This window comes from Cypionkella sp., assembly GCF_028290025.1.
GTDB lineage: Bacteria > Pseudomonadota > Alphaproteobacteria > Rhodobacterales > Rhodobacteraceae > Cypionkella.
Window position 1 is genome coordinate 1 of record NZ_JAQGKQ010000113.1, and the last position, 55859, is coordinate 55859.

The 55859-nt window shown below is 60.7% G+C and carries 55 protein-coding genes and 1 tRNA gene (1 of these 56 running past the window's edge); 24 read left to right on the forward strand and 32 right to left on the reverse strand.

Annotation, left to right across the window (positions count from 1 at the left end):
* Window positions 1-142: 142 nt before the first annotated feature.
* From JWS10_RS20335 to rbsK, 3 genes are read left to right on the forward strand one after another with little or no spacing between them, the layout of a single operon-like run.
* Window positions 143-598: a TOBE domain-containing protein gene (locus JWS10_RS20335; protein WP_299509614.1), complete on the forward strand. Its 456-nt coding sequence runs from the start codon at window positions 143-145 to the stop codon at window positions 596-598.
* A 60-nt stretch (window positions 599-658) separates the two neighbouring features.
* Complete coding sequence (locus JWS10_RS20340; protein ID WP_299483167.1) at window positions 659-1114, forward strand: RbsD/FucU family protein; 456 nt, start codon at window positions 659-661, stop codon at window positions 1112-1114.
* 1 nt (window position 1115) lies between these two features.
* Window positions 1116-2048, forward strand: coding sequence for a ribokinase (gene rbsK, locus JWS10_RS20345; protein ID WP_299509617.1), 933 nt, complete (start codon window positions 1116-1118; stop codon window positions 2046-2048).
* Window positions 2049-2257: 209 nt separating this feature from the next.
* Here rbsK and JWS10_RS20350 read toward each other — a convergent pair whose 3' ends face one another.
* The 5 genes from JWS10_RS20350 to JWS10_RS20370 are packed head-to-tail and all read right to left on the reverse strand — an operon-like array spanning window position 2258 to window position 6186.
* On the reverse strand, window positions 2258-2533 hold the full coding sequence (locus JWS10_RS20350; RefSeq protein WP_299509620.1) for a hypothetical protein: 276 nt from the start codon (window positions 2531-2533) through the stop codon (window positions 2258-2260).
* Window positions 2530-2793, reverse strand: a complete 264-nt coding sequence (locus JWS10_RS20355; protein ID WP_299509621.1) for a hypothetical protein — start codon at window positions 2791-2793, stop codon at window positions 2530-2532. The genes JWS10_RS20350 and JWS10_RS20355 overlap by 4 nt, the downstream gene beginning before the upstream one ends.
* A gap of 8 nt (window positions 2794-2801) precedes the next feature.
* Complete coding sequence (locus JWS10_RS20360) at window positions 2802-4295, reverse strand: FGGY-family carbohydrate kinase (protein WP_299509623.1); 1494 nt, start codon at window positions 4293-4295, stop codon at window positions 2802-2804.
* Window positions 4292-5377, reverse strand: coding sequence for a M42 family peptidase (locus JWS10_RS20365; protein ID WP_299509626.1), 1086 nt, complete (start codon window positions 5375-5377; stop codon window positions 4292-4294). The genes JWS10_RS20360 and JWS10_RS20365 overlap by 4 nt, the downstream gene beginning before the upstream one ends.
* On the reverse strand, window positions 5377-6186 hold the full coding sequence (locus JWS10_RS20370; protein ID WP_299509629.1) for a BtpA/SgcQ family protein: 810 nt from the start codon (window positions 6184-6186) through the stop codon (window positions 5377-5379). The genes JWS10_RS20365 and JWS10_RS20370 overlap by 1 nt, the downstream gene beginning before the upstream one ends.
* Before the next feature lie 91 nt (window positions 6187-6277).
* Between JWS10_RS20370 and JWS10_RS20375 the strand changes: the two genes are divergently transcribed.
* Window positions 6278-7297, forward strand: a complete 1020-nt coding sequence (locus tag JWS10_RS20375; RefSeq protein ID WP_299509631.1) for an aldo/keto reductase — start codon at window positions 6278-6280, stop codon at window positions 7295-7297.
* Between the two features lie 113 nt (window positions 7298-7410).
* Here JWS10_RS20375 and JWS10_RS20380 read toward each other — a convergent pair whose 3' ends face one another.
* Complete coding sequence (locus tag JWS10_RS20380; RefSeq protein ID WP_299509633.1) at window positions 7411-8142, reverse strand: GntR family transcriptional regulator; 732 nt, start codon at window positions 8140-8142, stop codon at window positions 7411-7413.
* A gap of 51 nt (window positions 8143-8193) precedes the next feature.
* Between JWS10_RS20380 and JWS10_RS20385 the strand changes: the two genes are divergently transcribed.
* Window positions 8194-9717, forward strand: coding sequence for a UxaA family hydrolase (locus JWS10_RS20385; RefSeq protein ID WP_299509635.1), 1524 nt, complete (start codon window positions 8194-8196; stop codon window positions 9715-9717).
* 109 nt (window positions 9718-9826) lie between these two features.
* On the opposite strand, the gene JWS10_RS20390 is transcribed toward JWS10_RS20385, so the two are convergent.
* Entirely contained in the window at window positions 9827-11200 is a 1374-nt protein-coding gene (locus tag JWS10_RS20390) for a phosphomannomutase (protein WP_299509637.1), read from the reverse strand.
* Window positions 11201-11327: 127 nt separating this feature from the next.
* Here JWS10_RS20390 and hisB point away from each other — a divergent pair, with 127 nt between their 5' ends.
* The 3 genes from hisB to JWS10_RS20405 all read left to right on the forward strand — a co-directional run bounded on the left by hisB (window position 11328) and on the right by JWS10_RS20405 (window position 13547).
* Complete coding sequence (gene hisB / locus JWS10_RS20395) at window positions 11328-11915, forward strand: imidazoleglycerol-phosphate dehydratase HisB (RefSeq protein WP_299509639.1); 588 nt, start codon at window positions 11328-11330, stop codon at window positions 11913-11915.
* Between the two features lie 87 nt (window positions 11916-12002).
* The gene (hisH, locus tag JWS10_RS20400) at window positions 12003-12641 is read left to right on the forward strand and encodes an imidazole glycerol phosphate synthase subunit HisH (protein ID WP_299509641.1); all 639 of its coding nucleotides are present in this window, start codon (window positions 12003-12005) and stop codon (window positions 12639-12641) included.
* On the forward strand, window positions 12642-13547 hold the full coding sequence (locus JWS10_RS20405) for a glutaminase (RefSeq protein ID WP_299509643.1): 906 nt from the start codon (window positions 12642-12644) through the stop codon (window positions 13545-13547).
* Between the two features lie 151 nt (window positions 13548-13698).
* Here JWS10_RS20405 and JWS10_RS20410 read toward each other — a convergent pair whose 3' ends face one another.
* From JWS10_RS20410 to hisA, 3 genes are all read right to left on the reverse strand, one after another.
* On the reverse strand, window positions 13699-14007 hold the full coding sequence (locus tag JWS10_RS20410) for a phosphoribosyl-ATP diphosphatase (RefSeq protein ID WP_299509645.1): 309 nt from the start codon (window positions 14005-14007) through the stop codon (window positions 13699-13701).
* Entirely contained in the window at window positions 14004-14765 is a 762-nt protein-coding gene (gene hisF / locus JWS10_RS20415) for an imidazole glycerol phosphate synthase subunit HisF (RefSeq protein WP_299509648.1), read from the reverse strand. The genes JWS10_RS20410 and hisF overlap by 4 nt, the downstream gene beginning before the upstream one ends.
* Window positions 14766-14864: 99 nt before the next feature.
* On the reverse strand, window positions 14865-15584 hold the full coding sequence (gene hisA, locus JWS10_RS20420) for a 1-(5-phosphoribosyl)-5-[(5-phosphoribosylamino)methylideneamino]imidazole-4-carboxamide isomerase (protein ID WP_299509651.1): 720 nt from the start codon (window positions 15582-15584) through the stop codon (window positions 14865-14867).
* A gap of 172 nt (window positions 15585-15756) precedes the next feature.
* Here hisA and JWS10_RS20425 point away from each other — a divergent pair, with 172 nt between their 5' ends.
* Together JWS10_RS20425 and JWS10_RS21305 are read left to right on the forward strand one after the other, a co-directional pair.
* Window positions 15757-16629 (forward strand): DMT family transporter, encoded by an 873-nt coding sequence (locus JWS10_RS20425; protein ID WP_299509655.1) that lies wholly within the window; start codon window positions 15757-15759, stop codon window positions 16627-16629.
* Window positions 16620-16874: an Ada metal-binding domain-containing protein gene (locus JWS10_RS21305; protein ID WP_366943565.1), complete on the forward strand. Its 255-nt coding sequence runs from the start codon at window positions 16620-16622 to the stop codon at window positions 16872-16874. The genes JWS10_RS20425 and JWS10_RS21305 overlap by 10 nt, the downstream gene beginning before the upstream one ends.
* Window positions 16875-16906: 32 nt before the next feature.
* Here JWS10_RS21305 and JWS10_RS20430 read toward each other — a convergent pair whose 3' ends face one another.
* Both JWS10_RS20430 and rlmB read right to left on the reverse strand, forming a co-directional pair.
* Window positions 16907-17341, reverse strand: a complete 435-nt coding sequence (locus tag JWS10_RS20430; RefSeq protein ID WP_299509658.1) for a CoA-binding protein — start codon at window positions 17339-17341, stop codon at window positions 16907-16909.
* Window positions 17342-17655: 314 nt separating this feature from the next.
* Complete coding sequence (gene rlmB / locus JWS10_RS20435; RefSeq protein WP_299509663.1) at window positions 17656-18441, reverse strand: 23S rRNA (guanosine(2251)-2'-O)-methyltransferase RlmB; 786 nt, start codon at window positions 18439-18441, stop codon at window positions 17656-17658.
* A 141-nt stretch (window positions 18442-18582) separates the two neighbouring features.
* Between rlmB and JWS10_RS20440 the strand changes: the two genes are divergently transcribed.
* The 3 genes from JWS10_RS20440 (at window position 18583) to JWS10_RS20450 (ending at window position 20765) form a co-directional block, all read left to right on the forward strand.
* A tRNA-Tyr gene (locus JWS10_RS20440) sits at window positions 18583-18666 on the forward strand.
* A gap of 133 nt (window positions 18667-18799) precedes the next feature.
* Window positions 18800-19591, forward strand: coding sequence for a dimethylarginine dimethylaminohydrolase family protein (locus JWS10_RS20445; protein WP_299509666.1), 792 nt, complete (start codon window positions 18800-18802; stop codon window positions 19589-19591).
* A 169-nt stretch (window positions 19592-19760) separates the two neighbouring features.
* Complete coding sequence (locus tag JWS10_RS20450; RefSeq protein WP_299509668.1) at window positions 19761-20765, forward strand: hypothetical protein; 1005 nt, start codon at window positions 19761-19763, stop codon at window positions 20763-20765.
* A gap of 6 nt (window positions 20766-20771) precedes the next feature.
* Here the strand turns inward: JWS10_RS20450 and cydX are convergent, their stop codons facing one another.
* The 5 genes from cydX to cydD all read right to left on the reverse strand — a co-directional run bounded on the left by cydX (window position 20772) and on the right by cydD (window position 27092).
* Window positions 20772-20897, reverse strand: coding sequence for a cytochrome bd-I oxidase subunit CydX (cydX, locus tag JWS10_RS20455; protein WP_299509671.1), 126 nt, complete (start codon window positions 20895-20897; stop codon window positions 20772-20774).
* Window positions 20898-20911: 14 nt separating this feature from the next.
* Complete coding sequence (gene cydB / locus JWS10_RS20460) at window positions 20912-22075, reverse strand: cytochrome d ubiquinol oxidase subunit II (protein ID WP_299509674.1); 1164 nt, start codon at window positions 22073-22075, stop codon at window positions 20912-20914.
* Between the two features lie 4 nt (window positions 22076-22079).
* Window positions 22080-23690: a cytochrome ubiquinol oxidase subunit I gene (locus JWS10_RS20465; protein ID WP_299475448.1), complete on the reverse strand. Its 1611-nt coding sequence runs from the start codon at window positions 23688-23690 to the stop codon at window positions 22080-22082.
* Window positions 23691-23817: 127 nt separating this feature from the next.
* On the reverse strand, window positions 23818-25455 hold the full coding sequence (locus tag JWS10_RS20470; RefSeq protein ID WP_299509676.1) for an ATP-binding cassette domain-containing protein: 1638 nt from the start codon (window positions 25453-25455) through the stop codon (window positions 23818-23820).
* On the reverse strand, window positions 25452-27092 hold the full coding sequence (gene cydD, locus JWS10_RS20475) for a thiol reductant ABC exporter subunit CydD (protein WP_299509683.1): 1641 nt from the start codon (window positions 27090-27092) through the stop codon (window positions 25452-25454). Before cydD ends, JWS10_RS20470 begins: the two co-directional genes overlap by 4 nt.
* A gap of 270 nt (window positions 27093-27362) precedes the next feature.
* Between cydD and JWS10_RS20480 the strand changes: the two genes are divergently transcribed.
* Together JWS10_RS20480 and JWS10_RS20485 are read left to right on the forward strand one after the other, a co-directional pair.
* The gene (locus JWS10_RS20480) at window positions 27363-27683 is read left to right on the forward strand and encodes a DinB family protein (RefSeq protein WP_299509685.1); all 321 of its coding nucleotides are present in this window, start codon (window positions 27363-27365) and stop codon (window positions 27681-27683) included.
* A gap of 16 nt (window positions 27684-27699) precedes the next feature.
* Window positions 27700-27936 carry a DinB family protein gene (locus tag JWS10_RS20485; protein WP_299509688.1) on the forward strand — a complete coding sequence of 79 codons (237 nt, stop codon included), beginning with the start codon at window positions 27700-27702 and terminating at the stop codon, window positions 27934-27936.
* 39 nt (window positions 27937-27975) lie between these two features.
* Here JWS10_RS20485 and JWS10_RS20490 read toward each other — a convergent pair whose 3' ends face one another.
* Genes JWS10_RS20490 through JWS10_RS20505 form a run of 4 tightly spaced genes read right to left on the reverse strand, consistent with a single transcriptional unit; the run spans window position 27976 to window position 31897 of the window.
* The gene (locus tag JWS10_RS20490) at window positions 27976-28824 is read right to left on the reverse strand and encodes a sugar phosphate isomerase/epimerase (protein WP_299509690.1); all 849 of its coding nucleotides are present in this window, start codon (window positions 28822-28824) and stop codon (window positions 27976-27978) included.
* Complete coding sequence (locus JWS10_RS20495; protein WP_299509692.1) at window positions 28824-29969, reverse strand: dihydrodipicolinate synthase family protein; 1146 nt, start codon at window positions 29967-29969, stop codon at window positions 28824-28826. Before JWS10_RS20495 ends, JWS10_RS20490 begins: the two co-directional genes overlap by 1 nt.
* Window positions 29970-29978: 9 nt before the next feature.
* Window positions 29979-30758 (reverse strand): 3-ketoacyl-ACP reductase, encoded by a 780-nt coding sequence (locus JWS10_RS20500; protein WP_299509694.1) that lies wholly within the window; start codon window positions 30756-30758, stop codon window positions 29979-29981.
* On the reverse strand, window positions 30755-31897 hold the full coding sequence (locus JWS10_RS20505; RefSeq protein ID WP_299509695.1) for an acyl-CoA dehydrogenase family protein: 1143 nt from the start codon (window positions 31895-31897) through the stop codon (window positions 30755-30757). The genes JWS10_RS20500 and JWS10_RS20505 overlap by 4 nt, the downstream gene beginning before the upstream one ends.
* A gap of 153 nt (window positions 31898-32050) precedes the next feature.
* Here JWS10_RS20505 and JWS10_RS20510 point away from each other — a divergent pair, with 153 nt between their 5' ends.
* Entirely contained in the window at window positions 32051-33067 is a 1017-nt protein-coding gene (locus tag JWS10_RS20510; RefSeq protein WP_299509697.1) for an aldo/keto reductase, read from the forward strand.
* A 345-nt stretch (window positions 33068-33412) separates the two neighbouring features.
* Here the strand turns inward: JWS10_RS20510 and JWS10_RS20515 are convergent, their stop codons facing one another.
* Genes JWS10_RS20515 through JWS10_RS20530 form a run of 4 tightly spaced genes read right to left on the reverse strand, consistent with a single transcriptional unit; the run spans window position 33413 to window position 37317 of the window.
* Window positions 33413-34663, reverse strand: coding sequence for a glycerate kinase (locus JWS10_RS20515; protein ID WP_299509699.1), 1251 nt, complete (start codon window positions 34661-34663; stop codon window positions 33413-33415).
* Window positions 34660-34971: a Dabb family protein gene (locus JWS10_RS20520; protein ID WP_299509701.1), complete on the reverse strand. Its 312-nt coding sequence runs from the start codon at window positions 34969-34971 to the stop codon at window positions 34660-34662. Before JWS10_RS20520 ends, JWS10_RS20515 begins: the two co-directional genes overlap by 4 nt.
* A gap of 1 nt (window position 34972) precedes the next feature.
* The gene (locus tag JWS10_RS20525; protein WP_299509703.1) at window positions 34973-35749 is read right to left on the reverse strand and encodes an enoyl-CoA hydratase/isomerase family protein; all 777 of its coding nucleotides are present in this window, start codon (window positions 35747-35749) and stop codon (window positions 34973-34975) included.
* On the reverse strand, window positions 35746-37317 hold the full coding sequence (locus JWS10_RS20530) for an acyl CoA:acetate/3-ketoacid CoA transferase (RefSeq protein WP_299509705.1): 1572 nt from the start codon (window positions 37315-37317) through the stop codon (window positions 35746-35748). The genes JWS10_RS20525 and JWS10_RS20530 overlap by 4 nt, the downstream gene beginning before the upstream one ends.
* Before the next feature lie 118 nt (window positions 37318-37435).
* Here JWS10_RS20530 and JWS10_RS20535 point away from each other — a divergent pair, with 118 nt between their 5' ends.
* Window positions 37436-38254 carry an aldo/keto reductase gene (locus JWS10_RS20535; RefSeq protein WP_299509706.1) on the forward strand — a complete coding sequence of 273 codons (819 nt, stop codon included), beginning with the start codon at window positions 37436-37438 and terminating at the stop codon, window positions 38252-38254.
* Between the two features lie 39 nt (window positions 38255-38293).
* On the opposite strand, the gene JWS10_RS20540 is transcribed toward JWS10_RS20535, so the two are convergent.
* The 7 genes from JWS10_RS20540 to JWS10_RS20570 all read right to left on the reverse strand — a co-directional run bounded on the left by JWS10_RS20540 (window position 38294) and on the right by JWS10_RS20570 (window position 47049).
* Window positions 38294-39901, reverse strand: a complete 1608-nt coding sequence (locus tag JWS10_RS20540) for a GMC family oxidoreductase N-terminal domain-containing protein (protein ID WP_299509713.1) — start codon at window positions 39899-39901, stop codon at window positions 38294-38296.
* On the reverse strand, window positions 39901-41397 hold the full coding sequence (locus JWS10_RS20545) for an aldehyde dehydrogenase family protein (RefSeq protein ID WP_299509715.1): 1497 nt from the start codon (window positions 41395-41397) through the stop codon (window positions 39901-39903). Before JWS10_RS20545 ends, JWS10_RS20540 begins: the two co-directional genes overlap by 1 nt.
* 13 nt (window positions 41398-41410) lie before the next feature.
* The gene (locus JWS10_RS20550; protein ID WP_299509718.1) at window positions 41411-42430 is read right to left on the reverse strand and encodes an alcohol dehydrogenase catalytic domain-containing protein; all 1020 of its coding nucleotides are present in this window, start codon (window positions 42428-42430) and stop codon (window positions 41411-41413) included.
* Between the two features lie 9 nt (window positions 42431-42439).
* Window positions 42440-43381, reverse strand: a complete 942-nt coding sequence (locus JWS10_RS20555) for an ABC transporter permease (protein ID WP_299479811.1) — start codon at window positions 43379-43381, stop codon at window positions 42440-42442.
* A gap of 7 nt (window positions 43382-43388) precedes the next feature.
* Window positions 43389-44894 carry a sugar ABC transporter ATP-binding protein gene (locus JWS10_RS20560; RefSeq protein ID WP_299509722.1) on the reverse strand — a complete coding sequence of 502 codons (1506 nt, stop codon included), beginning with the start codon at window positions 44892-44894 and terminating at the stop codon, window positions 43389-43391.
* A gap of 9 nt (window positions 44895-44903) precedes the next feature.
* Entirely contained in the window at window positions 44904-45875 is a 972-nt protein-coding gene (locus tag JWS10_RS20565; protein WP_299509725.1) for an ABC transporter permease, read from the reverse strand.
* 64 nt (window positions 45876-45939) lie between these two features.
* Complete coding sequence (locus tag JWS10_RS20570) at window positions 45940-47049, reverse strand: sugar ABC transporter substrate-binding protein (protein ID WP_299509727.1); 1110 nt, start codon at window positions 47047-47049, stop codon at window positions 45940-45942.
* A gap of 264 nt (window positions 47050-47313) precedes the next feature.
* Between JWS10_RS20570 and JWS10_RS20575 the strand changes: the two genes are divergently transcribed.
* From JWS10_RS20575 to JWS10_RS20605, 7 genes are all read left to right on the forward strand, one after another.
* Window positions 47314-47970 carry a TetR/AcrR family transcriptional regulator gene (locus JWS10_RS20575; RefSeq protein ID WP_299509729.1) on the forward strand — a complete coding sequence of 219 codons (657 nt, stop codon included), beginning with the start codon at window positions 47314-47316 and terminating at the stop codon, window positions 47968-47970.
* 310 nt (window positions 47971-48280) lie between these two features.
* Window positions 48281-49489, forward strand: coding sequence for a hydroxymethylglutaryl-CoA reductase (locus JWS10_RS20580; RefSeq protein WP_299509731.1), 1209 nt, complete (start codon window positions 48281-48283; stop codon window positions 49487-49489).
* A gap of 2 nt (window positions 49490-49491) precedes the next feature.
* A complete protein-coding gene (locus JWS10_RS20585; protein WP_299509733.1) occupies window positions 49492-50391 on the forward strand; it encodes a UbiA family prenyltransferase in 900 nt (299 codons plus the stop codon).
* Complete coding sequence (locus JWS10_RS20590; protein ID WP_299509735.1) at window positions 50391-52826, forward strand: PEP/pyruvate-binding domain-containing protein; 2436 nt, start codon at window positions 50391-50393, stop codon at window positions 52824-52826. Before JWS10_RS20585 ends, JWS10_RS20590 begins: the two co-directional genes overlap by 1 nt.
* Window positions 52813-53910, forward strand: a complete 1098-nt coding sequence (locus JWS10_RS20595; RefSeq protein WP_299509744.1) for a DUF3419 family protein — start codon at window positions 52813-52815, stop codon at window positions 53908-53910. The genes JWS10_RS20590 and JWS10_RS20595 overlap by 14 nt, the downstream gene beginning before the upstream one ends.
* Window positions 53910-55220 (forward strand): hypothetical protein, encoded by a 1311-nt coding sequence (locus tag JWS10_RS20600; RefSeq protein WP_299509746.1) that lies wholly within the window; start codon window positions 53910-53912, stop codon window positions 55218-55220. The genes JWS10_RS20595 and JWS10_RS20600 overlap by 1 nt, the downstream gene beginning before the upstream one ends.
* A protein-coding gene (locus JWS10_RS20605) for a hypothetical protein (protein ID WP_299509749.1) crosses the window boundary here: on the forward strand, window positions 55220-55859 show its 5' portion. 200 nt of this gene lie beyond the right edge of the window; 640 of the gene's 840 nt are visible here — the first part of the coding sequence; the start codon lies at window positions 55220-55222; its stop codon lies beyond the right edge, outside the window. The genes JWS10_RS20600 and JWS10_RS20605 overlap by 1 nt, the downstream gene beginning before the upstream one ends.

The window sequence follows — 55859 nt, forward strand, 5'->3', positions numbered from 1 at the left end:
GTAGGTATTACTGTTTGATGAACCCCTCTCTAACCTTGACGCGAAACTCCGCGTGCTGATGCTGACTGAGATTATAGAGCTGCACCAACGCCTGAAAACCACCTCCGTGTAGGTCACCCACGTCCAGTTCGATGAGATGACCATGGCCGACAAAATCGTGGTGATGCAGGGTGGCCGCATCGAGCAAGTCGGCGCACCGCTAGAGCTTTACGATCGCCCTGCCAACATCTTCGTCGCCTCCTTCATCGGCTCGCCCTCGATGAACCTGATCGACGGCGTCGTGAAGGGCGGCATGGTTGACGTTGACGGCGCGCGCCTCGCTCTGCCGCCCGGATCAAACGCCACCGAAGGCCAGCAAGTCGTCTACGGGGTGCGCCCAGAAACCTTCGCCCTCAGCCCGCAGGGCCTTGCTGGCACCATCGCGGTGGTCGAGCCGACAGGCTCCGAAACCCATGTCGTGGTGCGCATCTCAGGCCGCGAAGTCACCGCCGTGTTCCGCGACCGCGTCAGCTTCCGCCCCGGCGACGCCATCACCCTCGCCCCCGACGCCACCCAATCACACATTTTCGACAAAGCCACCGGGCAGCGGCTAGTGTAACACCGCGGCCTTGACCGCAGGATCAAATCCAGCACAACTAGCCGCAAAAGGGAGGGCACCATGCTCAAAGGAATTGACCCGCGCTTGAACGCGGAAGTGCTGCATTGCCTGCGCGCGATGGGCCACGGCGATGTGCTGATCTTGGCTGACACTAACTTTCCAGCGGATTCCATCGCCCGCGCCACAGTCACCGGCAAACTGCTGCGGATGGAAAACCTCACCTGCGCCGAAGCCGCGGCAGCCATCCTGTCGGTTTATCCGCTGGATACTTTCGTGCCCGACTTTGCCGGCCGCATGGAAGTCGTAGGCTTCCCCGATGAAATCCCACCCGTGCAAGCCGAGGTGCAAGCCGAAATCAACGCCGCCGAAGGCTCCACCCGCCCGATGATCTCGATTGAGCGTTTCGCCTTCTACGACATGGCGCGCGAAGCTTATGCCGTGATCCAAACCGGAGAGCGCCGTTTCTACGGCTGCTTCATGCTGCGCAAAGGCGTGATCCCGCCAGAGGCGCAGTAACATGAGCAACGCTGCAAAACCCATTGTAATCCTTGGTATCTTCGTCGCAGACACCGCCTACCGCGCAGAACGTCAGCCCAAAATGGGTGAGACGATCTTGGGCAATTCCTTCGTACTCGGCCCGGGCGGCAAAGGCTCCAACCAAGCCGTCGCTGCCGCTATGGCAGGCGGCAAAACCCGTTTCATCACGCGGTTAGGCGATGACGCCTTTGCCGAAATCGCGCGGTCCACTTGGGCGAAAGCGGGGGTGATCCCCGAAGTCAAAATCGACGCCGAAAGCTACACCGGGGCGGCCTATATCTTCATCGAAGAAGCCACCGGCAACAACGCCATCATCGTCTCACCGGGAGCCGCTGGCCGCGTATCCATCGAAGATGTCGAGGAAAAAGCCGAGCTCATCGCCTCCGCCGCAATCTTCGTAACGCAACTCGAACAACCAATCCCCGCCGCCAAACGCGCCCTGGAAATCGCCCGCGCCGCAGGTGTCACCACCATCCTGAACCCCGCCCCAGCCGCGACGCTTGGCGACGATATCCTAGCCCTCTGCGATTACGTCACCCCAAATGAGACCGAAACCGAAGCCCTAACCGGCCTCCCCGTCACCACCGTCGCCGAAGCCGAAATCGCCGCCGACGCTCTCCTCGCCCGCGGCGTCGGTGCCGTGGTAATGACCCTCGGCGACAAAGGCGCTCTCTACCGCGACCGCACCCGCTCGGTCCACGTCCCCGTAATCTCCGCAGGTAAAGTCGTAGAAACCACCGGCGCGGGCGACGCCTTCAACGGCGGTTTTGCAGTCGCGCTCTGCGAAGGCCGCGACGTCGTAGAAGCCGTCCGCTTCGGCTGCGCCACAGCAGGCATCTCCGTCACCCGAGCAGGCACCGCCCCCTCAATGCCGTCCCGAGCCGAAATCGATGCCCTGCTCGCCAAGTCCTGAACGCTTAGCGCCTCACCAAAGCGCGATGCTCCGCAGGGGATATTTAGACCAATGCGAAAGCCGAAACCTACAATTTCGCACTGGCCAAAATATCCCCGCCGGAGGCTCTTGATATCAATCATCACACTGGAAATCGTTAATAAACCCTTAACTACCCCCCGCTAACCCGTTGATTCATATAAGCCACCCTCCCGCGCCACGTGTGGACATCACTCCATATTGGTATGCCGCGCCCGCATAGCCTCAGCCGCCTCACCCTTCATTTCCCGCAACCTCAGCACCATAATTTCGAACACCAAAAACATCGCCCCCTCAAACAAAGACCCCATCGGCAGCACCGAATCTCCACCCAAATCCCGCGCCATAGTCTGCGCCGGAATAACCAAAACCTGATCCGCCAGCGCCAGCGACGGCCCCGAAACCTCTGCCGTCACCATCAAAACCCCGGCACCCGCAGCCCGAGCCACCCCCGCCAAAGCTGTCACCGTCGAAAGCTCCCCCGGCCCACAAGCCGCGAAGAACAGATCGCCAACCCCAACGGCGGCGCGGTCAGATCGCCCTGCATCGAGACCGCCAACCCCAAATGATAGAGCCGCATCGCGAAGGCCCGCATCATCAGCCCCTCACGCCCGCAGCCATACAGCATCACCCGCCGAGCCGACAAAATCCGCCCACAAGCGGCCTCCACCGCCGCCTCATCAACCCGCTCCGCCACAGCACCCAACTCCGCGAGCGCCCCAAGCATCAATTTCCTCAAACCACGCCCCCCAATTCATGCGCAATATCGCGGGTCTGCAAATACAGCCGCTTCCAGAGCGGATACTGCCGCGCATAAACCGCCTCAGACACCGGCTGCACCACCCGCGCAACCGGGTTCCATTCCGCGATCTCATCCGGCAACACCCGCCCCACCGCCACCGCCGCCAGAAACGCATCGCCATAACTCGCGCCGATCGTTTTCTCCGCCACGCTCTGCGGCACGCCGCCAATATCCGAGGTCGCCTGCATCCAAACCGCGTTCTTCGTGCCACCCCCGACCGCCAGCACCCGCACAGGCTCGGCCCCGAGTTCGCGGCAAACCTCCATCACATGCGCGGTTCCCGAAGCGATCCCCTCCAACACCGCACGAAACAGATCGCCGCGTTGATGCGTCAGGTTCAGCCCAAAGAACGCCCCAACCGCGCCCGCATCATGGATCGGCGTGCGCTCACCCGAGAAATACGGCAGGCACAGCAAACCCTTCGCTCCCTTCGGACTGGCCGCCGCCTCGCTTGCCAAAATCCCAAACGCACCGTCCCCCAACTCGCGCGCAAACTGGTCGCGAAACCAATGCGTCAGCGTGCCAGAAGTGGCCAACCCCGCCATTGAGGCGTGCTGTCCCGGATACAGCCACGGCGCATACCACATCCTAGGGTCGCGCACCGGAAGCGCCGTCAACTGAATGATGAAAATCGTCGAGCCATACATCATCATCATTTCGCCCGGATCGCGCACCCCCACCGAAACCGCCTCTGCCGCCGCATCAATCGTGCCCACAGTCACCGGAGTGCCCACCGCCAACCCAGTTTTCGCAGCCGCCTCAGCCGTCACATGACCAGCAATTTCCGTGCTCCACGCCAGCCTTGGCAGGCGATCCACAGCGATGATACCCGCTGCCAAATCCTCCGCCCAACTCAGCGTGTTCACATCATACAACGGCGAGAAATTCGCCGCCGTGTAGTGATCCATCACATAGTCGCCGGTCAGCTTCCACGTCAGATAAGGCGTTGCCGACAACACCATCGCGGTCTGCGCGTAAATCTCGGGCCGCTGTTGCTTCAGCCACAAAATCTTCGGCCCCACCGATTGCGAGGTCAGCGCATTGCCGCACCGCGCCATGATGACCTCCGCGCCAATCCGCTCGGTCAGCTCAGAAATCTGCGCCGAAGCCCGCGTATCGACACCATAAAGCACACCGTTCATCAGCGGTTTGCCAGCAGCGTCCACGGGCAGCATACAAGGGCCGATAGCCGAGCACGCCACCGCAACAATCTCCTCAGGTTCTACATGAGAGTCGCGAAGCAACGCCGTGGTAACAAATACAAAATCACCCCACCAGTCATCTTCCGCGCGGTGCTCCGCCCAGCCCGATTGCGGCACCAACATCTTATGCGCGCGCGACGCCTGAGCAATAATTGCCCCCGTAGCATCAACCAGCACGCCCTTTGTCTCAAAGGTGCCAATATCGACGCCGAGCGTGTAACTCATCGCGGCCGCCGCGACAGATCAAACCCCGGGCCAATCTGCGACAGCGCCTGCTCCAACAGATCTACCATGCCGGAAAGATCCCGCATATCAAGCACTTCCAACGCGGAGTGACTGTAACGCATCGGGAAACCTACATCCAAACAGGCAACGCCTTCGGTGCCCATGAACTGAATATAGGACAGATCGGTCAGCGCCCCGGTATGGGCGGAGCGTTGCAGCGGCAGACCGCGCGCGTCTGCCGCTGCCTCAAACAGCCGCACCAAAGCCGGATGCGGAATGACCCCGTTCAAGGTGCCGCGACCGTGGAAGGAATAGAGCGAAATCCCCGGCCCGCCGCCCAAAGTAACCTCACCGCGCCCGGTCATATCAGGCGTGTCGCAGGCCAGCAGCAGATCAATCTGCAAGGCAATATCCGGCGCGCAGGACGTCGCCGCAGGCAGCACGCCGCGCAGGTTGTATTCCTCTTGCACCGACCAAACCAGATGCACCGTCGGCCCGGATTGCCGCCCCACCAGCCGTCGCCCAAGATCAATCAGCGCCGCACAGCCCGCGCGATCATCCACCGAAGTCCCCGCCAACCGATCCCCGGCAAGGTCAATCACCCGCGGCATATACACCACCGGGCAGCCAATTTTCACGCCCGCGGCCTCCGCCTCGGCACGGTTCGAAAACCCCGCATCGACGTAGAGTTCCGCATAAGGCACCACCCGATATTTTTCATCCGGCGTGGTCGCATGGTGGCTTTTGTTGGCAATCAACCCCGGCAGATCGCCCTGATCGGTGCAAATCAGCACCGCTTGCGCAGCCAAAGCCCGCTCTGGCACGCCGCCCAGCCGCTCCAACCGGATCAGGCCAGAGTCCTCCACCTTGCGAATGATAAACCCCAGCTGATCCATATGGGTGAAGACCATCACCGAGGGTGCTTCAGGATCACCCGGCAAAGTAGCTACCAGATTGCCCAAACGATCCGAGCGATGCGAAATTCCCAAGCCATCGAGATGCCGCGCAATGCAGCCCGCCACCCGTTCCTCATAGCCCGAAAGCCCCGGTATCAGCATCAATTCCGTCAGTAATTGCCGCATCATGCCCCCCGCACCGCGCGCACACGGTCCATGAAATCACGCGCTCGCACAGGGTCCACCGCCGCCCAAGTATCGCCGCCATGCTTCAACGCGGACCCCACAATACAGCCATCCGCCACCCGCAAAACCTCCGCCACCGTGTCATGCTTCACCCCGGTATTCGCGAGCACAGGCGTATTCGGCAACACCCGCTTTACCGCCTCAAGATCGACCATCTTCGCGGCCTCGCCAGTGATCGCGCCGGACACCAACACCGCATCCGGGATCGACGAAAACACCGCCGAGCGTGCCCGATCCGGCAATGATCGAGGGTCCAATGACCCCGCGAACTCCGCCGAAACGTTATACAATTTCACCACACGGCTCGCGCCAATCCGCTGGCCATAGCGCAAAGCCGCCCCCGCATCAGGCGCCCAAACTCCCATATCGCTCGCATAAGTCCCGGTGAAAATCTCACGCACAAACGCAGCCCCGGTCGCCGCCGCCAAGGCCATGGTCGCCATCGGATCCCACAGCACATTCACCCCAAACGGCACGGCAATCTGCCCCCGCAACCGCCCGATCACATAGCCCATCGTCACCGTGCTCGCGGCATCGACGCGCAATTCATACGGCCGATCATTCTCGTTGCCAAACATCACCGCATCAAATCCCGCCGCCTGCAACGCCGTCAGATCAGCCAAAGCCCCGGCAATTATCCCCTCGACGCCCGCCTCTGGATCATGCAGCGGCGTCCCGGGCATCGCCCCCAGATGCACCATCGCAATCACCGGCTTTTTCGCACCGAATACCTCCGCAAATCTCGTCATAAAACCCTCCCGTTTTGCGAAGGCTAACGCGAAAGCCATTGGCCGGGAAGGCAGAACATACTAGCATGTCAGTTAAAATCAGGGGGCGAATATGCAGGTCAGACACTGGGATCGCTTGGGCAACGGCGGCCTAGGCTTCACCGAATTGGGCTTCGGCGCGGCCCCGCTTGGCAATCTTTACCGCGCGATTTCCGAAACCGACGCCCAAGCCATCCTGACTCGCGCTTGGGATGCAGGCGTGCGCTATTTTGACACCGCGCCGCTCTATGGCCTTGGCCTGTCCGAAACCCGGCTCAATCACTTTCTGCGCGACAAACCTCGCGACAGCTACATTCTGTCAACCAAAGTCGGCCGCCACCTGCGGGTTTGCCCGCCCGATCAGCGCGACGGCTTTGCCAAATGGTTTGAGGTGCCCGCCCGAAATGAGGTCTACGATTACAGCTATGACGGCGTGATGCGCTCGCTTGAGGCGTCGCTCGAACGCCTCGGGCTTGACCGCATCGACATCCTCTATGCGCATGATCTTGATGTCGGAAATCACGGCTCGCAGACCAACCTCGACGCCAAACTCAGCGAGTTCATGGCGGGCGGCTACCGCGCGCTACGGGAATTGCGCGATCAAGGCGTGATCAAAGCCTTCGGCGCGGGGGTGAACGAATGGCAGCCCTGCCAATGGCTGCTGGAGCGTGGCGATTTCGACCTGTTCCTGCTCGCGGGCCGCTACACTTTGCTCGAACAAGCGCCGCTCATCAGCTTCCTGCCCCTCGCCCAACAACGCGGCGTCGGCATCATCATCGGCGGCCCCTACAATTCCGGCATCCTCGCCAGCGGACCAAAACCCGGCGCGTTTTACAATTACGACCCGGCCCCCGAGCCTATTCTCGCCCGCGTAGCCGCCATCCAAGCCATATGCGAAGCCCACAATACCCGCCTCGTCGATGCCGCTTTCCAGTTCCCTCTGCGCCATCCAGCGGTGGTTTCCATCATCCCCGGCGGTCAAGGCGTCGCCGAAATGGACAGCAACGTGACAGCCGCAAACGCCCAAATCCCCGCCGAACTATGGGCCGATCTGAAAGCCCAAGGTCTGCTCCACCCCGACGCCCCAATCTAACTAAAACTTACCTAAAATTGTCATCCTCTCTGCTCAAATATCCCACGGGGGAAGCGGCCCTTCGCCGCGCGGGGGTGTGACCCCCCCCGTCCGACAGCTCATCAGACCGCACCTCAAGGATTAAACAACTCCGGGTGGCTGCGCTCCAAAGGCTCCAGATACGTCACCAATTTGCGCAAATGCAGCCGCATCGCCGCCCGCGCCGCCTGCGGATCGCGCGCTTCGAGTGCCGCCATAATCGCGCGATGCTCGGCCAAAGTCGCGCTAACTCTACCATCCACCGGAAGCACCAACCGCCGCGCTCGCTCGACATGCACCCAAGCACTTTCCGCCACCGCCGACAGCTTGCGATAGCCGGTAAAGCTGCGGATCATCTCATGCATCTCACCGTCAAGCTGGTAAAACCCCGGAATATCACAATCCCCGAGCAACGCCGCCTGCACCGTCAGATTGCGCCGCAACGCCACCAACTGTTCTTCGCTGATGCTTTCGGCAACCAGTTCAATGGCTTGCAATTCGATCGCTTCGCGCAGGAACGCCCCCTCCCTGATTTCCGCCATCGAAAACCGCGCCACATAGGTGCCCGCCTGTGGGATCACATCGACCAGCCCCTCATTGGCCAGCCGCGCCACCGCATCCGAAACCGGGCTGCGTGAGACGCCCAATTCAGCGCAAATCTCGGGCTTGCGCAAGATTTCACCGGGGCGATAGCTCAGCGATAAAATCGCCTGCCGCAAGGTTTGATAAACCTTATGGCCAAGCGAGCCAGAAAATTCCTCAAGCGGGCGCAGGCTGCGATCCGCCAAGATCGGCTCTTGTGAGAAACTGTCATCGGGCTGTAACATGCTAACATGTTAGCCGAGCCTATCCTCGGGATCAAGCAAAGGCACCGCGATATGTCCCACAGCAATGAAAGCGTGATCCGGTTGAATCCAGCCGATAATCTGGTGATCGCCCTCGTCGATTTGCCCGGCGGCGCACAACCGGGCGGCATGGATATCGCCACCACGCAAGCTATACCGCGCGGTCATAAAATCGCCACGAGGCGAATTGCTACGGGCGAGCAGGTGATCCGCTACGGTCAGATCATCGGTCAGGCTCTGGTCGATATTCCGGCTGGCGCGCATATTCACAGCCATAATCTTGGCATGGGGCCGCACACCGACGATTACGCGATTGGCAGCGAAAGCCACGCTTTGCCCAGCCTGCCTGCCCGCAATTTCATGGGCTACCACCGCAGCGATGGTCAGGTCGGCACCCGCAATTATATCGGTATCCTCACCTCGGTGAACTGCTCGGGCTCGGTCGCCCGCTTCATCGCCGAGGCCGCCGAGAAAGACCCGGTGCTGTCCGCGATGCCGAATATCGACGGCTTTGTGCCGATTGTCCACAACACTGGCTGCGGCATGTCGGGGGTAAACGAGGGCTACGACACCCTGATGCGCACGCTTAAAGGCTACGCCCGCAACGCCAATTTCGGCGGCATCCTTCTGGTGGGTCTGGGCTGCGAGGTCATGCAGGTGCCCGATCTGGTCGGCCAAGGCCGCCTGCGCCCCGACGGCAATTTCCGCTATATGACCATTCAGCAAACTGGCGGCACCCGCGCCACAATCGCGGCTGGCCTGAAGGTTTTGCATGAGATGGCCGAGGTCGCAAGCCACACCGCCCGCGCCCCCGCGCCGGTTTCCAAGCTGATGATCGGCCTGCAATGCGGCGGCTCTGACGGCTATTCCGGCATCACCGCCAACCCGGCTCTTGGACATATGTCCGACTTGCTGGTGCAGATGGGCGGCACCACAATTCTGTCCGAAACACCCGAAATCTACGGCGCAGAGCACCTGCTGACGCGCCGCGCCGTCTCAAAAGAGGTCGGTGACAAACTGCTGGAGCGCATCCGTTGGTGGGAGGATTACACCGCCCGCAACGGCGGCGAGATGGACAACAACCCATCCCCCGGCAATAAAAAAGGCGGCCTCACCACGATCCTCGAAAAGTCGCTCGGCGCCGTCGCCAAAGGTGGCACAGCCCCGCTTGTTGGCGTCTACAAATTCGCAGAGCCCATAACCACCCCCGGCTTCACCTACATGGACAGCCCCGGCTACGACCCTTGTTCCGTCACCGGCCAAATCGCCTCCGGTGCCACCATGATCATCTTCACCACCGGACGCGGCTCCGTCTCCGGCTACAAGCCAAGCCCCTGCATCAAGCTTGCCACCAACACCGAAATGTATACCCGCATGGCCGAAGACATGGACATAAACTGCGGCGACATCCTCACAAACGGTGTGAGCATCGCCGCGAAAGGCGCTGAAATCCTTGAGAAAGTCATCACAGTGGCTTCAGGCGAGCGCACCTTCTCCGAACAACTAGGCTTCGGCGGTTCCGAGTTCGTCCCATGGCAAATCGGCGCGGTGATGTAGCAAGATAGAGCCTCCGGCGGGGATATTTAAGCAGAGAGGATGACCTTAAGCCGCCGCTTTACCAATTTCACATTGGCTCAAATATCCCCGCCGGAGGCACGCCGCCCTCTCACCCCTCCATCTCAATCAGAGCCGAAATCTCCGCCACAGCCGCCTCAACCAGATCCACCCGTCCCCGCGCCTCGACATTCAGCCGCAACAACGGCTCGGTATTCGACGACCGTAAATTGAACCGCCAATCGCCGAACTCCAACGACAGCCCGTCCAAATCATCCCGCGCCACAGCCCTCGGCGCATAAGCAGCCTCAATCCGCGCCACCACCGCCCGCGCATCCGTAACCCTAAAGTTGATCTCTCCCGAAGACGGAAACGCCGCCCGCCGAGCCGCCAACAGATCCGCCAACGACAGCCCCGACCGCCCCATCAACTCCGCCACCAACAGCCAGGGAATCATCCCGGAATCGCACGCCATAAAGTCGCGGAAATAATGGTGCGCCGACATTTCGCCCCCATAAACCGCGCCAGTATCGCGCAACGCCTGCTTCAAAAACGCGTGCCCCGTCGGAGCAGCCACAGTCGTCCCCCCAGCCCGCGCCACCACATCCTGCGTGTTCCAGATCACCCGCGGATCATGCACAATCGTAGCCCCCGGCTCTTTCGCCAAGAACACCTCCGCCAGCAGCCCGACCAGATACTCCCCCGCCACAAACCTGCCCGTCGCATCGAACAGGAAGCATCGGTCGAAATCGCCATCCCAAGCCACGCCCATATCCGCACCGGCCGCCACAACAGCCGCCGCCGTCACAGGCTGGTTTTCCGGCAGCAACGGGTTCGGGATGCCATTGGGAAAACTGCCATCGGCCTGATGATGCATCCGCACGAACTCCAGCGGAGCGCCCGCCAAGGCCAACGCCTCAGCAATCGCATCAAACGTCGGCCCCGCAGCCCCATTCCCCGCATTCACCACGATTTTCAGCGGCCGCAGCGCGCCCAGATTTACAAACGACAGCACCCGTTCCACAAACCCAGCCCGCACCCCCGACGCATCCACCACACGCCCCCCCGGCAGTCCTTCCCCAAACGCCCCAGCCTCCGCCAACGCCCTGATCTGCGCCAGCCCGGTAGTGGCATCCAGCGGAGCGGACCCCCGCCGCACCATCTTCATGCCGTTGTAATCCATCGGATTATGCGAGGCCGTCACTTCAACGCCGCCATCCGCCTGCAGCGCCGTGGTGGCAAAATACATCTCCTCGGTTCCGCACAGCCCCAGATCCATCACCTCCACCCCCGCCGCCACCAGCCCCTCGGCCACCGCCGCCGCCAGTTCCGCCGAAGACGCCCGACAATCCTGCCCCAGCACCACCCGCTTCGCCCCAAGCCCTTCAGCAAACGCCCGCCCAATCCGCCGCGCAATATCGGCATTCAGCTCATCACCAAGTTTGCCGCGAATATCATAGGCTTTGAAGCAGGTATAATGCGGCATATCTCACCAAATTTCCGTCAAATTTCGCGGCACAATAGGCCCCGCACCCGCCAAAGGTCCAGCAGCCAAAGCCTTTCCAAACCGCCCCCCCCGCCCTATAAGGCCGCAACCGCAATAGGAGCCCGTGATGCGCACAGCCGAGATCACCCGCAACACCAATGAGACAAAGATCGCCGTTGCCATCAACCTCGACGGCACTGGCATCGCCAAAATCGCCACCGGCGTAGGCTTTTTCGACCATATGCTCGATCAACTCGCCCGCCATTCTCTGATCGACATTACCGTTCAGGCGGCGGGCGATCTTCACATCGACGATCACCACACCGTTGAAGACGTCGGTATCGCCCTCGGCCGAGCCCTCACCCGCGCCTTGGGCGATAAAAAAGGCATCCGCCGCTACGGCCATTTCCGCCTCGCAATGGACGACACCCAGGTCGCCTGCGCATTGGATCTCTCCGCGCGCCCATTCTTGGTCTGGAATGTCCCTTTCACCGCAGCTAAAATCGGCACGTTTGACACCGAACTGGTGCGCGAATTCTTCCAAGCCCTCGCCACCCACGGCGGCATAACCCTGCATGTTGACCTGATCCACGGCCTGAACAGCCACCACATCGCCGAAGCCGCCTTCAAAGCCGCAGCCCGCGCCTTGCGTGAAGCCGTCGAGCCCGACCCCCGCATGGCAGGCGTTCTGCCCTCTACCAAAGGCGCGCTTTAGTTAACCATAGCCACTTAAATCATCCTCTGCGCTCAGTATCCCCGCCGGAGGCATCCCAACGCCGCCAACAATCCCAAGGCCCGCCAAATGCTCACCGTCCTCGTAGACTACGATTCCGGCAACCTGCACTCGGCTGAAAAAGCCTTCCAGCGCATGGCCTTAGAGTCAAACGCCGGCACAGTCCTCGTCTCCTCTCGCCCCGAGGATGTCGCCCGCGCCGACCGCATCGTGTTGCCCGGAGACGGCGCTTTCCCGTCCTGCCGCCGCGCCTTGGGCAATTACGGCGAGTTGTTTGAGGCCATTGAAGAAGCCGTCACCAGCCGCGCCCGCCCGTTTCTTGGCATCTGCGTCGGCATGCAAATGATGGCGACTTGGGGCCGTGAATACGGGGATACCAAAGGTTTCGGCTGGATCCCCGGCGAAGTGGTAAAAATCACACCCGCCGATCAAAACCTGAAAGTCCCGCATATGGGCTGGAACGATCTCGTCATCGACCACCCGCACCCGGTACTCGAAGGCATCAAAACCGGCGACCACGCCTATTTTGTGCATTCCTATCATTTCCGCGTCGAAAACCCCGCCGAACGCCTTGCCCATGTCGATTACGCGGGCGATGTCACCGCGATCATCGGCCGCGCCACTATGCTGGGGATGCAGTTCCATCCCGAGAAATCCCAAGCCACCGGCCTGCGCCTGATCGCCAATTTCTTGGCATGGAAGCCCTGAATGCATGCGCTGCTCGACCAAATCGCGTCGGAGATGGCCGAAGCCACAGATCGCGGCAAAGTTGCCAACTACATCCCCGAACTGGCTAAAATCGATCCCAATCAATTCGGCATCGCCGTGGCATTACCCTCCGGCGAAACCCTCACCGCAGGCGACGCAGAGACCCCGTTCTCGATCCAATCAATCTCGAAAGTCTTCACCCTCGCCATCGCCTTGGGCCGCTTGGGCGATCAAATATGGGCCCGCGTTGGCCGCGAACCGTCGGGCCTCGCCTTCAACTCGATCCTGCAACTGGAACAAGAGAACGGCATCCCGCGCAATCCGTTCGTCAACTCTGGTGCCATAGCCGTCACCGACGCGATCCTGCAAGGCCGCCAGCCGCGCGACGTGTTGGCCGAACTGCTGCGTTTCATCCAAGCCGCCGCCGAAGATGACAGCATCACCATAAATCAAGCGGTGGCTAAATCCGAACAGGCCACCGCCCATCGCAACATCGCTTTAGCCGAATTTATGGCCGCGATGGGCAACCTGCGCAACCCGACAGCACTCGCTATCGGCACCTATGTCCACCAATGCGCTGTGGAAATGACCGCCGCCCAGCTCGCCCGCGCTGGCCGCTTCCTGCTCGGCGCACCCGGCTGCCCGCGCTTGGTTTCCATCGCCCGCATCCGCCGCATCAACGCGCTGATGATGACCTGCGGCCACTATGATGCCTCAGGTGAATTCGCCTACCGCGTAGGTCTTCCCGGCAAATCCGGCGTCGGCGGCGGCATCCTCGCCATCGCCCCCGGCAAAGCCTCCATCGCCGTCTGGTCGCCCGGTCTAAACGCCAATGGCAACTCCAAACTAGGCTCTCTCGCCATTGAGAAACTGGCACGCGGCATGGGTTGGTCCGTATTCGGTTAAAGCCGCGAACCGACCCTTAACATTTCACATTGGCCCAAATATCCCCGCCGGAGGCTCCCCATCTCCGCTGCGCAACCATTAACAATCCGTAAGCGATACTTATAGCCTATTGATATATAACAATAATAATTAGCGTCCACGCGTGAACAGCCTACCGCGCCGCCTTCTCAGCAATCCCCGACACCCCTTCGCGCCGCTCCAATTCCGCCAAAACATCCCCCAGCGAAACATCCCGCGACGCCAACATCACCAGCAAATGATAGATCACATCAGCCGCCTCCGAGGTGAGCCGCGCCCGATCCCCCTTCACCGCCTCAATGATCGCCTCAATCGCCTCTTCCCCGAACTTCTCAGCACATTTCTCCGGCCCCTTAGCCAGCAATTTCGCCGTCCAAGAACTCTCCGGGTCCGCCGTTTTGCGGGCAAAAATAGTCTCGCTCAACCGATCCAACGCGCTCATGTCAACCTCATCGCAATACCCGCCGCGGCCATATATTGCTTCGCCTCGCCAATGCTAAACTCACCAAAGTGAAAGATCGAAGCCGCCAAAACCGCCGAAGCGCCGCCCTGCGTCACACCCTCCACCAGATGCTCCAACGTCCCCACCCCACCGGACGCAATCACCGGAACCGCAACCGCATCCGACACCGTCCGCGTCAAGCCCAGATTGAACCCCGCCCGCGTGCCATCACGGTCCATCGAGGTCAGCAAAATCTCCCCCGCACCCTTTGCGACCATCAGCCGCGCGAATTCCACCGCATCAATCCCAGTCGCCTTCCGCCCGCCATGGGTAAAAATCTCCCACTTGCCCGGAGCGACAGTCTTCGCATCGATCGCCACCACAATACACTGCGACCCAAACCGGTCCGCCGCCTCAGCCACCACATCCGGGTCAGCCACAGCCGCCGAATTGAACGAAACCTTATCCGCCCCCGCCAACAACAAAGCCCGCACGTCTTCATGCGTGCGCACCCCACCGCCCACCGTCAGCGGCATGAAACAAGCCTCAGCAGTCCGCGTCACCAGATCAAACATCGTGCCGCGATTTTCGTGCGTCGCGTGAATATCAAGAAAGCACAACTCATCCGCCCCCGCCGCATCATAAGCCCGCGCAGCCTCAACCGGATCGCCCGCATCGCGCAGCGAGACAAAATTCACGCCCTTGACCACGCGGCCATCGGCAACATCAAGGCAGGGGATCAGGCGGGTTTTTAACATGGCATGACCTTATCGCGGGTATCAGTGCGGCGAAAGGGGGCGCTCACGCCCCCTCGGCTTCGCCTCACCCCCTGAGGATATTTGAGCAGAGAGGATGACCTAGAGGCTCAAAGCTTCTAAAGCCGCAGCCAGATCAATCGCCCCATCATAAAGCGCGCGACCCGAGATTGCCCCCGCGATCACGCCAGTATCCCTTAAAGCTATCAGGTCTTCCATCCTAGACACGCCGCCTGAAGCAATCACCGGTATCGAAACCGCCCGCGCCAAAGCCTCGGTCGCTTCAAGGTTTGGCCCCTGCATCGCACCGTCGCGGTCAATGTCGGTGTAGATGATGGCCGCCACCCCGGCATCTTCAAAGCTGCGGGCAAGGTCGGTGACTTTCACCGTGGTTTCCGTAGCCCAGCCTTTGGTCGCGACGAACCCCTTGCGGGCATCAATTCCCACGGCAACCTTGCCGGGGAAAGCCTTCGCGGCCTCTCGCACCAGCGCCGGATTCTCCACCGCCACCGTGCCCAAAATCACCCGCGCCAGACCCTTTTCCAGCCACATCGCAATCGTCGCCATGTCGCGAATCCCGCCACCCAACTGAGCCGGAACCTTCACCGCCGCCAAAATCGCCTCAACCGCGGCCGCATTGACCGGGGTGCCAGCAAACGCGCCATTCAGATCGACCAGATGCAGCCAAGCGCAGCCCGCATCCTCAAACTTTAGCGCCTGCGCTGCAGGATCATCGCCAAAAACCGTGGCCGCAGACATCTCACCGCGCAAGAGCCGCACGCATTGGCCGTCTTTCAGATCAATCGCCGGGTATAGGATCATCACCGCCTCCATCTTTAACGCAGGCTTTAGGGTGTGGGGGCGCGATTGCCAAGACCCGCGCGGGGTCGTGTTACCTATACATGTGCGAAAATTGCTACGTAGGAATTCGCAAAAACCGGGTCGCTATTATCGCGCGGGCTGGTTTATCTGGCGGCTTGAATGGGAGCCGTTGATGTCGCTGAAGGATTGGAACCGCTTGGTGATACTGTCCCTGCTTTGGGGCGGGTCGTTTTTCTTTGTAGCGATTGCGCTGCGAGGTTTGCCGACTTTGAGTGTGGTCTGGGGCCGGGTCGGGCTTGGCGCGGGGTTTCTCGCGCTGGCAATGTGGGCTTCTGGGACGGTATTTCCGCGTGGGCTGGTGGTTTGGCGGGCGCTGGCGGTGATGGGTCTCTTGAACAACGCGATCCCGTTCACTTTGTTTGTGCTGGCGCAGGGGCGTATTTCCGGCGGCATGGCCTCTATCTTGAACGCGACGACGCCGCTTTGGGGTGTGCTGCTGGCGCATTTGTTGACCGAGGAGAAGATCACCCTTCCCAAGGCTGCGGGCTTGGCCTGCGGATTCGCCGGTGTGGTGGTGATGATGGGTGGGGCGGCGTTGGGCGATTTTTGGGCGAGCCTTGCTTGTGTAGGGGCAGCGTTTTCCTATGGCTTGGCGGGGATTTGGGGCAGACGGTTTCGTGGGCTGGGGGTGTCTGCGCTGGCTACCGCTTTCGGGCAGGTGGCCTCTGCTGCGATGATCTTGCTGCCGATTTGGTTGATGGTGGATCGGCCTTGGAACTTGGCTGTGCCCGGGCCTGCAGTGATCGGGGCGGTGCTGGCGATTGCGGCGGCCTCAACAGCGCTGGCCTACTTGATTTATTTCCGGCTGCTCGCTTCAGCGGGGTCGAGTAATCTGTTATTGGTGACGTTTCTCGTGCCGGTTTCGGCGTGTTTGCTCGGGGCGATGTTTCTGGGGGATGCGATTTCGGGGCGACAGTTGGCGGGGTTTCTTTTGATCGCGGCGGGGCTCGCTGCTTTGGATGGGAGGGTTTTGAAATGGCGGTAAAGGGTGGGATCGAGGCGAGCGATCAGGACTGGGCGGATTTGCTGAGCAAGGTTACTCGGGACGGGTTTTATGGGGTTTCCAGCACGGCGATTTATTGTGATTTTGCCTGCCCCTCGCGCCCACCATTGCGGAAGAATTTGCGGATTTTTGAGGTCGCGGAGGAGGCGGAGGCGGGCGGGTATCGACGCTGCAAGCGCTGTGCGGCGCCAGGTGTCCACGCGCGGACCGGGTTTTATTCGCGTTAAACTAAGGGGTTACGGGGGGTATTAAGATCTGATTAAGCTTTGCGCGCAATGCCGAGGCGCGGGATTTCAATCGCGGGGCAGCGGTTCATCACTGCCGTTACGCCCCGATCTTCGGCGCGCTTTGCTGCCGCTTCGTCCCTAACGCCAAGCTGCATCCAGACGGCTTTCAGACTGGGAAATGCCGCCAAAGCCTCATCCACCACCGCCCCTGCTTCTTCGGAACGGCGGAAGATATCGACCATATCGACACCCCCTTCGATCTCGGACAGGCTGGCGCGCACGACCTCGCCTAACGCCATCTGGCCCGCCTGTCCCGGATTAACCGGGATCACCCGATAACCCTGTTGCACCAGATACTGTGCGACGCCGTGGCTGGGGCGATCGGCTTTGGGCGACCATCCGACCAGCGCAATGGTCTGCACTTCAGTCAGAATCTCGCGGATTTTAGCGTCACTGATGTCTGGCATGGCATGCTCCAAAGGCGACGGGCACCAAACAACGGCCCCAAATAAAAAGGCGTCCGGGGCACGGTAACGAACCGTAGGCCGGACGCCAAGGTGTGGAACGAGGGACAGTAAACAGGCATAGCGAGAGTTCCGGCTCGCGTGATGATGATATGGATACCACAGGAACGGATTAAAGAGGCGGTCGCGAGATTGTGATGTTGGTCGCGTGGCGAGCCTAGGGGCGCTGCCCCCGACCCTGGGATATTTGAGCACAGAGGATGACAATTTGATAAAGTTTAGCGAATGTTCAGATAAAGTTTTGCGAATCGTTGGGCTTAGCGCGTTGCCGCTGCATAAAGGCCAACGGCGGCGGCGTTTGAGACGTTGAGGCTGCCGAACTCGCCCACGAAAGGGATGCGGGCGATCATATCGCAGGTCTCACGGGTTTTCTCGCGCAGGCCCGGACCTTCAGCGCCCAACACCAGCGCCACCGGGCGTTTGCCAACCGTTGCCATCGCCTCGGAAAGCTCCAGCGTGCCATCACCATCAAGGCCGACCAAAGTGTAGCCCATCGCCTTTAACTCAAGCATCGCCTCGGCGAGATTGGCGACTTTCAGGTAGGGCTGACGCTCCAACGCGCCGCTGGCGGTTTTTGCCAGAGCCCCAGTTTCGGGCGCTGAATGGTGACGCGGCGCGACCACGGCACGCGCACCAAACACCTCAGCCGAGCGCAGGATCGCGCCAACGTTATGCGGGTCTGTGACACGGTCGAGCAGCACGATCAGCGGCTCGCCTGCGCCGGAGATCGCGATATCGGCAAGCTTGCCCCAGTTCAGCGCCTTCACTTCAAGCGCCGCACCCTGGTGCACCGAGCCTTCGTCAATCGGCACCGAAAAGCTGCGCGGATCGGTCAGTTCGGGCTGCATTTTGGCAAAAGCCACGGCTTCTTCCAACTTGTCCAAAGCGTTTTTGGTGACAACCAGCCGGATTTTTTCACGCGCCGGGTTCATCAGCGCATCACGCACGGCATGCAGGCCAAACAGCCAAACGGTCTCGCGCGCCTCGGCCCGACGATTGCGTTCTTTATCGACAATCCAAGTTGGTTTTTTCTCACCCGACATCGCGTATCAGCCTCATATCATGCGGGCGTGACAATGCGGGCTGCGGGGTTTGGGCGCAAGGCGAAAGCTGGAGAAATCCGAAGCCGCAGCGCCGATCCACCCTTGACGCCCGCTTGGGGCTTCGCTAATCACCGCCGCAGTGGGCGATATGCTGCAAGGTGCGGCAGCGGACTGTAACTCCGCCGAGGCGACTCATGCTTGGTTCGATTCCAAGATCGCCCACCATCTTTCCTGAATATGACGGCAGACCAAGGGCTTAGGCTCTGGCTTGTCATTTGGGCTGCAAACCTTTGCCGCCTATTTGCGGGCGGGCAGCCTTTGCGCTAGGCTCTGCCAACATTCGGATCAGGAGCCTTTCATGCGGTCTTATACCTTCAGCCACGCCATCACCCGCAAACCCTCAACCAGCATTATTGCGGGCTTGCGCGCGGTGGATACTGGCACGCCGGATCTGGCGCTGATGCTGACGCATCATGCGGATTACATCGCGGCTCTGCGCGCGACTGGCGCGGAAGTGGTCGAGCTGGAGGCGATGCAGGCGTACCCGGATTCGGTGTTTGTCGAGGACACTGCTTTATGTCTGCCCGAGGGGGCGGTGGTGATGCGGCCCGGTGCGGCGTCTCGGCTGGGCGAGGCCGCCGAGATGGCACCGCATCTGGCAGCACTTTACGTCGATGTCCGCCGTATCGAGGGCGACGACAGCTTCATTGAGGGCGGCGATATTCTGACGACTGAGACGGAGATTCTGGTTGGGCGGTCAGCGCGCACCAATGCCGCAGGGGTCGCGGAACTGGCGCGGTTGGTGGCGGATTGGGGCTATAAACTGCGCGAAGTTTTCACGCCGCCGGGAGTGCTGCATTTCAAAACTGATTGCTCGCTGCTGGATGGCGAGACGATCCTATCGACCAAACGGCTGGCGGATTCGGGCTGCTTTGAGGGGTATAAGGTGATACATGTCGTCGATGGCGAAGAAGCCTGCGCCAATTCGATCCGGTTCAACGATCTGGTGATCATGCCAGCGGGCTTTCCAAAAACCCGTGCGGTGTTGCAGCAGGCCGGCTATAAAGTGCAGGAAATCGGCAATACCGAATGCGCCAAGATTGATGGCGGCATGTCGTGTCTGTCGCTGCGGTTCACGCCAACGCGTTGATTTACGCTCAGACCGAGGCTGTCAGCCCGCGCAGCGAAGGCCAGACAATTCATAAGCAACAATTCCTCCTTTTGCTTTTGCTGCCGGGAAAACTGGTTTAGGATGAAATAATAACGAGTAACGTGGGTTTAACACCCTTGGTAAACGGGGGCGTCCCCGCGAGAGTAGCATGACCGATCAAAAACCTGTGCGGCAAGTGTTCAATATCGTCGCTGTGGTGCAGTCGGGGCGGCTTCAATATGAAGCACTGCTGCTGGCCGCGTCGTTGCGGGCAACCAATCCCAATTTTGCAGGCAAGCTTTATCTGGCCGAACCGCAGCAAGGCGGGGCCTGGTCGAGATCGCCCAGCGTGACTGACCCGGCTGTGCGCGCCATGCTCGCGGAACTCGGGGCGGAAATCCTGCCGTTTGAGGCGGTGCATTTCGGGCAAAACTATCCGCACGGCAATAAGATAGAGGCGCTGGCGGCGCTGCCGGATGAGCCGTTTTTGTTTCTGGACACCGATACGCTGATTACCGGTGATTTCGATGCTGTCGGCTTTGATTTCGCGAAACCCTCGGCGTCGATGCGGCGTGAGGGGACTTGGCCTGCGCAAGAGCTGTATGGGCCGGATTTGGCTACAAGCTGGAAATCGTTGTATGATGCGTTTGGGCTCGACGGCTTTGAGCAGACGCTCGACGAGAGCCAGCCGCAGAATTACTGGCAGCGGTTCATGTATTTCAACGCAGGCTGGTTCTTCCACGCCAGCCCGAAGGCATTTGGGCAGCGGTTTTTGGAATATGCGCTGCGCATCCGCGACAATCGGCCTGAGGTTTTGGAGTGCCAGGAGATTTTCCCCTGGCTGGATCAGATCGCGCTGCCTTTGGTTATTCATGCGTTTGGTGGCGGGCGGCCGGGGCCGGCGCTTGCGGGTTTGGACGGCGCTGTGACCTGCCATTACCGCACCTTGCCGCTGCTTTACGCGCGCGAGAGTGACAGGGTGGTTGAGGTGTTGGAAGATGTGGCGTCCAAGCAAGAGTTGCGGCGGATCTTGCGCGACTACGAACCGATCAAACTGATGATTTATCAAAACCGCGGCCGCAAGGTGCGGGCGCTGTTTGACCGCGAAGACCTGCCCCGGCGCGAGCAGGCGATCAGGTTTGTGCTGAAACGCGAAGGGCTTTGGCTGCGCTAGGCGCGGTCAATCGTCATCGCCGTCAAGATCGCCGATTTTGCGGCTGTCTTCCTGCATCTCTAGCCACATCGCGTTAACCACCGCAAACATCGCAGCCAGCGGCAGACCCAGCATCCAAGCGAAATACCACATTTTCAGTTGCCCTTTCAGTAGAGGCCGTCAGAGTTGTCCGAGATATGCGTGTCGGTGACTTTGCCCCACAGCACTTTGTAAACCCAAGCGGTGTAAAGCAGGATGATCGGCAGGAAGATCGCCGTGACCACCAGCATGATGAACAACGTCAGATGCGAGGATGAGGCGTTCCACACCGTCAGCGACGATCTCGGGTCGGTGGATGATGGCAAAATGAACGGGAACATCGTCAACCCGACAGAGGCGATCATACCGAAGATCGCCATTTTGGACGCGAGTAAGGTTGAGACTTCGCGCCCCGCCCGCAGGCCAAGATAGGCCAGCAGACCGCCCGCCACACCCATGATCGGCGCGATCGCAATCCACGGGCGCAGCGCGTAAGCGTCCATCCAGCTGCCGCCTTTCGTTACCGCAAAGTGCAGCGGATTTGACGGGCCGTCAGTGACGAAATCCCCGTCGATCTGATAGCCGTCAAAGCCGTAGGCCAGCCACAGCCCCAGCCCGATATAGCCCGCCACCGCCACCAAGGCCGCGATAGAGCCAATGCTGCGTGCGCGGATTTGCACCGGGCCTTCGGCTTTCAGCGTCAACCAAGCCGCACCGTGCATCACCAGCATCGACAGCGAAAGAATACCACACGCCAATGCGAACGGGTTGAGAAGGCTGAGGAATTTCATATACCACACGCCCTCGTAGATCGCGTGCAGATCGTCGGTGAAATGAAACGGCACGCCTTGCAGCACATTGCCAACTGCCACGCCGAAGATCGTCGCAGGCACCGCGCCGCCAGCAAACAGCGCCCAATCCCAAGTCGCCCGCCAGCGCGGGTCATCGCGTTTGGAGCGGTATTTGAACGCCACCGGCCGCACGATCAGCGCCGCAAGCACCACCCACATCGCAAGGTAAAACCCCGAGAACGACACCGCATAAAGCGGCGGCCATGCGGCAAAAATCGCACCGCCGCCAAGGATAAACCAAACCTGATTGCCTTCCCACACCGGGCCAACTGTATTGATCGCGATGCGCCGCTCGTTGTCGGTTTTAGCGACAAAGGGCAGCAACGCACCCACCCCCATATCGAAACCATCGGTCAGCGCGAAGCCGATCAACAGCACCCCAACCAGCACCCACCAGACCAGCCGCAGAGTTTCATAGCTGAGAAGTTCGTTGAGTATCATCGCGTTACTCCCCTGCCACAGCAATTGGATCGGCGGTCCTGCGACCAACCAAGCGGGCCTCGTGGCGCTGCATCCAAGCCTCGGTTTCCGCCACCTCAAGGAACGGGCCTTTGCGAATGTATTTCAGCATCAGCCCCATCTCGATCACGAACAGCACCGAATAAAAGATCACAAAGCCCGCCAGCGTCAGCCCGACCTCTGTCATCGACAGCGCAGAGACCGACATCGCGGTGGGCAGCACGCCATCCACCGTCCACGGCTGGCGGCCATATTCGGCAACAAACCAACCCATTTCGGCGGCAATCCACGGCGTTGGGATCATCCAGACTGCGAGATGCAGAGCGGGTCGTGGAAATTGCATCCGCTTGAACGAGGCGCGGTAGAAGAAGTACATCATCGTGCCGATGAAGGCGATGCCAAGCCCCGCCATGATGCGGAACGCCCAGAACAGCGGCCAAACCGTTGGCACCGTATCATTGGCGGCCAGCTTGATCTGCGCTTCGGTAGCTTGGCGCGGATCGTCGATATATTTGCGCAGCAGCAGCGCAAAACCGAGATCGGCAGAGTGTTGTTCGAAGGTGTCTTTCACCGCTTGCGGCGTCGCATCACGTTCGGCCCGCAGCGTCAGCAGCGCGTCATAAGCGATGATGCCGGAACGGATGCGAACCTCTGCCTGCTCGACCAATTCGGAAATACCGGGGATTTCGGTGGTCAGCGACCGCGTGCCGATCAGCCCCATCACGAACGGAATATGGATGGCATAATGCGTCTCACGCGCTTCCTGATCGGGAAAACCGAACGCTGTGATCGCAGCGGGCGCCGCTTCGGTGTGCCACATGCCCTCAATCGCTGCGAGTTTCATCTTCTGGCTGTGGGTGGCGTTGTAACCAGACTCGTCGCCTAGCAGCACCACCGAGAACGCCGAGGCCAGCCCGAACGCCGCGGCCACCGCGATGGAACGCCGCGCGAGTTCGATGTGCCTACCGTGCAGCAGATACCATGCCGAGACGCCCAGCACGAAAACCGAAGCCGTGACATAGCCCGCCGAGACGGTATGAACAAACTTCGCTTGCGCCACTTCGTTAAACAGCACGGCCCAGAAATCGGTCATTTCCATCCGCATCGTCATCGGATTGAATTCGGCGCCCACCGGGTCTTGCATCCAGCCGTTCGCGATCAAAATCCACAGAGCCGAAAAGTTGGAGCCGATGGCGACCAGCCACGCTACGGCTAAGTGTTGTATTTTGCTGAGTTTATCCCAGCCGAAGAAAAACAGCCCAACGAAGGTGGCCTCTAGGAAGAACGCCATTAGCCCCTCGATGGCGAGGGGGGCACCGAAAATGTCGCCAACGTACTGGCTGTAATAGCTCCAGTTCATCCCGAATTGGAATTCCATCGTGATGCCGGTGGCGACGCCGATGGCGAAATTGATGCCAAACAGCGCACCCCAGAATTTGGTCATCTGTCGCCAGATCGGGCGGTTGGTCATCACATAGACCGTCTCCATCACCGCGACGATGATCGACAGTCCGATGGTAAGCGGGACGAACAAAAAGTGAAACATCGCGGTGGTGGCAAACTGCAACCGCGAAAGCTCAACGATACCGAATTCCATAATACGCTCCTGCTGACCGGGCATCCCGATTTAGCTTGCGACAGGGCCCCCGTATCTGCCCCCCGGAGATGTGGTCCCGGTGATCTGGCCCCGGTGATCTGGAAAGTTCCATATCACGAAAAGGCATCTAAGGTAGAGTGAGCACAATGTCAGCCCATTCGAGCTCTGCAGGGCGATGTGACGCAGTCAGGATCGCGGCCTCGGGCAGATAGCGGCGGATGCCTTGCAGGACCGCGCGGGCGGTGGCGGTGTCGATGCCCTCGGTCGGCTCATCCAGCAGCAAAAACTTCGGGCGGCGCAGCAGTGCGCGGGCAAGGGCGAGACGGCGGGCCTCACCACCCGAGAGGCCGGAGCCTTTCGGTCCGAGTTGGGCGTCGAGACCGCCTTTGGCGCGGATGGTCTGATCAAGCGCCACGGCAGTCAGCGCCGCCCAAAGGCTCGCGTCGTCAGCATCAGGGGCGGCGGGGTGCAGAGCTTGGCGAATGCTGCTCCCCATCAGCGTGGTGCGCTGCGGCACAAGGGTCAGTTGGGCGCGCAGGGCGGTTTCGGAACAGTCGGTTAGGCTGTGGCGGCCAAGCCAGATGGTTCCGGTTGAGGGTGTCAGCAAACCCGCCGCGAGGAGGAGGGCTGTGGATTTGCCCGCGCCGCTGGGTCCAGCGAGGACTACGGTTTCGCCGGGGTTCAGCGTGAGCGATAGCGGGCGCAAGCTGGGCCGAGACGCGCCGGAGCGGTGGAAACTGACGGCATCCAGGCGCAGGGTGGTGGCCGTCAGCGAGGTTTGCGGTTGCACTACGGGCGCGGACAGGCCCGCAACCACGCGGCGGGCGGCGAGCACCATGCGGCCGATCTCGGCTACCGCGCGGCGCAAGGGTGCGATGGTTTCGTGCAAGGCGAGGGCCGCGAAGAACCCCGTCGCGGCCAGCGCGGGGCTAAGTTGGCCGCGTTGGGCGAGGCTCATGCCGATTGCCAAGGCCGCAGTCGCAAGCCCGGTGCCAAGGCAAGACAGCGCCAAGCCCGCGCGCCGCTCAATCCGGTCTTGCGCAATGCGGTCGGCTTGTCTGCGCGTATCAGCCGCCAGCACGCTATGCTTTTGCGCAACCAACTGACCGTAGATCGCGAGGTCTCCCCGCGCCTGCACCATATCAATAAAGCGCGCCCGGAAGGCTTGGGCTGCAAGTTCGGCGCGCCTTGACGGCACAAGTGCTGACCTGCCTGTCCAGATCAGTACCAACGCTCCGCCGCCGATAAACCCCAGCGCCAATGTCGCCGCAACCGTCAGTCCGACCAGCGCCCAAAGCACCGCGAAAGTCAGCAGTTGTGCGGCGATCCCGGCAAACAGCGGCAAGATCAGCCGCAGCGGCACACCATCGAGCGCGTCAATATCCGCTGTCAGACGGTTCAACAGTTGCGGCCCGCGCAACGCCATCAACCGATCATAAGGCGCGCTCGCATAGCTGCGCAGCAAGCGCACCCGCAGCGACGCGAACGCCCGCAACGTCGCGTCATGCGTCAGAACCCGCTCACCATAGCGCGCCGCCGTCCGGCCCAGCGCCAGAAACCGCACCAATGCCGAGGGGCGGAAGACATCGAACGTCGCCCCTGCCCCCGCCAAACCAGCAGCGGCTGCAGCGGTGATAAACCAACCTGACAGCCCGAGCAGGCTTACTCCGGCCAACAAAACCACCACGCTTAACGCAGCACCCCGTAACAGCGCCGTCCGCTGGTCGCGTAAGATCAGCGCAAACACCTGACATAGCGCGCTCATGGCGTCGCCCCGAGCCGGATCACACGATCCATCCGCGCGGCGAGGGCCTCATCATGGGTGGCGATAATCAACGTGCAACCCGTCGCAGCCAGCGCCAGCAACCCCGCCGTCACCATATGCGCTGTGGCCGCATCAAGATCAGCCGTCGGCTCATCCGCCAGCAGCACATCGGGGCGGGCATACATCGCACGGGCCAGTGTCAAACGCCGCGCCTCACCGCCCGACAGCCCAGCGCCGCCCTCGCCCAACCGGGTCAAAAGCCCACGCGGCAGGCTTGCGACAACATCCTGCACCCCGGCCCCGTGCAGCGCCAAATCCAGATCGCCGCCCTGACCAAAGCTAACATTATGCCGCAAACTGCCCTTCAGGAAATGCGGGCTTTGCGGCATCCAGCCAAGCCTTGCCCGCCACGCATCCGCTGTCTCATCTCCCAGTAGCCGCCCCGCGACACTGACCTGCCCAGCCTCTGCCACCTGCATCCCTGCCAGCAGGCGCAGCAGCGTGGTCTTGCCCGCACCGCTCGGACCGACCACCGCGATTTTCTCACCCGCAGCCACCTGAAAATCCGGCAACACCAGCAGCCGCTGCCCAAGCCGCACCCGCACACCTGTCGCCTCAATCACCGCAGGGCCAGCCAGACGCGCCACCCGCGCACCCTGCCCCAGCAGCGGCACAACCGGCGCATCCTGCCAGTCGGCCACCTCAACCGCCACCGCCAAAGCCGCCGCGCGGTCGTGCCAAGCCGCCGACAGGTCTCGCATCGGTTGGTAGAACTCGGGTGCCAGTAGCAGCAGAAATATTCCCGCAGCCGGAGTCAAAGGTGTGGCGTAGCTGCCGAAACTCAGCACGCCGAGCAACGAAAATCCGACATAAACTGCCACCATCGCCACACCGATCGCCGCGAACAACTCCAACACCGCCGACGACATAAACGCCACCTGCAGCACCGCCATGGTCTGCGCGCGCAACCGATCAGCTGCCTCGGCAAAGCCCTTGGTCACAGCCTCGCCCGCGCCGAGCAGCCGGATATCAAGCAGCGCCGCCAGCCGCTCTACCAACAGATCATTCAGACTGCCGATCTCGGCCATCTGCCGCTGGCTCGCCGATTGCGCCGCCCAACCGATCAGCGCCATGAACACTGGGATCAGCGGCCCGGTGATCAAAAAGATCACAGCCACCGCCCAAGATTGCCACAGCGCCAGCGCCAAAATCATCAGCGGCACCACCGCCACCCGCGCCCGCGCCGGAGCGTAGCGGCTGATATAAGGCAGCAACGCATCAAGTTTTTCCGCAGCCAACGCTGCAATCGCACCGGCAGACAACCCATCGCTGCGGCTGGCTTCACCTTCAACAACCGTTGTGCGCAACTGAGCAATCACGTTGACACCCGCCGCAAACGTCATGCCCTCGGCGTGGTAATTCAACACCGCGCGCAAAACCCCGAGCAGCGCAAACCCGGCAACACCCTGCCAAAACAGCGGCGCACCGGTCAGCAACCCTGCCAAAGCCAGCGCCACCAGCGCCGCCTGAGCGGGCCAGAGCAGCGCCGCCACGCTTGCCAAAACCGCCGCACGATGCAGCACGCCCTGCTGCGGCGCCAGCAATTTCGCCAGTGTCTGCGTCTCGTCTCGCGCCATACCACCCTGCAATAAGCCGGTTCGCCCGCAGTCCGGCTTATTACGCGACCCGGCGCGGGGCAACGGGTTCCGCGCGGCTGCGGCAATCGGTCTGAATGTTGACGTCGCAAGCAATACAAGTTTTGTGCGCTAAAACTATGTGCCCAAACCGCCTATCGTTGACAAAGTTAGGGCGAGTATTTTGCCGGCAAAGGCGGTTTGTCCCGCGAAGGTAAAATCTGGCACTCCAAGCCAAGGCGCTATACTTTGCCCCTGCAAACCGGAGGAACCATGCCAGCATCTCTTACTGACCCCTGTCGCGCGTGGCGTAAACTTGCGCAGATGAACCGGCTTGCCAACCACCGCCTGCATAACGCTTGCGCGCAGTTATCGCCGCAAGATTACACAGCGCCGCGCGCCAGCTTTTTTCCCTCGATCCGCGAGACCTTGAACCATATTCTGCTGGTAGATCGGTTTTATATCAACGCACTACAGGGAAACCGGCTCGACACCGCCGCACTCAATGATGCGCGCGACCTGACACGTTTTGCGGCGCTGGTTGTGGCGCAGAAGCAATCGGACGAAGCACTACTCGCCTTGCTTGGTTTATAGCCTGACGGCGCAGACTTTGGCGCGGATCGTGGTGGTTGATCGCGGTGATCGCCAGCAGCAGGACCGGGCCGACGATCTGCTGTCGCATCTGTTTCAGCATCAGACCCATCATCGCGGCCAAGTCCATGCCATGCTGTGCTCCACCCACGTCGCCCCGCCGCAACTGGACGAGTTCATCGTCGGTGATGATGCAGCGGTGCGTAAGCCGGATATGGCAGCGTTGGGCTGGACCGAGGCCGATCTGATGCGGTGATGGTCAGATCGGGGCCAGATTATCGCCCCCGGATAAGACTCAACAAACCGTTCGGAAGCGATCCAACATAACATCCAGCACTTCAGCAGGATCGCGCTGCCACCAATTCGCCGCGCTGAAAATCTCTACCTCACAGGCACCAAGGTAGCCCGCAGCCTCCACTTGCGCGCGGATGGTGCGCAAATCAGCCACGCCGTCTCCCATCATGCCGCGATCAAGCAGCACGTCTTTGGTATCGGCCAGCCAATCGCACAGGTGATAGCCGTAAATCCGAGGCCCGGCGCGCAGCAGTTGGCGCGGCAAGTCGGTGTCCCACCAGACATGATAAACATCGACCGCCACGCCGAGATTTGGCGCGGCAATCGCATCGCAGATATCCAAGGCATCGCGGAGCGTGGTCAGGCAAGATCGGTTGCCCGCGTAAACCGGGTTCAGCGGTTCCAGCGCCAGTTTGACACCCCGCGCTGCCGCATAAGGTGCAGCCTCCGCCACCTGCGCCGTGACACGTTTGAGGCTTTCGTTAACGCCCTTGCTGCCCGGTTCAACGCCCCCGGTCACAATCGTCAGCACCCCGGCCTGCAAGCCCGCGGCCATATCAATCGCCGCCTGAAAGTCGTCCGCCACTCCCGGTGCCGCCAGCGGGCCGACCAGAAACGGCGCACGACACAGGCCCACAACCTGCAACCCCGCCGCCCGGGCGCGATTGCCGATCGTGACCGCGCGGGTGCCGATTTCACGCCGCCAGAACACCACGCCGCCAAAGCCCCGCGCCGCACAGGCGTCAATCACCTGCTCTGGCGACCAACCCGCGCCCGCGCTATCAAGGTTATGTCCCAGACTCGCGGTATTCAGCGCCAGTGCCCTATGATCGCGCGCGAAATCCCGCATCATACGCCGTAAACGCCGAGGAGTTTCTTCATCCGCCCCACCGCCAAATCAGGGTCTCGCAGCAGACCACAGCCATCGGCGAGCCGAAACACTTCGGTGAAATACGGCAAAGGCCGCATCGCCTGCGCGCCATTCAGCATGATGAAATGGTCCTGAAAACCGTTGAGCCAAGCCAAAAACACCACGCCGGTCTTGTAAAATTGCGTCGGCGCACGGAAAATCAGCCGCGCCAGCGGCACTGTCGGGTCCAACGTGGCGCGGAAGCTTTTTGCATCGCCTTCGCCCAATTTTTGCACCGCATAAGCCGCAGCGGGGGCGAGCGGATCAAATATCCCCAGCAGTGCGTGCGAATAGCCCTGCGCGTCGCCCTCAATCAGTTCGGGATAGTTGAAATCATCGCCGGTATACATCTTCACGCCCAGCGGCAGCCGCCGCCGCATCTGGATTTCCTTGTCCTTGTCCAGCAGCGAGATTTTGATGCCATCGACCTTGCCAATGTTGCCGTTGATCACCGCCAGCGCCGTCTCCATCGCCTGCTCAAACGTCGCAACGCCCCAATATCCCGCCAAGGCCGGATCGAACATCTCGCCCAGCCAGTGCAACACCACCGGATGATCGCAAGCCGCCAACACATCGGAATAGACTTTGATGTAATCCTCCGGCCCCCGCGCCGCCTTCACCAATGCCCGCGAGGCCATCAGAATAATTCGCCCGCCCAAAGCCTGAATGGCCTCCACCTGTTCCAGATACGCCGCGCGCACCTGATCCAGACTATACTCCCCCGGCGGCAGATGATCGGTGCCGCAGCCATTGGCGACCAGCGCATCCGGCAACTCCGCGCGCGTGCGCCGGATCAGCTCCAACGCGCCAGGCCAATCCAGACCCATGCCGCGCTGCGCTGTATCCATCGCCTCGGCAATCCCGAGGCCCATCCCGGCCAGATAGCGGCGAAACTCCATCGTCTTGCCCCAATCGACCGAGGCCCGCCCCGACGGATCATTTGCACTGAACGGATCAGCCACCACATGCGCCGCAGAATAAACCACCCGCGCCGGGTTCGCCCCCAGCTTTGCAGAACCAATCGGCGTGCCGATCAGCGTGTAATCCAAGCTGCGCCCCGTCTCGTCCGGCAATGTAAACTTCATATCCAACCCTTAAAATCGAGGCACAAGCAGCCCGGCATCCGCCGAGATCACCTGTCCAGTGGTGTAGGGCAGCTTGCCCGTAGCAAGTGAGGCTATGATCGCGCCGATATCTTCCGGCGTGCCCACGCGCGGAAACAGCGTCAGCCCGTCCTCGGCGCGCTTTCGGTACATCTCGATCACCGGAGCGGTCATCTCGGTTGCAATCAACCCCGGCTGCACATCGTAAACCGCGATATTCTCTGGCCCGAGCCGCACCGCCAAAGCCTTAGACACCATCGCCGCCGCCGCTTTGCTGGCACAATATTCCGACCGCTGCACCGCCACTGCGACCGCATTGGACGAGGTCACATTGACAATAGAATGAAAAACACTTTCATCCCGCGCCCGCGCCAACACCCGCTTGGCAAACGCTTGTGCCAGAAAGAACGCAGCCTTGGCGTTGACGCCCAGACACCGATCCCAACTCGCCTCGGACACTTCCAGCAGATCGCCCCGGCTCAGCACCCCAACGCCCGCATTGTTCACCAGCGTCGTCAGCGGCCCCAAAGCCGCCTCAATCGCAGCCAATGCCGCATCATGGCCCGCAATATCTGTCACATCAAACGCCGCCGCCACGCATGGCCCAATCGCGGACACCGCCGCCACCGCCGCGCGTAATTCCGCATCGTCCAGCGGCCCGTTCACCGCCACCGCAAAGCCCTCAGCCGCCAGTGCCTTCGCCGCAGCTAACCCGATCCCGCGCGACGATCCGGTGACCAAAACAACCGGCCTGATAGCTGAAACGCTCATACCCGCGCGCCCTTCTTCAACAACTCGCGTGCGATAATCATTCGCTGGATCTGCTGCGTCCCCTCATAAATCTGAGTGATCTTGGCATCGCGATACAACCGCTCCACCTCAAAGCCGCGGATATAGCCTGAGCCGCCAAACACTTGCACCGCATCCGCCGTGCGCGCCACCGCCATATCACCGGCAAAGCACTTCGCCATCGAGCACGCCTTGGTGGCATCCTCGCCTCGGTCAATCTTCACCGCCGCCGACTGCACCAGCAACCGCGCCGCCTCTATATCCTTGGCCATATCCGCCAACAGCCACTGCACGCCCTGAAACTCGGAAATCGCCTTACCGAACTGCCGCCGCTGGCCGGCATAATCCACCGCCGCTTCCAACCCCGCCTGCCCGATCCCCACGGCCAAAGATGCAATGCCCACCCGGCCCTTATCCAACACCGACATCATCATATGAAAACCGCGCCCCGCCGCACCCAGCAAAGCCCCGGCCCCAAGCCGCACATCCTTGAAATCAAGCCCGCCGACCTGCGACGCGCGCTGCCCCATCTTGTGCTCTTTCGGCCCGCGCGTAACGCCTGCCGCGTGCAGATCAACGATGAAAATCGACATGCCGCGATTGCCCGCGTCCTTATCGGTGCGCGCCAGCACAAAGCCCAGATCGGCGACAGGCGCGTTATGGATCCAGATTTTGCCGCCGTTCAGCACCCAACCGTCACCATCCGCCACCGCCGTGGTGCGAATACCCGACACGTCGGTGCCGGCCTCGGGTTCCGTGATGCAATAGGCAACCTTGGTGCGCATCGCGAGGATATCGCCGAGCAAACCCTGCTGCACGGGCGTGCCGTGCCGCACCAAAAGCGTTGAAATCAACTCCAACAGCCCACATTGATCGGCCACACTCGCATAGCCACGCGACAGTTCCTCCATCACCAAAGCGTAGGTTAGCGTGTCAAACCCCGGCCCGCCGAGCGCCTCTGGCACGCCAATGCCAAACAGCCCGAGCTTCGCCATCTCATCATAGAGCCCTGCAGGGAACTTCTCCTCGCGGTCGAGTTCTTCGGCCACCGGCCGGATCACCTGATCGGCAAAATCCCGCGCCATGTCGCGCACCTGAAGGTGAGTCTCGGTCAGATACATCCTGGCCTCCATTAGTAACCATTTAGTTACATTATTGAGCCAACCCCGCCCCGGTCAAGACCGAAAAATCACCAAAGCCCCGCAAACAGGCTTGCAGCACAAAAAATCACCTCTATAAATAACCATACGGTTACTAATCACAGGAACATCACCATGCTCCCGACCCAAAAGCGCAAATTTGGCCGCACCGATCTGGAGGTAACCGCCTTCGGATTCGGCACCGCCCCGCTGGGAAACTTCCTTGCCGAGATGGATGAGGCGACGGCGGCGGCGATGTTTGATACCGCTTGGGACGCGGGTATCCGCATGTTCGATACCGCGCCGATGTATGGGCATGGCTTGGCCGAAGCCCGCACCGCGCAGGCTTTGCGCTGGAAGAACCGCGATGATTTCGTGCTGGCCTCGAAGGTCGGTCGCCTTCTGAAACCAGCACGGCGCGATAAGATCGACTTTGCGCCGTGGGTCAACGCCGCCGCGTTCAATCTCAAGTTTGACTACAGCTACGATGGCACGATGCGGTCGTTTGAAGACAGCCTGCAGCGCTTGGGGCTGGAACATATCGACATCATGTTCATCCATGACATCGACGTGTTTACCCGTGGTGCCGAGCAACCTGAGGTGTTCAAACAAGCAATGGACGGCTGCTACCGTGCGCTGGCCAGCCTGCGCGATCAAGGTGCGCTGAAGGCGATCGGCGTCGGCGTGAATGAATGGGAAGTCTGCCACGCCGCGTTGCAACAGCGCGACTTCGACACCTTCCTGCTGGCGGGCCGCTACACATTGTTAGAGCAAGACTCGCTCGACGAATTCCTGCCGCTGTGTGAAGCGCGCGGCGCCGCGGTTCTGGTCGGTGGTGGCTTCAACTCGGGTATCCTCGCGACCGGCGCGAAACCCGGCGCCAAGTACAACTACACGCCCGCCCCTGCAGCGATTATGGAAAAGGTCGCGAAGATCGAAGCCGTCTGCGCCGTCCATAACGTGCCGCTCGCCGCCGCAGCCCTGCAATTCGTGGTGGCACATCCGGCGATCCCCTCCTTTGTCGCAGGCACCCGCAACGTGCAGCAATTGCAGCAAAACCTCGCCTGGTTCAGCCACCCGATCCCGGCCGCGTTCTGGGCCGATCTCAAAGCGCAAGGCTTGCTGCGCGAGGATGCCCCGGTGCCTGCATGAAGCAAAGCAACGCCGACTGAGAAGCCCTTACGTCAATCGTTAGCGGTGGTTTTGGGATTCGACGCTGTCGCGCAAGAAACATGCTGGCTGCGCGTGCCCTTTTTTTGGCTCAAAGCGCCACTTAAAGCAGGCGCATGTCGCCTGCGCTGGCGGTCGGGGGTCCCCGCCTGCGGGGGTGGCCGTCATGGGTGGACCTATCTACCCGAAGGGCGCGCGCAGCGCGGGTCCATCCTCCGCCGCAGATCAGCACATCCAACGTCCAAAGATTAAAAATGTCTGAAGAACACCCTCCTAACCCGTTGAATTATATGCCACCCGACCATGTCCACATGTGGACAAGCCCGGCTAGCGGATCAAAATCGCCCGGAAATCGTTCACATTGGTCCCGGTCGGCCCCGGCTCGAACAGATCGCCCAAAGCCTCAAAAGCCGAGTAGGCATCATTGCCCGAAAGCAGCTTCGCAGGGTCCAGCCCCTGTTGCCTAAGCCGCGCCATTGAACCGCCATCTGCAAAAGCCCCGGCATTGCTTTCCGAGCCATCAATCCCATCCGTATCCGCAGCCAGTGCCGCGAAACTAACCCCCTCAGCTGCCAAAGCCAGCGCCAGCAAAAACTCCGAGTTCCGCCCGCCCCGCCCGTTGCCCCGCAAAGTCACCGTCGTCTCCCCGCCCGACAACATCACCACAGGCCGCTGAAACGGCCGGTTCCGCGTGGCAACCTCACGCGCAATCGCTGCATGAACCCGCCCGACATCGCGCGCCTCGCCCTCAATCGCGTCCGACAAGATCACCGCAGGCACCGATGATCGCGCTGCGGCAGCCTCCAAACTCATCCGCGACGAAGCAATCACCCGCACCTCATGCCCCGCAAATACCGGATCGCGCGGATCAGGCGCGCGCCCCTCTTCCCCCGCCAACCAAGCCGCCACCTTCGCGGGCAATTCAATCCGCCAAGCCGCCACCATCGCGCGGGCGTCCTCACGGCTGACCATATCCGGCACCGTCGGCCCAGACGCCACCTGTGCCGGATCATCTCCCGGCACGTCCGACACCACCAAGGAAATCACCCGTGCCGGATAACACGCAGCCGCCAACCGTCCACCCTTGATGCCCGACACCTGCTTTCTGATCGCGTTCATCACCGAAATCGGCGCACCCGAGGCCAGCAAAGCCCGGTTCAACCCCGCCTCATCCTGCAACGTCAAATCTCCCGGCGGGCAGGGCAGCAAAGCCGAGCCTCCGCCGCAGATCAACGCCACCACCAAATCATGCGCTGTCAGCCCCCGCACCGCCTCAAACAGCGCCGCCGAAGCCGCAAGCCCCGCCTGATCGGGCACCGGATGCGCAGACTCCAGCACCCTGATCCGCTTGGTAGCACAGCCATACCCGTAGCGCGTCACCACGACGCCTTCGAGCGGACCGAGCCACAAATCCTCAAACGCCGCCGCCAGTTGCGCGGCCCCTTTGCCCGCACCGATGACGACCACGCGACCTTCGGGTGGGCTGGGCAGGTGGTTACGAAGTGCGGCTGTTGGATCAGCGGCCTGAACAGCCGCATCGAACAACTCGGTAAGAAACTGCCGATCTTCGGAGGTCATGCGACGACAACATCAAACACAAATATTCCCTCTATGCCGCCCTCTGTTTCAGCGACGATCCTAGCGCCAGCGGCTTGGTGCGCGGGGTGAATAAGATAGGCGTCGCGCACGGCGGTGTCCTTGAAATCAAACCAAAACACATCATTAAACCCGCGCGACAGCGGTTCTACCGTGACATTGGCGGAAGATTGAAAATCGAGAATGCCGTCAATATGGGCCGAAAGCCCGGCCAATTCGGTGTAAAGCGCGGTCCTGGTCTGTTCGGTGGTGCCTGCCTTGAAGCGCAAAGCGACGATGTGACGGATCATGTTAGTCCTTTCCCCCAAAACGGGGCTGACGTTTTTCGCGGTAAGCTGACAGCCCCTCGGCCAGATCATCAGACCCTGCCACGAGCGCGCCTGCAAGCATTTCAAGCGTGCGCTCACGATCTTCGCCTTCGGCCGCATTGATCAACTGCTTGGTGATTTCTGTCGCGCGCGGGCTGCGGGCTGATACGCGCGCGGCCACAACCAAAGCTGCGTCCATGCCCTGGCCTGTTGGCACGACCTGATCGAACAAGCCCAACGCAAGCGCTTGATCGGCGGTGAAAACCTCGCCCAGTATCGCCATTCGGCGGATCAGTTGCGCGCCAAAACGGCGGCTGGCGCGTTGGGTGCCGGACCAGCCGGGGATTATGCCCAGACCGGTTTCGGGCAGCGCCAATTTTACATGCGCTTCGGCGATGCGCAGGTCAGCGCAGGCTGCGAGCTCTAGCCCGCCACCAAGGCAGTGGCCGTTCAAAACGGCAATTAGCGGTTGGCGCAGGCGGGCCAACGCGTCAAAAGCTTGATGACCATCGCGCAGCCAGCGACTGCCAAAATCTTGCGGTGACAGGTCGCTCCACGCCGCGATATCACCCCCGGCGCAAAAGGCTTTGCCCTCGCCCGTCAGGATCGCGACGCGGGCATTGGAGCGGTCAATTTGGCGGCAGATCGACAGCAAAGCCTCAATCATATCGGCGTCCAAAGCGTTCAGCTTCTCGGCACGACACAGCCGCAGATGAGCGACGGGACCATCGAATGATAGCGACAGCCGCGCGTCGTTCATAGTGCTAGCCCGAACGGCGGCTGGTAGAACAGCGCACTTTGCATCAGTTTCAGATCGGGGGAAACCTGCAGCGGCGTGCTCGCCTGATTTAAGATGTCGCGCTGCAAATCCAAGCCGGGGGCAATTTCTGTCAGCAATAGACCTTGCGGCGTAAGGCGGATCACGCAACGCTCAGTAATATAGGTGATATCCTGACATTGTGCGACCGCGCGGCGACCCGAAAATGACACTTGATCGACTTTCGGCACGATTTTAGCGACCTTGCCTTCTTTGTCGATCACCAGCTTGCCATCTTCAAGGTGCATCTTGGCGCCCGCGTTAAAGTTGCCCGAGAACACAATTTTGCGGGCACGCGAGGTGATATCGACAAAGCCCCCGGCGCCTGCGGTGCGATGCGGCGTCGCCGAGAGGCGCGATACATTGACCGACCCCTCGGCGTCGATTTCCAGAAACGAGAGGAGAGAGCAATTAAACCCCCCGGCCTGAAAATAGCTGAACTGATGCGGTGAGGCGACGAAAGCCTCGGCGTTGCTGGCGCAGCCAAATTTGAAATCAAGCAAAGGGATGCCGCCGACAGCGCCTTGCTCTATGACCCAAGTGACCTTGCCGTGGTGGCCTTCTTCCAGCAGAATCCGCGGCACATTCGCCGAGATGCCGAAGCCGATATTTACCGCCCAACCGGCTTGCAATTCTTGTGCCACACGGCGGGCGATAACCTTGGAGGGATTGAACTCGGCGCGGCGGAAGGTGTTCAGCGGGCGGAACAATTCACCCGAAATCGCGGGATCATAGGGGGTCGCCGTGGTTTGGAGTTGATCGGGAGCTTCAACAATCACATCGACCAGAATGCCCGGCACGCGCACGTCATGCGGGCGCAAGCTACCGTTTTGTGCGATGCGGCGGACTTGGGCAATCACCAGACCACCTGAGTTGCGCGCGGCCAGCGCCATTTCCATCGCACCCAAAGTAGCGCCTTCTTGCTCAAAGCTCAGGTTGCCGTTTTCGTCTGAGGTTGAGGCGCGGATGATCGCGACATCTGGCTGTAATGGTGGGAAATGCAGCCAGTCTTCACCTTCGAAATCTATGTGTTTAACAATGGGTTGCGCGCGGGCGCTTTCGTTCATCGCGCAACCGTCTTGCAGCGGGTCTACGAACGTATCCAGACCAATTTTGGTCAGCACTCCGGGGCGCTTGGCAGCACCTTCGCGCAACATATCGAATACGATGCCAGAGGGCACGTTATATGCGGCGAGTTGTTCTGACAGGATCATTTGCCAGATCAAAGGCGGCTCGGCATTCGACGGACCGGAGGGGTACGAGCCGCCAATAATTTTGCTCAGCATCCCCGGTTTGGCGATGTGATCGACGCCTTTGGAGCCAAACATATCGCCCGCCGCAATCGGGTGGATTGAGGTCAAATTGCGCGGATGGCCTTCGCTGTCAAACCGCTCACCCAAAGCTTTCAGCACCGCATCCGGGCAGCACAGACCCGACGAGGAATTCACCGCCACCATCGCATTGTCGCCAATCAACTGCACCGCCTCGGCAGCTGTTTTGATTTTTGACATGGCGATTCTCCTTTTCGGGCGTTGCATCAAGTAACTAAATGGTTATAAGAATAATCACGCCCTGCCAAGCCCATCTAGGGTATTTTCCGCAGGGAATGCCAACAGCTTGGAGACGCAGATGAACATCAGTTTTCAGAAGACACACCAGCGCGCCTTTGGGACTTTTCCGCTGAAGGGCGAGATTTTAGCGCAAGCGATTGCGGCGGCGGCGGCGGTCGGCTACCGGGCGTTCGACACTGCACAGATGTATGGCAACGAGGCCGACACCGGGGCGGCGCTGAAGGCTACGGGCATGGCGCGGGATGAATTGTGCATCACGACGAAGGTGCAGCCGGAGAATTACGGCGATGATCGGTTTATCGCTTCGGTCGAGCAGAGCCTTACGGATTTGCAGATTGATCAGGTGGATATATTGCTGCTGCACTGGCCTGCGCCGGAAGGCGATTTGGTACCGTCGCTGCGATTGCTGCAGCAAGCGCAAGAGCTTGGGCTGGCGCGAAATATCGGGATCTCCAACTTTACCGCCGCGATGATGCGGCAGGCCCGGGCAGTGGTGGATGTGCCATTGGTGACCAATCAGGTGGAGTTTCAGCCGTTGTTGGATCAGGATATTCTGCTGGCTGCAGCGGTTGAAACCGGGATTCCACTGTCATCCTATTGCTCGGTGGCGCGGGGTGAAGTGTTTAAGTATCCGCTGTTTGGCGAGATTGGTGCAGGCTATGGCAAATCGGCGGCGCAGGTGGTGTTGCGGTGGATTTTGCAAAAAGGTGTGGCGATTAATACCATGTCAACCAAGCCCGCAAACATCGCTGAGAACTTTGAGGTGATGGATTTCACCTTGTCATCGATCGATATGGCGCGGATTGAGGCGATGAAGGCGGTTGGGTTCCGGGTGGTGACCAAAGAATTGGTGTCGATCGCGCCTGAGTGGGATTGAAGGACAGTGGGCGGCCCGAGGTGGCCGCCCTTTGCTTATTCAGGCGTTGCCCCGGATCAGATCGGCGGCCTTTTCGCCGATCATAATCGTCGGGGCGTTGGTGTTTGAACCGATCAGGCTGGGCATTACCGAGCTGTCGCAAATCCGCAGACCGTCTAAACCGTGCACCCGAAGCGATGGGTCCACGACGGCCATCTCATCCTGCCCCATCCGGCAGGTCGAAACCGGGTGATACGAGGTGCGGCCATATTGGCGCGCGTAGGCTTCGTAATCGGCTCGGCTGCGCACATTTTCGTCGGGAAAACGCAGGGTGCGGATGTATTTTTGGAGCGAAGGCTGGCTGAAGATCTCTCGGCTGACCCGCACGCCTTCGGCTGCGATCCGAAGATCGTCTGGCTCGGCTAGGAAGTTAGGATCAACGAGGGGCAGCGCGCGCGGGTCGGCGGAGCGCAAGGTCACCGCACCGCGCGATTTTGGGCGTAGGGTGTAGCTGTTCAGAGTAATCCCCGAGGTGCCTTTCGGCACCGATGGCACGCCCGCTTCGGCCCCTGCTCCGGCGAGGAAATGGAATTGCAGATCGGGGCAAGCGGCGTCTTGGTTGGCATACCAAAACGCGCCACCCTCGACGACGTTTGAGGTGACGGGCCCGGATTTGAACAGGGTGTATTCGATGCCCGCCCACAAAGCCCAATGCGGTTTGTTGTATTTATCAAGGCTGTCATGGCCTTTCAGTTCAGCGACAATATCAACGCCGAAATGGTCGGTCAGATTTTGGCCAACTCCGGGCAGGTCTTGGACTACTTTGATACCGTGCCGGGTAAGCTCCGCTGCTGGGCCAACGCCAGAGAGCATCATCAGCTTGGGCGTACCAATCGCACCTGAGGTCACTATAACTTCGCTATCTGCCCGCGCGATCTGGGGCGCATGACCTACGGCATATTCGACGCCCACCGCCCGATTGCCTTCAAACACCACGCGCAGAACCAAGGCTCCGGTAATCACGGTCAAGTTGGGCCGCGCCAAGGCGGGGCGCAGGTAGCCCACGGCGGCAGAGCAGCGGCGATAATTCTTGGTGGTGGTTTGGTAGAACCCCGCGCCCTCTTGCAAAGCGCCATTGAAATCAGGGTTGTAGGGGATGCCATATTCCTGACAGCTTTGGACGAAAGCCCGGGTGACGGGTTGCGGATCGGGGATATTCGACACGCCCAGCGGGCCATCGGTGCCGTGAAGCGCGCCCGACATAATGGTGTTGCCCTCGGACCGAAGAAAGTATTTCTGCACCTCGGCAGCGCCCCAACCCACCGCGCCCTCGGTCACCCAGCGGTCATAGTCGCTGGGGTGGCCTCGGGTGAAAATCTCGGCGTTGATTGACGAGCCACCGCCCAGCACGCGGGCCTGCGCATAGGGGATTTCGCGCATGTTGGCGTGGCGCTGCGGCGTGGTCATCAAGCCCCACGTCAGCGGGCCGGTGGTCATTTTGGCAAAGCCGACCGGCATGTGGATCAGCGGGTGGGTGTCGCGGCCGCCCGCTTCGATCAGGCAGACGCGTGCGGACGGATTTTCCGACAGCCGGGCTGCCAGCACGCAGCCCGCCGAGCCGCCACCGACGATCACATAGTCATAGCCCAGTTCAGGTTTTCGGGCCATCATGCAATCCAGTGGTCGCGTTTTCCGGTTTCAATATGCACGGATTTGATCTGCGTGTATTCCTCAACCCCGTAGGTTCCGGCCTCACGCCCCCAACCGGATTGTTTGAAGCCACCCAAGGGCATTTCCGGCCCGCCAGCCATGATGCAATTGACCCAGAAGCGACCTGCGCGGACGCGGCGGGTGACGGTTAGGGCCTTGTCGATGTTTTTCGTCCAAAGACTCGCGGCGAGGCCGTAGACGGTGTCGTTGGCAAGCGCGATGGCTTCTTCGATAGTGTCGAATGGCATCGAGCATAGCACCGGGCCGAAGATTTCATCCGTGGCGATCGACATGTTGGGGGTGACGCCGGAAAACAGCGTCGGTTCGATATACTGGCCGTGGCCGAGGTCTTTGACAATGCCGCCCGTGACCAAGGTAGCGCCTTCGGCTTGGCCTTTGGCGATGTAGCCCAGGATCACGTCGTTCTGCGCGGTGGTGGTGATCGCGCCGACTTGAGTGTTGGGGTCGAGCGGATCGCCGACGCGAATTTTCGCCATTTTGGCGGCTACGAGGGCCTCAAACTTTGCCGCGACAGAGCGTTCGACGATGAGGCGACTGGAGGAGACGCAGCATTGTCCGGTGTTAAAGCTGATACCGAAAGCGGCGGCATCGGCGGCATCGTCAAGATCGGCGTCAGCGAACACGATGATCGGGTTTTTACCGCCGAGTTCCAACCCGAGTTTCTTGAAATTGCTGTCCGCGGCCGCGTGGACGCAGGAGCGCCCCACAGCAGTCGATCCGGTAAACGACAGCATATCAACGTCAGGATGCTCGGTCAGGGCTTGGCCGATGGTGCGACCCGATCCGGTGACAACATTGTAAACGCCCGCAGGTAGACCCGCTTCCTCTAGCACTTCAGCCAGCAGCAGCGTGGTGGCTGAAGTGACCTCCGACGGTTTCACCACCAAAGTGCAGCCCGAGGCGAGGATGAACGGCACGCGCTCGCACAAGATCAGGAACGGGAAGTTCCAAGGCGTGATCAGGCCGACGACACCGATCGGTTCGCGCAGCACCATGCCGAACAGGTTGTCGCCAAGGCTGTTATAGCTGTCGCCATGCAGCATCCGGGCAGCGCCTGCACCGATTTCAAAACACGCGATGGAATGATCAATCTCGCCCATGGCTTGGCTGATCGGCTTGCCGTTCTCTAAAGTCTCCCAATAGGCGATTTCGGCACGGCGGCGTTTCAGGATTTCGGCGGCGCGCAGCAGCACGCTCGCGCGGGCGGCACCGGAAAGCCCGGCCCAGCGGCGGTCTTCGAAGGCGGTGCGGGCGGCGGTGACGGCGGCGTTCAGATCATCGGTGGTGCATTTCGGGATGCGGGTGACGGGCACGCCGTGACCGGGTGAGGCGCGATCAAACAGTGGGCGACCGCCTTGCCACTTGCCGTCGACGTAAAAGCCAAACTCGCGTGGCGTGGTGGGCAAAGTCGGGAACGGGCGCAGGGTATCCATGGGAACCTCAGGTCTAAAGCAGGATTTGGGTTTTCAGATCGGCGGGGCGGGATGACAGCGTGTCGAACGCGGTTTGAATGTCATCCAGCGGGTAGCTCGCGGCGGTGAATGGATCGGTTTTGAAGCGGCCATGTGCCAGCAGTGTCAGCGCATCGTGCATATCCTCGCCCATGCCCGCGACCGAGCCTTTCAGGCTGTTTTCCTCAAGGATGGTGCGCAGGATATCGACATGCAGCGGTTGATCCGGGCCGGTCAGTCCGAAGAATGCAATGTGACCGCCCTTGCGGATCAGGGTTTGTGCGGTGGCGTAAAGCCGGGGTGAGCCGACGCTTTCGATCACCACATCGGCGCCACGTCCTTGGGTGCGGGCGAGTACTTCGGCGCGCAGTTGGTCTGGGTTACTGATGGCTGCGTCCGCCCCGGCAGCGAGGGCCATTTGGCAGCGATCATGTGAGAGGTCAGCGACTATGATCGGAGCCGCGCCGACCAGCCGCATCATTTGCACATGCAGGTTGCCGATCGGGCCCGCGCCAAGGATCACCACCGACTGACCGAAGCTGACCTGAGCCTTGCGGGCGGCACGCACGACGCAAGCCACGGGTTCGGTCAGGGCCAGCACGGCATCGGAAATGCCCTCGGGTGCTGCGATCACCAGACGCGCGGGCAGTGCCACATATTCTGCGAAAGCGCCGTCGCGACCGATGCCGACTTGCGTCATCGTCGGGCAGTTCAGGATTTCATTGCGGCGGCACCAATAGCACGTGCCGCAGCCGATGTTGATGTCGGCCACCACGCGCTGGCCTTCGGTGAGGTGTTTTACGTTGCTGCCAAAGGCCGCAACTTCGCCGCAAAACTCGTGGCCGGGGATCAGCGGCAGCCGATCAGCAGCATAGTGGCCGTTGAAGATATGCACATCCGTGCCGCAGATGCCTACGCGCGCAACGCGGATCAGCGCATCCTCGGGACCAATGGTGGGCGTGGGCACATCGCGCAGATCGAAACGGTGCGGGGCAATCAGGACGGCGGCTTTCATATCGGCCCCTTATTTCACGGTGCGCAGCTTGGCGCGGTCAATGGTAAGGGCGATGGCTCCGATCAGCACAAGGCCGAAGATCATCTGCTGCTGGGTGGCCTGAATGTCGAAGTACAGCATCGAGGCGCGGATCACCGCGACAATCAATGTGCCAATGGCGGTGTTCAGCACGCCGCCCACTCCGCCGGTGAGTGGCGTACCGCCGACCAGAACCGCGACGATGGCGGGCAGCAGAAAGCCGTTGGCAATCGTGGGTGCGCCGCCCGACAGCTTGACGGCGAACAGCAGGCCCGCGATGGCGGCCAGCGCCCCCGAGATTGCAAACGCCAGCATCTTGTAGCGTGCGACGTTCAGGCCGGAAGCCGCAGCCGCAGGCTCGCCCGCCCCTACCGCTTTCAGGGCGCGGCCAAGCGTGGTGCGGCGCTCAATAAACAGGGTTAGCGCGAGCAATCCCACGGCGATGAACAACTCATGTGGGATCGGCCCGGTTTTGCCGATCATCCAGCCAAACACCGCATCGCGCTGGGCGGCGTCCATGTTCAGCGCGCGTTGGCCGGAAAGATATTGCGCCAGCGAGAACGCCACGCCGCCAACCGCCAAGGTAGAGATGAACGACGGCACCAGAAGTCGCGTGGTAATGTAACCCGACAGAAGGCCAAAGCCAAAACCGACCGCGATGCACAACACTGCGACCCAAGCCCCAAATGATGCGAGGTAGACCGAGGCCACCACAGTCACCAGATTGGCCATCGACTGCGCCGACAGATCAATGCCGCCGATGTAGATCGCAAAGGTCAGGCCCAGCGCCATGATGAACAAAGGCACAATGTCGCCCGCCAAGGACAGCAGATTGGCCGGGCGCAAGAAGGTGTCATCGACGATGCCGACAGCTGCGACCAGAACCAGCAAAGTGATCCAAGGCAGATGAGGTTTAAGACGCTGCAAATCCATAAGTGCCTCAAATCATGTAATGAAGAAGATCAAAGAGCGAAGGTTTCGCTCCTGGTTCGCAGGCAAATCGCTTCTGGATCGCACCGTCTTTGACAACGATAATGGAGTGCGACAGGCCAATCGCTTCCTCCAGCGTATCAGCCACCAGCACTATACCGACGCCTGCGTCCGACATATCGCGGATCATGTCGTAGACGTCTTCTTTGGCACCGATATCCAGTCCGCGTGTCGGGTGATCCAGCAGCATGATATCAGAGCCGCCCGAGCGCCACTTCGCCAGCACCACTTTTTGCTGATTGCCGCCAGAAAGGTTGCCGCAATCGGCGAGTTCCGAACTCGCCTTGATCGACAGCTTGGAAATCCAATCCCGCGCCAAAGCCCGTTCGCCTGCGATACGCAGAATGCCGGCACTGGAGTGGCGGCCCATCTGCGACAGGGTCATGTTTTCATAGACCGTCATGCCAGCGACAATGCCTTCGACTTTACGTTCGCGCGGGACATATCCGACGCCACGTTCCACCGCATTGCGGGGGCTGAAGCGACTGATTTCTTGCCCCTTGAGTGAGACTTTGCCGCGTAGCGGCGTGCGCATCCCATAAATCGTGCGCAGGATCGCTTCCCGCCCCGAACCTTCGGTACCGACCAAACACAAAACCTCGCCCGCGTGCAGGGTCAGGCTGATGTCATTGATCCGACCGGGCAGCGACACGCCTTCCAGCTTGACCAGTTCCTTGGTCGCATCAAACGGTTTCTGGCGGTGTTCGCGGTAGTATTCCTTATCGACGTTGCGACCGACCATCTTGTGTTGGATCTGCTCGACGGTCTTTTCGCCACGGTTGACCACATCGACCACCGCACCGTCTTTCATCACATAGATGCGGTCGGAAAGCTCCATCACCTCATCCATCCGGTGCGAGACGAAGATGAACGAGGCCCGAGTGGTCAGTTCGCGCACCAGCTTGAACAGCAGCTTCACCTCATCTTCGGCCAGAACCGAGGTCGGTTCATCCAGCAAGATCACCAGATTTCCCTGTACGCGTTCTTCCAGCGTCAGCACCTTGGCGAGTTCCACCAGCTGTCGCTGTGCGAAGGATAGTGCTGAGGTGACGGTAGCCGGATCAATCGTGAGCCTAACTTTGGCAAGTTGCGCCGAGGCAGCGGTCGCCATGGCTTTCCAGTTGATCACACCAAAGCGGACGAACTGCTGCTCGTAGCCCAGAAAGATATTCTCCATGACTGTCAGGTTGGCGATCAGCGATTGTTCCTGAAACACCATGCCGATGCCCTGCTCCATCGCGGCGCGCGGGTTGGCGAAACGGACGGTTTTGCCATCCATGATGATCTGGCCGCCGTCGGGCTGATACGCGCCGTAAATCACCTTCATCAACGTCGATTTGCCAGCGCCGTTCTCGCCAACCAGCCCGACGATCTCGCCACGACCAATTTGGAAATCCACCGCCTTCAGCGCATGAACGCCGGGGAACTTCTTGTCGACCTTTGCAAGTTGATACATCTGCGCCCCCTATTTGACGACAGTGACGGCGCGGCGGTCGGTTGACAGCACCACGGCGATGATCACAAGCAGGCCCAACATGCCGTCTTGCACGTAATCCGGCAGGCCGATCACCACCATGCCGTTGTTGATGACGTTGACGATCAGCACGCCGACCAGCGCATTCCACACTCCGCCAACACCGCCCCACAAAGCCACGCCACCGACCACCACCGAGGTGATCGAGATGAACATGAAATTCGCCCCGGTCACGGATTCAGCCTGACCTAGTTTGGCCACCTGCAAGATAGCAGCCACCGCGTAGAACACGCCTGCTAGCGTAAAACCCGCCACCCGAACGCGTTTGACGTTGAGGCCAGAGGCATGGGCCAATTCCTCACCGCCGCCCACCGCATAGAAGTTGCGGCCAAGGGTGGTGCGGGTTTGGATGAACCACGCAATCAGCACGAATATCCCCGCGACATAAACCATCAGCGGAAAGCCGAGCAGGCGATAGGTCAGCAGGCCGCGAAACACGTCGTCGTCGATTTTGACAATGCCGCCGCCGGTCAACAGCACGGTTGCTCCGGTGGCCACGAACCCCATCGCTAGGCTGGCCATGAACGAGGGGATGCGCAGTTTGACATGGATCAGGCCGTTGATCATGCCAACCACCGCGCCGACCAGCAAAATCAGCGGCAAGGCGATCCAGCCGCCAGCAGCCAAGGTGCCGCCAAACTTGACGAAGGCATAGCAGAACAGCACGGCGGTGAACGACAGCACACCCTCCATCGAGAGGTCAATCGAGCCCATCAGGATGATGAAGGTCACGCCAACCGCCACCATCAGCGCCGGGGCAGCTGCCACGGTGATACGCGCGAAATTGCGCAGCGATAGGAATTGAGGGTTAATGGCAGTGAACAAAATCACCAACGCAATCAGCACCATAAGCGGTGCCCAGCGTATTGCGTCTTCGCGCGTGAAACGCCCTGTCAAATCCATTCCCCCCTCAGCCAGTCTATCTTGCCGTCAAACGGGGGCCATCTCTTGACGGCCCCCGTTGTGGTTACTTGTAAACGATGCCACCGTTTGACGGACCCCAGAAGTCGCTCCAGTCATACGTCGGGATCGCATCCATGTACTTGGCCTTGAACGCGGCTGCGTCGTCCTTGGTCACCAGCACTGTTGGGCCATAAAACTCGCGGTGCTCATTGGGTTCTTCCGAAGGTTTGAAAGTGCCAATCGCTGCGTGATAGGCCAACGCCAGTGAAACGCCGCCGCCCCAATAGGGGTTGGTGAACACAGTGCAGAGCAGCTTGCCGTCCATCACCATTTGCACGGCCTCGGGGTTGCCGTCGTAAGCCACGATCGGCATGCCCTCGATGCCTTCAGCCTTTAAAGCCTCCAGCACGCCATACGCGATGTTGTCGTTGGCGCAATGCACGCCGGTGATTTTGTCGCCATAACGGGTGATGAACGACGCCATCAACTCCGCCGCTTTGGTGGTGTCCCAGTCGGCGGGTTGCGCATCGAGCAGCTCGATATCGGGGAAATCTTTCAGCGCATTTTTCAGGCCGTTCAAACGCTCCACCGCCGGATTGTTGGCCGGAATACCGCCCAGATGCACGACGCCACCCTTGTTGCCCATTGCCGCGAACAAAATACGCGCGGTGTCTTCGGCAGGCTTCTCATCCGACCACGTCATATGGCTGACGTAGTTGTCGCCAATGTCCCACGGATGCAGATCGTCGGTTTTGTTCCAAATGGTCGAGATATAGCCGCCTGCCGCCTTGACCGCTTCAACCACTGGGCGCGCATTTGGGCTGTCGTTGGCGTCGCAAGCAATGGCACAGTTGCCGGAGTTTTTCGCGAGAAACGCCTTGATATCGGCCAAGGATTTCTCGGACGAGCCTTCATTGATCAGGCTGGTCATGTCATCTTTGGTCTTGCCAAGGCTTTCGACAAAATTCTCGCCGCCTGATACAACGGCGTTCCAATAAGCGCTGGCACGGTCGCGGTAGCTCCACGCCAAAGCCGGATTTTCAGCAGCAAAGGCGGCACCTTGGCCAAATGCCATTGGAAGTGCCATGGAGCCCACACCTGCGGCGCTGGCCAGCAGGAAGTTGCGGCGGCTTACGGTTTCCTGCTCGATAAAATCCTTGATGAAAGTAGACATAGGTTCCTCCCCTTTTCCACATTTTGCCACAGCCTGTGGCCGGTTTCGCGAAGATCAGCGCATTTGCTTTTCGCATATCGCTGGATGCATGACTGATGTCACACTTTGTTAACGCACTATCTGGTTACTTTCTTAGCTCAGCGTGAGTCAAGTGTTTTCAGCACCTAAAACTCAGCGCATCGCAAGGAAGAACTTTGACGCGGGGCGAAAGCTGTGTGTAAGACTGGCGCTTATGCCAACCCACTTGCGCTAAGGAACCAGACCTTGACGACGGAAATCGCGCCACAGGAACCCGCAGCCAAGCCGCGCATCCGCGACGCCGAGGCGACCAAAGCCAGAATTCTGGATGCGGCTAAAAAAGAGTTCGCGAAGAACGGCTTAGGTGGCGGTCGTGTTGATGACATTGCCGAGAAGGCCAAGGCCAACAAGCGGATGATTTACCACTATTTTGGCAGCAAAGAGGGGCTGTTTCAGACCGTGCTGGAAAACGCATATGTCGATATTCGCACCGCAGAGCAAAAGCTGAAACTCGACCATGTTGAACCGCGGCAGGCGCTAGAAAAGCTGGTGCGGTTCACCTTCGATTATTATCTGAAGAATCCCGAATTCATCACGCTGGTTAATAGCGAAAACCTGCATCGCGCCAAGCATCTCATAAAGTCGGAAGTGGTGAAGGTCTACAGCCGCAAATTCGTGGCAATGGTCGAAGACATTCTGGAACGCGGCGTCGCGACTGGGGTTTTTCGACCCGGAATTGATCCCGTGCAGTTGAACATCACCATTGCGGCGATTGGCTATTATTATATGACCAACCGCTTCACTGGCTCCATCGTGTTCGAGCGCGATCTGATGACGAAAGACGCCTTGGAAGAGCGGCTGCGCTTCAACATTGAGACGATCCTGCGGCTGGTCGCACCATAGCTTCGATCTCACTTCACTGACCGCCGCGTGGCGTGCGCCGACCGCTTCAATTTCTCTGCGGTTCTCTGAAGTTGCAACGGTCGGTCACACCGGTCGATGCGAGCTCTCCATCGTTCTGTATTGGTTGGCTCGTCTGCCCGGCGAAGCTGGCCCTTCAGCCAAAACTCCACGCTACCAAGTCGCTTCCCAAGACAGCAGTTGTCGCCTAAGGTCGGCGAATTAAGAATAAAATCATTGGGGGTATGTCGTGCTTGTTCCATTTCATGTCAGTGAGATGGTGCGTAGAATCCGAGCCCGATTTAGCCAATCCATGATCGAGCAACGCATGCTCGTCCACGACAGGCCGTTTGAGACCTTACGTCCGGTGCGGGACGCAAGCCCGCAGTCGATAGCGAAGTATTGGTCGCGCCTAGTGCTGCCCGGTTTGGCGACAGAGGCGGACCGCGATGTGCTGGCCGATACCGCCACGGTCGCTACTGCGTCCGGCTACAGCCGTAATATCGAGAACTTCATCGGCACGGTGAAGGTGCCGGTCGGCATCGTCGGCCCTTTGCGGATCAACGGGTTGAACGCGGTGGGTGACTTCCATGTGCCGCTGGCGACGACCGAAGCAGCGCTGGTCGCTTCTTACGCGCGGGGTGCGTTTGTTGCCAGCAAGGCCGGGGGCATCGGCACGGCGGTTCTGTACGAAGGCGTCATGCGCACCCCGGCTTTCCGGTTTGACGGGCTGATGAAGGCCGGGCTGTTTGTCGAATGGGTGGTCGCCAATGTTGACAGCCTGCGGATCGCGGCAGAGGCTACGACGCGGCATGGCAAGCTGATCTCGGTCGAGCCGATCATAGATAACAACGTGGTTTTTCTGATCTGCCGTTTCACCACCGGAGATGCCTCCGGGCAGAACATGGTGACGATTGCTGCTAACGCGATTTGTCTGGCAATAGAGGCTGCCTGCCCGGTTCCGATCAAACGCTGGTATATCGAAGGCAACTTTTCCGGCGACAAGAAGGCGTCGTTTCTAGGCATGGTCACTGGCCGCGGTCGCAAGGTCAGTGCATCGGTTGTTTTGCCTGCGGCGATGGTTCAGAAATACCTTGGCACCACTGTCGCCGATATGTTGGATTACGGCCAAATCGCCAACCTCGGCGCACTTCTGTCGGGTCAGATGGGGGCGCAGGCGCATTACGCCAACGGGCTTGCGGCGTTATATATCGCCACCGGGCAGGATGCCGCCTGCGTCGCGGAAAGTGCTGTCGGTTACACCCGGATGGAGGCGCAGGGCGATGGTTTGTTCTGCTCCGTCACCATGCCGAACATCCTCGTCGGCTCGGTCGGCGGCGGCACCGGATTGCCCAGCCAGTCGGCGGGGCTGAACATTCTGGGGCTTAGGGGTGAGGGGCATGGGGCGGCTCTGGCCGAGGTTGTGGCGGCGCTGTGTCTGTGCGGCGAAATCTCTATCGTGGCGGCAATGGCAGCGGGTCATTTCACGCGGGCGCATCAAAACTTGGCGCGGTCGAGATGAGTATGGCGCGGTTCTGGACCTATCAGGCCGAACGCTTTCCGCTGATCAAAACCGTGCCGCTGTTGGCGGTATTTTCAGCGGCTAGCGTTTCGGTATCCGCTGTGCTGGCGGAGCGTCCGGTGCCGGGAATAGGCGGCTATCTGACAGGCTTCGCGCTGGTCTTTTTGCTGTTTTTTCAGCTACGCGTTTGTGACGAGATCAAGGACGCTGACGACGACCGCCGCTACCGCCCCGAACGCCCGATTCCGCGCGGGTTGGTGACTTTGCGTGAGATTGTCGTAGTGGGGATTTGCACGGTTCCGCTGGCCGTGGTGCTGGCTTTGCTGTGGGGCAATGGACTGATCTGGCTGTTGGCGCTGGTCTGGGCGTGGCTGACGCTGATGACGCTGGAATTTGGCGCGCCGGAATGGCTAAAGGCCCGGCCGGTGCTGTACTTGTTAAGCCACATGGCAATCATGCCGCTGATCGACCTGCTGCTGACGGGGGTCGAATGGCTCCCCCACGGCTCGCCCCACCCTGCCCTAGCGTGGTTCATTCTGCTGTCATTTGCCAACGGCTGCGTGCTGGAACTCGGTCGCAAGCTATGGGCGGAGGAAAGCGAGCGCACGGGAGTTGAGACGTATTCGCGGCTGTGGGGGCCAAGGCGGGCGACGGCGGGGTGGGCGGCGTTTGTGGGGCTGTCATACGCGCTGCTATGCGGGGTTGGAATTGCACTGGGGCATGGCGGGTTGTTCGCCATCATTGGCTTTGCGGGGCTGTTTGTCTGCCTGTGGTCGGGCCTTGGCTATGCGCGCAAGCCTGACCTACGGGGCGAGAAGCGCGTCGATCTGGTGGCGGGGCTGTGGGTGTTCTTGTGCTATGCCACGGCTGGATTTGTGCCGTTGCTGCTGAGGGCGGTCTGATGTGGATCGTGGCCGCCAAGGATGCGACGGATGTGACGCTGGTGGGCGGCAAGGCGCGTTCGCTATCACGACTGGCGGAGCTTGGATTTGCGCCACCGGATTTCTTCGTGATCCCGGCGGCGGGATTTTCGCATGGACCAGACGCGCCTATTCCCGACCCCGGACTGGAAGCGGAACTGTATCGGGCCTTGCAACGCCTCGGCCCCGGTCCCTATGCCGTGCGTTCCTCGGGACAAGCAGAGGATGGCGCGGCGCACAGCCATGCCGGGCAGTTCGATACGGTGCTGAATGTTGCGTCCAAAGATGTGATGACCGCTGCCGCGCAGGTCTGGCGATCGGGCTTTTCCGAGACCGTCGAAACCTACCGCGCCGTCAAGTCCGGTGGCACCGCCGCAGCCCCAGCCGTGATCGTGCAGCGAATGATTGATGCGCGTGTGGCAGGGGTCGCATTCTCCGCCGATCCGGTCAGCGGCTTGCGTGGGCGCTGCGTTATCTCGGCGATTGCGGGACTAGGGGAGCGGCTGGTTTCGGGTGAGGAGGACGGTCAAAGCTGGGTTGTGACCGATCAAACCATCACAGGTGGCAATACCGCCCCACTGCTGACCGACACCGAACTCCACGCAATCGCTGACCTCACTCGGCGGGTTGAGGCGGCATTTGGCGCACCGCAGGACATTGAATGGGCTATGGACTCGCAGGGTCTGCACATTCTGCAGGCGCGCCCTATCACCACGCCGTTGCACGCGCCAGCCGCGGCCGATAACACCCTGAGCGTGTTCGACAATTCCAACATCGTTGAGAGCTATCCGGGCGTTGTCAGCCCACTGACTTACTCACTGGCGGTCTTTATCTATGCCCGCGTTTACCGCGCTTTCGTGCGGATGCTGGGGGTTTCCGACGCCACCATCGCTGCCAATGCCGCGCTGTTTGACAACATGCTGGGGCGGATTGACGGGCGGGCCTATTACAACCTTGGCAACTGGTATCGCGCGCTGGCGCTGCTGCCGGGGTTCGCGTTGAACCGCGCGTATATGGAAACCATGATGGGCGTGGACGCCCCGCTGCCGCAGGAATTGACTGCCTCGATTGGCCCGCCAGCGGTGAAGGGTTTGGCGAAACTGCGGGCGTATCTGGGTGTCACACGGGTCGGCCTCGGCCTGATCTGGGCGGCGATCCTGCTGTCGCGCACTCGCAAAAATTTCTACGCCCGCCTGAATGCTGCGTTGGGCAGCGGGCTTGACTTGGCCACCGCTGGACCGACGGCCTTGGCCCGCGAATACCGCCAGATCGAGGGCACTCTGCTCGACCAATGGGATGCCCCGCTGATCAACGATTTCCTTTGCATGATCGCGTTTGGCGCCAGTCGGAACATGCTGTTGAAATGGTTAGGGTCGAGCGGGTTGGAGTTACATAACGACGTAATGATCGGTCAGGGCACGATTATTTCGGCCGAACCGGCGCAGCGCATCGCGCGGATGGGGCGGATGGTTGCCGAAACTGGGACCGTAGCGGATTTGGCAGGGGTTTCGGCGCATCCGCTGATCAAGGCCGAATTTGATGCCTACATCGCCAAATTCGGCGACCGCTGTACCGAGGAGTTGAAGCTGGAAAGTATCCCGCTTTCCGATGATCCGTCGCAATTATTGGCCGCCATCGCTGCCCATGCCTCGCGCGCCGCGCCATTGCAAAAACCGACGCAAGACCCCGACTGGGCGGCGCTATTTGCAGGCAAGCCCCTGCGCCGCATCATAGCCCGCAGCGTCATCAACTGGACCAAAGCGCGGGTGCGTGACCGCGAAAATCTGCGTTTCGAACGCACTCGGATTTTCGGCCACGCCCGCCGCGTGTTCCTGGCCCTTGGCCGCGAGTTTGCCGCGCGTGGCCTGCTGGATGCGCCGCGCGATGTGCTTTGGCTGACCACGACCGAGGTTTTGGGCGCCGTCGAAGGCTTCGGCCTGTCGCCCGATCTGCGAGGTCTGGTGGCGCTGCGTCGGGCCGAAGATAGGGCGTCGGCCACCAGACCCGACCCCGATGAACGCATCGAAATGCGCGGCCCTGCGATCTTGCAAAGCTTGGCAAAGACCACCCCGCGCATGGTGCAGTCTGGGCTGGAGCGCACCGCTACAGGTTGTTCGACCGGGCAGGTTACCGCCATTGCACGGGTTATCCGCGATCCGCGCACCGAAAGTCTGACGCCCGGCGAAATCCTCGTGGCGCGGCACACCGACCCCGGCTGGATTGCTGTATTCTCCAACGCTTCGGCGATTGTGGTGGAGCGAGGGTCGCTGCTGTCGCACTCCGCGATCGTCGCGCGGGAGTTGGGGATTCCTTGTGTCGTGGGACTTAAGGGCGCTACAGATTGGATTGTGACGGGTGAACGGCTGAGTGTCGATGGCGCAACTGGATTGGTGCGGAGGCTCGATGCAAAGCTCTGAAATCGCTGGCAAAGCCCGCTTCGATCACATCCGCTACGCCCAGTTGTGGGAGGATGCCGATGTGCTATGCGCAGCCCTGCCGCAGCAACCGGGGGCGACGCTGGTGTCGATTTGCTCGGCGGGCGACAATGCGCTGGCGATGTTGCTGCTGGACCCCGCCCGCGTCGTCGTGGTCGATCTGTCAGCGGCGCAGATCGCCTGTCTGCAGCTGCGGATCGCGGCGTTTCGTGCGTTGACGCACCCGGAGTTTCTGGAATTGTTTGGCGCGCGGCCAAGCCAGGCGCGCGCGGGTTTGCTGGACCGTGTTCTGGTCGGGTGTGATGCTGAAACGCGGGCGCTGTGGACGGCACTCAAGCCCGATGTGATCAAGCATGGTGCTGGCGGCGTCGGTAAGTTCGAGCGGTACTTCCGTGTTTTCCGCCGCTTCCTGCTGCCCTTGGTCCATTCGCGCAAAACCTTGGAAGACACATTCATCTCCCGCTCCAAACCCAAGCGTGAGGTATTTCTGAACACCCGCTTCAACTCTTGGCGCTGGAAACTCCTGCTGAACATCTTTTTCTCGCGTTTCATGATGGGCCGGATGGGGCGGGACAAGGCGTTCTTTGACCATGTCGAGGGCAGCGTGGCGCAGCATGTCGCGCGCCGCATCCGCCATGCCGCCGTCACCTGCGACCCCGCCGAAAACCCCTATCTGCATTGGATTTTGAAAGGCGGCCATAGCGCGGCTCTGCCGATGACGTGGCGCGCGGAGCATTACGACGTGATCCGCGACAGGCTGGACAGGCTGGATATCAGGCTCGGCTCGCTGGAGGCGTTTGTTACAACCGGCGAGAAGGCAGATGGTTTCAACCTGTCAGACATCTTCGAATATATGTCGGCGGATATGTTCGCGCAGGTCTACGGCGCTGTCCTTGCCGCGTCAAACCCAGGTGCTCGGCTGGTTTACTGGAATATGATGGTTCCTCGCAGAGTGCCTGCCGCCTACCGCGACAAGGTGATCACGCGAATTGCGGATGAGGCGCGGTTGAAGTTGCTGGACAAGGCGTTCTTCTATTCCGACTTCGTGATTGAGGAAGTCGTCTAATGGCGATCCTACTGCAAATCCTCATCGCCATCGCTTCCGTCGCGGTCCTGCTATGCCAGATGGCACTCGTCAAATACCTCGCCAAAGCCTACGGCCTGTCGCCAGAGGTGCAGCGCAAGTTGGTCCATATAGGCACCGGCTGCTACGCGCTGACCCTGCCGTGGCTGTTTCCCCAACGCTGGCCAGTCTATGTGCTGATCGCCCTCACGCTAGTTGTCATGGCCGTCCTGCGGCTGCCGCGCTTTGCCAAGGGCGGCATTGGCGAGACGCTGCACGGGGTTGAGCGGCGATCTTATGGCGACCTGCTGCTGGCGCTGGCGGTGGGCACGGTGTTCCTGCTGTCGGATGGACGGATGATCCTTTATGTGCTGCCGATTGCCATTCTGACCCTGTCCGACGCCGCCGCCGCGCTGACTGGCACGCGCTATGGCACCAAGTTTTTTCAGATCGAGGATGGTCAGAAAAGCCTCGAAGGCTCGGTGGCGTTCTTCATGGTGACGCTGATCGTGGCGATGGTCTGCCTGTTGCTGTTGTCGGATGTGCCGCGCGCCAATGTGATCTTGCTGGCGGTGATCGTCGCAGGATTTGGCACACTGGTGGAGGCGGACAGCTGGCGCGGCTTTGACAACTTTTTTCTGCCCGCCGGGCTGATGGTATTTCTAGATGCGCGGATGGGCAGCGAGCCTGTGGCGCTGATTGCCATCATGCTGCTGTTCTGCGCGGCAATATGGCTGGCATTGTGGGTTGCGCCACGTATCAAGCTAAGCCGTCATGCCGCGCGCGTCTATGTCATCGCGACCTTCCTGCTGCTGTCCGTCACCACCTTGCCCAACACGGTGCTGCCGCTGATGGTGTTCATCACCCACGCGTGCAGTTGCCGGATCAGGCCGTGCAAGGCGGTGTATCCAGAGCTCGATTGTGTGGCAGCGCTCGCCTTGGTCAGCTTTGCGTGGCTCGCATCCGAGAAAGTCACTGGCACCAGCTCTCTGGTTTATTACGGCCTGACCACAATGGCGATGTCGGTGGGGTTTATCGCACTCGCGGTCACCGGGTTCGGCCAGATTCTGCGATGGGGCTGTCTCGCCATTTTCTCGCTGGCAATGATCTGGTTGCATCACGTGCTGATGCTGACCAATGGCGGCAGTACGCTGTGGCTTGCAATGGCGGCTGCTTTGATTGCAGCAATCCCCCCCATATTGGTGCCAGAGCAGTTTCAGATTGCGCGGTCTGCCAAGATTGCTGTGCTGGCGCTCATCGTTCCAGTTCTGGCCTGCGTGGCGATGATGGGGGTCGACAAGGGATGGCTGTGATGGCGGAAAAGTTCGAGGTTTTCGGCGCGAAGCTAACGCTTTACCGCGATGCACCCGCGTGGGATGGACTTGCGACCTATGCGGTGGGGCAGTTTTCGTGCCCGTCAGCCGAGGCTGGTGCGGCTTTGCTGAACCATGTCGCCGGGATGTCCCACACCGAGGGCGCGCAGGCGCTCGTCGGGCCGATGGATGGCGACACCTGGCACAGCTACCGCTTGGTTATCGAAAGCGACGGTCGCGCGCCGTTTCTGATGGAGCCTGTCGGCAAACCGCACGACAGCGCGGCTTTCACGGGCGCTGGCTTCACGCCCATCAGCGCGTATTTCTCCGCCTCCGTGCCCGCCGCTGATGTCGGCACCGGGCCACAACCCACGACCGACGGCCTGCATATCGCCGCATGGGATGGCAGCGAACCCGAGGCGCTTTTCACCCAAGTTCACGCCCTTTCCTGTGCCGCGTTCAGCAAGAACCCGTTCTACAAACCCATCGCCCTCGCCGATTTCCTGCCGATGTATATGCCCTTCGTGCCGATGATGAAGCCTGAACTGGTGCTGTTCTGCCGTGACGATGCGGGCGCGCTGGTTGGTTTCCTGTTCGGTATCCCCAACTATGCCGAGGGGCCAAAGCCCGCGTCGGCGA

What these genes read in the sequence shown, in the direction of transcription:
- JWS10_RS20335 (WP_299509614.1), top strand. Translation starts at nt 143, where the DNA reads ATGGCCGACAAAATCGTGGTGATGCAGGGTGGCCGCATCGAGCAAGTC.
- JWS10_RS20340 (WP_299483167.1), top strand. Translation starts at nt 659, where the DNA reads ATGCTCAAAGGAATTGACCCGCGCTTGAACGCGGAAGTGCTGCATTGC.
- rbsK (WP_299509617.1), top strand. Translation starts at nt 1,116, where the DNA reads ATGAGCAACGCTGCAAAACCCATTGTAATCCTTGGTATCTTCGTCGCA.
- JWS10_RS20355 (WP_299509621.1), bottom strand. Translation starts at nt 2,793, where the DNA reads ATGCTTGGGGCGCTCGCGGAGTTGGGTGCTGTGGCGGAGCGGGTTGAT.
- JWS10_RS20360 (WP_299509623.1), bottom strand. Translation starts at nt 4,295, where the DNA reads ATGAGTTACACGCTCGGCGTCGATATTGGCACCTTTGAGACAAAGGGC.
- JWS10_RS20365 (WP_299509626.1), bottom strand. Translation starts at nt 5,377, where the DNA reads ATGCGGCAATTACTGACGGAATTGATGCTGATACCGGGGCTTTCGGGC.
- JWS10_RS20370 (WP_299509629.1), bottom strand. Translation starts at nt 6,186, where the DNA reads ATGACGAGATTTGCGGAGGTATTCGGTGCGAAAAAGCCGGTGATTGCG.
- JWS10_RS20375 (WP_299509631.1), top strand. Translation starts at nt 6,278, where the DNA reads ATGCAGGTCAGACACTGGGATCGCTTGGGCAACGGCGGCCTAGGCTTC.
- JWS10_RS20380 (WP_299509633.1), bottom strand. Translation starts at nt 8,142, where the DNA reads ATGTTACAGCCCGATGACAGTTTCTCACAAGAGCCGATCTTGGCGGAT.
- JWS10_RS20385 (WP_299509635.1), top strand. Translation starts at nt 8,194, where the DNA reads ATGTCCCACAGCAATGAAAGCGTGATCCGGTTGAATCCAGCCGATAAT.
- JWS10_RS20390 (WP_299509637.1), bottom strand. Translation starts at nt 11,200, where the DNA reads ATGCCGCATTATACCTGCTTCAAAGCCTATGATATTCGCGGCAAACTT.
- hisB (WP_299509639.1), top strand. Translation starts at nt 11,328, where the DNA reads ATGCGCACAGCCGAGATCACCCGCAACACCAATGAGACAAAGATCGCC.
- hisH (WP_299509641.1), top strand. Translation starts at nt 12,003, where the DNA reads ATGCTCACCGTCCTCGTAGACTACGATTCCGGCAACCTGCACTCGGCT.
- JWS10_RS20405 (WP_299509643.1), top strand. Translation starts at nt 12,642, where the DNA reads ATGCATGCGCTGCTCGACCAAATCGCGTCGGAGATGGCCGAAGCCACA.
- JWS10_RS20410 (WP_299509645.1), bottom strand. Translation starts at nt 14,007, where the DNA reads ATGAGCGCGTTGGATCGGTTGAGCGAGACTATTTTTGCCCGCAAAACG.
- hisF (WP_299509648.1), bottom strand. Translation starts at nt 14,765, where the DNA reads ATGTTAAAAACCCGCCTGATCCCCTGCCTTGATGTTGCCGATGGCCGC.
- hisA (WP_299509651.1), bottom strand. Translation starts at nt 15,584, where the DNA reads ATGATCCTATACCCGGCGATTGATCTGAAAGACGGCCAATGCGTGCGG.
- JWS10_RS20425 (WP_299509655.1), top strand. Translation starts at nt 15,757, where the DNA reads ATGTCGCTGAAGGATTGGAACCGCTTGGTGATACTGTCCCTGCTTTGG.
- JWS10_RS21305 (WP_366943565.1), top strand. Translation starts at nt 16,620, where the DNA reads ATGGCGGTAAAGGGTGGGATCGAGGCGAGCGATCAGGACTGGGCGGAT.
- JWS10_RS20430 (WP_299509658.1), bottom strand. Translation starts at nt 17,341, where the DNA reads ATGCCAGACATCAGTGACGCTAAAATCCGCGAGATTCTGACTGAAGTG.
- rlmB (WP_299509663.1), bottom strand. Translation starts at nt 18,441, where the DNA reads ATGTCGGGTGAGAAAAAACCAACTTGGATTGTCGATAAAGAACGCAAT.
- JWS10_RS20445 (WP_299509666.1), top strand. Translation starts at nt 18,800, where the DNA reads ATGCGGTCTTATACCTTCAGCCACGCCATCACCCGCAAACCCTCAACC.
- JWS10_RS20450 (WP_299509668.1), top strand. Translation starts at nt 19,761, where the DNA reads ATGACCGATCAAAAACCTGTGCGGCAAGTGTTCAATATCGTCGCTGTG.
- cydX (WP_299509671.1), bottom strand. Translation starts at nt 20,897, where the DNA reads ATGTGGTATTTCGCTTGGATGCTGGGTCTGCCGCTGGCTGCGATGTTT.
- cydB (WP_299509674.1), bottom strand. Translation starts at nt 22,075, where the DNA reads ATGATACTCAACGAACTTCTCAGCTATGAAACTCTGCGGCTGGTCTGG.
- JWS10_RS20465 (WP_299475448.1), bottom strand. Translation starts at nt 23,690, where the DNA reads ATGGAATTCGGTATCGTTGAGCTTTCGCGGTTGCAGTTTGCCACCACC.
- JWS10_RS20470 (WP_299509676.1), bottom strand. Translation starts at nt 25,455, where the DNA reads ATGAGCGCGCTATGTCAGGTGTTTGCGCTGATCTTACGCGACCAGCGG.
- cydD (WP_299509683.1), bottom strand. Translation starts at nt 27,092, where the DNA reads ATGGCGCGAGACGAGACGCAGACACTGGCGAAATTGCTGGCGCCGCAG.
- JWS10_RS20480 (WP_299509685.1), top strand. Translation starts at nt 27,363, where the DNA reads ATGCCAGCATCTCTTACTGACCCCTGTCGCGCGTGGCGTAAACTTGCG.
- JWS10_RS20490 (WP_299509690.1), bottom strand. Translation starts at nt 28,824, where the DNA reads ATGCGGGATTTCGCGCGCGATCATAGGGCACTGGCGCTGAATACCGCG.
- JWS10_RS20495 (WP_299509692.1), bottom strand. Translation starts at nt 29,969, where the DNA reads ATGAAGTTTACATTGCCGGACGAGACGGGGCGCAGCTTGGATTACACG.
- JWS10_RS20500 (WP_299509694.1), bottom strand. Translation starts at nt 30,758, where the DNA reads ATGAGCGTTTCAGCTATCAGGCCGGTTGTTTTGGTCACCGGATCGTCG.
- JWS10_RS20505 (WP_299509695.1), bottom strand. Translation starts at nt 31,897, where the DNA reads ATGTATCTGACCGAGACTCACCTTCAGGTGCGCGACATGGCGCGGGAT.
- JWS10_RS20510 (WP_299509697.1), top strand. Translation starts at nt 32,051, where the DNA reads ATGCTCCCGACCCAAAAGCGCAAATTTGGCCGCACCGATCTGGAGGTA.
- JWS10_RS20515 (WP_299509699.1), bottom strand. Translation starts at nt 34,663, where the DNA reads ATGACCTCCGAAGATCGGCAGTTTCTTACCGAGTTGTTCGATGCGGCT.
- JWS10_RS20520 (WP_299509701.1), bottom strand. Translation starts at nt 34,971, where the DNA reads ATGATCCGTCACATCGTCGCTTTGCGCTTCAAGGCAGGCACCACCGAA.
- JWS10_RS20525 (WP_299509703.1), bottom strand. Translation starts at nt 35,749, where the DNA reads ATGAACGACGCGCGGCTGTCGCTATCATTCGATGGTCCCGTCGCTCAT.
- JWS10_RS20530 (WP_299509705.1), bottom strand. Translation starts at nt 37,317, where the DNA reads ATGTCAAAAATCAAAACAGCTGCCGAGGCGGTGCAGTTGATTGGCGAC.
- JWS10_RS20535 (WP_299509706.1), top strand. Translation starts at nt 37,436, where the DNA reads ATGAACATCAGTTTTCAGAAGACACACCAGCGCGCCTTTGGGACTTTT.
- JWS10_RS20540 (WP_299509713.1), bottom strand. Translation starts at nt 39,901, where the DNA reads ATGGCCCGAAAACCTGAACTGGGCTATGACTATGTGATCGTCGGTGGC.
- JWS10_RS20545 (WP_299509715.1), bottom strand. Translation starts at nt 41,397, where the DNA reads ATGGATACCCTGCGCCCGTTCCCGACTTTGCCCACCACGCCACGCGAG.
- JWS10_RS20550 (WP_299509718.1), bottom strand. Translation starts at nt 42,430, where the DNA reads ATGAAAGCCGCCGTCCTGATTGCCCCGCACCGTTTCGATCTGCGCGAT.
- JWS10_RS20555 (WP_299479811.1), bottom strand. Translation starts at nt 43,381, where the DNA reads ATGGATTTGCAGCGTCTTAAACCTCATCTGCCTTGGATCACTTTGCTG.
- JWS10_RS20560 (WP_299509722.1), bottom strand. Translation starts at nt 44,894, where the DNA reads ATGTATCAACTTGCAAAGGTCGACAAGAAGTTCCCCGGCGTTCATGCG.
- JWS10_RS20565 (WP_299509725.1), bottom strand. Translation starts at nt 45,875, where the DNA reads ATGGATTTGACAGGGCGTTTCACGCGCGAAGACGCAATACGCTGGGCA.
- JWS10_RS20570 (WP_299509727.1), bottom strand. Translation starts at nt 47,049, where the DNA reads ATGTCTACTTTCATCAAGGATTTTATCGAGCAGGAAACCGTAAGCCGC.
- JWS10_RS20580 (WP_299509731.1), top strand. Translation starts at nt 48,281, where the DNA reads ATGATCGAGCAACGCATGCTCGTCCACGACAGGCCGTTTGAGACCTTA.
- JWS10_RS20585 (WP_299509733.1), top strand. Translation starts at nt 49,492, where the DNA reads ATGGCGCGGTTCTGGACCTATCAGGCCGAACGCTTTCCGCTGATCAAA.
- JWS10_RS20590 (WP_299509735.1), top strand. Translation starts at nt 50,391, where the DNA reads ATGTGGATCGTGGCCGCCAAGGATGCGACGGATGTGACGCTGGTGGGC.
- JWS10_RS20595 (WP_299509744.1), top strand. Translation starts at nt 52,813, where the DNA reads ATGCAAAGCTCTGAAATCGCTGGCAAAGCCCGCTTCGATCACATCCGC.
- JWS10_RS20600 (WP_299509746.1), top strand. Translation starts at nt 53,910, where the DNA reads ATGGCGATCCTACTGCAAATCCTCATCGCCATCGCTTCCGTCGCGGTC.